Origin of the sequence: Bradyrhizobium sp. AUGA SZCCT0177 (assembly GCF_018130125.1) — a bacterium.
GTDB lineage: Bacteria > Pseudomonadota > Alphaproteobacteria > Rhizobiales > Xanthobacteraceae > Bradyrhizobium.
The window spans coordinates 57,672-115,342 of record NZ_JAFCMA010000024.1; the positions used below are offsets into that span (position 1 = coordinate 57,672).

Below are 57,671 nucleotides of genomic sequence, written 5' to 3' on the forward strand. Positions count from 1 at the left end.
GCTTGTTGAGGAAGGCATCCATGCCTTCGCGGAAATCCCGGCTTTGGTAACACATCAGGATCAGGTCCTCGTCTTCGGCCGGCTTCGGCTGCGCGCGAAGCAGCGCCTGCTTGGTGGCACGCAGCGTCAGCGGGGCGTGACCTGCGACAAGCCGCGCCAGTTCATCGGCCCGCCGTTCGAGGGCGGAAAGATCCTCAACGACTTCATGCAGCAGGGCGATGCCGGCGGCCTCTTCGGCTTCGATCAGGCGCGCGGTAAAAATGATCTCCTTGAGCCGCGTTGCCCCGATCAGGCCCGAGAGCCGGCCGATACTGGATGCCGACAAGCAGTTGCCGAGTGTGCGCGCGATCGGAAACCCGAATTTCGCGGTCCGGGTCCCGATGCGCAGATCGCAGCATGCGGCGATCGCGGCGCCGCCGCCGGTGCACGCGCCGTTGATCGCCGCAATGGTCGGCACCTGGCATTGTTCGAGCGTGGTCAGCACGCGGTCGATCCGGGCCTCGTAGCCGATGGCGTCTTGCGGAGTCTTGAACGCGCGAAACTGGTTGATGTCGGTGCCGGCCGCAAAAGCCTTGTCGCCTGCGCCGCTCAGGATCAGCACCTTGAGGCTGCGGTCGCCGGCGGCGGCTTCGCATATCGCAGCCAGCCGCTCATACATGCCGAAGGTCAGCGAGTTTCTCGCCTGCGGCCGGTTGAAGATGATCCGGCCGACGCCGTCGCGGACCTCGTAAAGCAAGTCCGTCTCGGGGGTGACGTTTTCATTCATTTTGTTGACAGACCCCTCAGGATGGAACCTCAGTTTGGCTGTGGAGGGCATTTTTGAATGCAAAAACTATCTAATGCAATAGGAATCTGGTCGAATTTGCTTGGTGCGGATCATTTTTGCATTCAAAATGGTTCCATCGAGTCGCCGAGGAGAACCTCGATATGATGCATGACGAGGTGGTTTCCCGCCTCAGGCACGTCCTGACGGAGGGCGAAATCCCGCCGGGCGCGCGGATTCCGGAGCGCGAGCTGTGCGCGTCGTTCGCGATATCGCGGACCCCGCTACGCGAGGCGCTCAAGGTGCTCGCGGCCGAAGGGCTCGTGGTGCTGCTGCCCAATCGCGGCTCGCGCGCCGCCAAGCTCACCCGGAAGGACGTCAAGGAACTGTTCGAAGTCTGCGAGGCGCTCGAAGCCGCGGCCGGTGAGCTGGCATGTCCGCGCATTTCCGACGCGCAACTGCGCGAAATTGCCGAGCTGCAGGCCAGCATGGTCGAACATTATCGCGCGCAGGATCTGCTGTCGTACTATCGCTGCAACCGGTTGATCCACGAGGCCATCGTTCGCGCGGCCGATAACGCGGTGCTTGCCGGCTTCTATGAGTCGATCGCCGCAAGGATACGGCGGGCACGGTTCATCACGCCGATGTCGCCTGAGCATTGGGCGCTCGCCATCCAGGAGCACGAAGGAATCCTGAACGCGCTGCAGCGGCGCGACGCCGGCGGGCTCGCCCATATTCTGCGTAACCATCTGCGGCGCAAGCGCGAGGAAGTCGTCCGGGCCGGCTTCGCCGAGGGCGAATGATCGCTGTCGTCCAACTGGTGCAGCCGCACCACGCTCGCTTACATGATCTGCGCCGTCACGATCCCATAGAGAATGAACACCACGCCGAGGCCCCAGACCATCGCGGGAATCTGCAACCTGCGGCCCATGGTGACTTCCAGCGCCAGATAGCTCAGCGTTCCCAGCGCCATTCCGTTGATGAGGTTGTTGGTCAATACCGTCACCAGCAGCGTCAGTACGATCGGCGCCGCATTGCCGAGGTCCATCATGTCGATGCGCGCGAGACCCTGCATCATCAGGATGCCGACCAGCACCAGCGCCGGCGCGGTCGCCTGCGGCGGAATGATCACGAAGACCGGCCAGAAGAACAGCGCGAGGCAGAAGAAAGCGGCGACCGTCAGCGATGTCAGACCGGTGCGCCCGCCGGCCTGCACGCCGGTGATGGATTCGATGTAGGCGGTGACCACCGAGGTGCCGAGCAGCGGTCCCACGATCGTGGCCGTCGCATCGGTGGCGAAGGCGGCCGTGGCATTGGGGATCGACCCATCGGCCCGGCGCAGATTTGCGGCGCCCGTCACACCGATCAATGTGCCCAACGTCGAGAAGAATTCGGCGCAGAGGAAATAGAACAGCAGCGGCAAGGCGACCAGGAAATGGGTGAAGAGATAGCCGACATCGAGCGCCATGAAGGTGCTGGTCGGCCAGCGCGGCCAGGACAGGATCGCCGAGGGCACGGAAGTCACCATCTTGCCGTTCGCGCCGGGAACGAAAAGGCCGATCAAGGTCAGGGCTGCGATCGACAGGATGAGGGCGCCGGGAACGCGCTTTGCCACCAGAACCGGGGTCAACAGCAGGCCGGCCAGCGTCAGCAGCATCGCCGGGCTGCGCAACGATCCCATGGCGATGAAGGTCGAAGGATTTTGCACGATGAAGCCGGCGCCACGCAATGCAATGAACACGATCAGCGTACCGACCGCGGCCTGGATGCCGATCTTCATCACCTCCGGAACGTCCCTAGCGACCCGCTCGCGAAGCTTGGAGAGGCTGAGGATCAGAAACAGCACGCCGGTGAACGCGACCATGGCCAGCGCCCCCTGCCAGGGCATGCCCATCTGCTTCACGATCACATAGGTGAAGATGACGTTCGAGCCCATCGCCGGCGCGACCGCGAGCGGCAGATTGGCGGTCAACCCCATCATGACGCAGCCGAAGATCGCCGCGATTGCGGTGGCGCTGACGAGATCGGCACGGTCCATTCCGGCGCCCGACATGATCGCCGGGTTCACCGCAATGATATAGGCCATCGCCGCGAAGGTGGTCGCGCCGGCGATCACCTCGCGCCCGACGCTGGTGCCGCGTTCGGTCAGGCGGAAGAAACCGTCGATCGAGCGTGCAGCGGGAGCCGATGAAGTGGCGGCATTTGCTGCGGTCGGACCGGAGGCCAGTTGCGGCGGTGTCATCTCGTTCATGGTGTCCCCTCCGATCGTTGCCGTCACCAGACCACTGGATGCGGCTGGCCCGTCTGCACGTTGATGAAACCGAGCGGGGCCTGCTCGCATGGCGCGACCAGCACCCAACTCCACGGCGCGCAGGTCAGGGTCGCGAACATCAGCCGCTCCGGAAATCCCGGATACCAGCGCGGCCGGTAGGTCGGCTCGAACATCCAGTCCACCTTGCGGCCCTCGGCGTAGAGCGCCTGCATGTCGGCATCGAGCGCTTCGGCGGGACGGCAACTCATCAAACCGCCGACCTCGAACCGGACGGTGGCCGCGAGTTCCCCCTCGCGCACCAGCGCCCAGCCGCCCTGCAGTTCGACCAGCGCGTTGACCGCCTTGGCCATCGCGGCGTCCGAGGAGCCCACGACCCAAATGTTGTGCTTGTCGTGCGCCACCGAGCAGGCAACCGCCGTGTCCGGCGTGCGCGGTCCGCAACCGCGCCAGAACATTTTTGAGACGCGGCCATCGCCGGAAAAGCGGTCGACGATCGCGAATTTGGTGATCGCCTGACTCTCGTCCCGCTGTACGGCGCCGCCCTGCACCGGCAGTTCGAGGGTGTAGAAATCAGGATGCCAGTGGAACGGCCGGATAACGGCGGCCTTCATGGTGGCGCGGCCGGGCTCGGCGGCGAGCGCGAAATCCTGCGGCTCGATCGTGCGATTGATATTGACTGTCCTGGTCGCCCATTCCGGCCAATTGATCTCCGGAACCGGGCCGATGTAACGCTCGCCGTCCGACACCTGGGCGCCGTCGGCCCATACTTCGGCGATATCGAGCTTGCCGACATCCGACAACAGCACGACGTCGCCGAAGCGGCCGGGCGACAGGCTGCCGACATACGGGGTGAGGCGCATGTGGCGCGCCGGATTAATGGTGAGGCATTGGATCGCAATTTCCGGCGCTAGGCCGGCCTCGATGGCGAGACGTGCATTGTGATCGCTGGCGCCGGTTTCGAGCGTGTGGCTGGCGCTGCGGTCGTCCGTCGTGAACGCGATCTGCGACCAATCCTGCAGGCCCCGCGCGAGCAGCCACGCGACGATCTCGGCCATCGCGTAGACGCGCAATTCGATGAACAGGCCGCGCGTCAGCTTGTCCCAGGTTTCCTCCGGTGTCTGCACTTCATGGTCGGAGGCGAGCCCGGCCGCGGCAAAGGCGTTGATGGACGGTAGGTCCCGCAAGCCTGCCGCATGTCCTTCGACGACGCCGCGCGCCGCGAAGGTTGCCTCGATCATGCCCCAGATCCGCGCGTAGGACGGATTGTCCGGATTCCATACCGCGGGCCAGTCCATCACTTCATCGAGCCCGGTGACCATCAGGCTCTGGCCCATGAAATGCGCCTGCTCCTTGCCGCCGTACCAGCCGCCGCCCCACTCATAGGCGGTGGGCGGCACCGCCGATCCGGGCTGGGGAAAGATTTTCAGCGGCGACCCGCGCCGGCGCGCCTCGAACCAGAATTCGAGATTGCGCTCACCGTTGACGTTGGAAAACTCGTGGCTGGCTTCGCAGGTCCAGGTATTGCCGCGCGGCAGCACCAGCGCCGCCTCCCATTCCGGCGTCAGATGCGAGCTTTCGATGTGCTTGTGGACCTCGCCGAAGCCCGGAACGGCCGCCAGATTTGGCCGATGCACACGTTCGCGGACCTCACCGGGATAGCTGCCCGCCGGTCCGACCCAGGCGATGCGGCGGCCCTTGAAGACGATCTCCTGGTCCTCGCTCCAGCTCCGGCTGTGCACGTCGAGCAGGCGCCCGACCCGCAAGGCACGATCGGCCGGGCGGCGGCCGAGGGCCGTCAGCACCAGGTCCTGACGGATGCGAATCTCGTCGCTTGCATTAATCAGCAGATCGTCCGGGATCGCGTTCAGGGGTGCCATGGCTCTGTCCTGTTCCTACGCCGGTGGTTTTGCGGCCGCCGTCCGTTTTCGCTTTGATTGACCGTCCTTGTCGGAAGACAGCCGTGCGGCGGCCGCGTCCCGCCGGCGAACGTCCTTCAGCAGCGTGGTCAGTGCCCACTCGATCGCATCGGCGATCTCGGCGCTGGACATGCCGAAGTCCTCGCGCAGCGCGCTCCACGCCAGCACGTTGTTGAGATAGGTCGCGAGCGCCTCGGCTTGACGAGCCTCCTTCGGCTTCAGGTGCCGCGTCAAAGGCGCCATCGCCTTGCGATGATGTTCGATCAGACGGCGTCGGAAGTCGGCCCGCATGGTGCGGCCGGCCCGGGTCAGGGCGATGGCGCGTGCCAGATGCGGATGCCGATCGAAACTCCTGCACAGCTTGCGAAAGATGCCGGGCAGTTCGTCCGGCGAGGTGAAGGGAACGTAGCCGAATACATTGTTCTCGATCCATTCGCCGGCGGCGGCGAGAAGTTCCGCGCGGGTCTTGAAATGCCGGTAGATGGTGCGCTCGGCGACCTTGGCGCGCTTGGCGACATCAGCCATGGAAACGTCGTCGCCGGCTCCGTCCGCAAGGGACTCGACAAAGGCGGCAACGATTCGCCCGCGCGTCAGGGCGGCGTATTCGTCGCGCAATTCGGAGCTCTGTCGCTTTACTGTACTCATGTCATAACTATGACATCAGCGGATTTGGCGCGGCAAGGTCAGATTTTAGGCATTGACGCCGCGTAAGTGTGCGGCTGGTTCGGCTGGCCGGAAAACAACAAGGTGGAGGCGATGGGCGATGCCTTCGCGCGCACGTCCTCGCCCGAGGAGCTGAAGAAGATCGCGGCCGAGATCCAGACCGAAGTCGATGATCAGGTGATCGATATCCCGCTCGGGCAGTATCTCGTGACGGCTGCGTGGCGCAAATCGCTGTCCGGCGTCCTCGACGGCCCGGCGACGCCGGTGTTCTAGAATGTCGACAAGTCGGAGTGACGGACGCGCGCCGGCTGTGCGCGCGATCATCGCAAGCTGACTAAAACGATTCCATTTTCAAACGCTTCTAAACTGGACGCGCGCTATCGGCCTTGAGGGCGTTCTGCGCGGATTGCATAGTGTCGGCATGATCGTTTCTGAACCGCGTTGATGCCGCATATCTACGACCACATTTTCGAGCAGTTCCGCATCGTCGATCCCGATGACAATGACAGGTCGATCGTGGAAGATTTTGCCAGCCGCACGCAATGGCTGGAGACGCCGGGCTGCCTTTTCCAACGCAACAATATCGTGCTGGGCAGCCGGATTCGCACTGAAGGTGTCATCAAGGCAGGGCTTTTTGTCTCCGTGATACTCAAGGGGGCAGGGAGCGGCCGGGCGCGCAAGGGCGCCACCCGGATCAACTATTCGGATGCTTCAATCGTGGTCATGGCGCTCAGAGAGCCGACGTTGTGGGACGGCGATGCGCCCCGCGGCGCGCACATGCAGGCGGCCGGCGTCGCCTTTCCGATCTCGTCCCTGGAGCGGCTCGGAATGATGGATGAGTTCATCGGACTGTTCGACACCAGGGACCAAAACGTCTTCGTCGCTTCGCTGAAGGCGTCGCCCCGGATCAAGGCCATAGCCATGGAGATGCTTTCCCCGGTGGCCGACGGCCGGAACGCCGAGCTGCTGCTGTCGGCGCAAGCGACCGAGATGTTGGCCCGGGCCATGCTGGCACTGCGCGGCAACGAGGGCGTCAGTCTGGTATCCGACCATAAGCGTTTGCGCCTGCAGGCGGTCAGGGAGCTGATCGAATCCGATCTGCGGCATCCCTGGACGATTGCCGAGCTGGCAAGGCACGCCGGTGTCAGCCGCCGCTCGTTCACCGCGCAATTTCATCGGGTCTATGGCGTCAGCGCATCGGAATATCTTCGAACCAGCCGGCTGAAATCGGCGCGCGAAGCCTTGCTGCATCAGGGATTGTCGGTCACCGAGGCGGCCTATGCCGTCGGCTACGCCAACCCGGCGAATTTTTCCACGGCGTTCCGGCGGCATTTTGGCTACGTGCCGAGCAGCTGCCAGCGCGACGGACTGTCCTGACCTCATCGACATTCCCAAGGGGGAACCGGGCCGCCTGCGTGGCGGCCGGCGCCACCGTGCCGCACCGATGCGTGACCGGCGGAGTATTCCAACGTCGAACTTGGAGAGTGTCGACGCACGATCAAAGGTTTTTTGCGCATACGCAAAGGCATCCAAGAATCAAATCTGGTCTCTCGTGAACGGGGAATAGTGAACGGGGTGAGACTGATGCGTGATTCTGTACAGCCGTCGGCGTGGGGCGCGGCGTCGAAGGCGTTCTTCTGCGTAACCGTATTCGGGTTGAGCATGCAAATCGGGGAGGTTCACGCCCAGTCCGGCCAAACCTTGCCACCCGTCACCGTCGATGCCCCGAAGCCGCAAGCGGCGCGTCCGGCACAGCCTTCCCGCCGCGCGGCGCGGTCGCAGACGGCGACGCGGCGCGTTGCGGTTCCCGCCCAGCAGCAACCGGTGCAACAGGGTGCTCGCGGCGGCGCCGGCGAACGCGCCACCGGACCCGTGGTCGGCTATCTCGCCAATCAAAGCGCCAGCGGCACCAAGACCGACACGCCTATTCTGACCACGCCGCAGTCGATTTCGGTCGTCACCAAGGATCAAATCGCGGCACAAGGCGCCCAGAACATTGTCCAGGCGCTGCGTTACACGCCAGGTGTCTCGCTCGATACGTATGGCGCCACGACCTTCTTCGACGCCATGAAGCTCCGTGGTTTTGACGTGCCACGCTATCTTGATGGTCTGCGGCTGCCGATCGATCAGGGAACGCAGTTCGCCAATCCGAAGATCGAGACATACGGCCTCGAGCGGCTGGAAGTGCTGCGCGGGCCGTCGTCGGGCCTATACGGCCAGACTGATCCCGGTGGTCTGATCAACATGATCAGCAAGCGCCCGACCGCGACGCCGCAGCATGAGATCCTCGGCACCTTCGGTTCGTTCGATCAGTTCCAGGGCGCGTTCGACACCTCGGGGCCGATCGACAAGAACGGCGAATTTCTCTATCGCCTCGTCGGCCTGGGGCGAAGCACCGGCAATCAGCAGGACTTCGTGCACGAGAACAAGGCGTTCATCGCGCCCAGCCTGACCTGGCGGCCGACCAACGACACGTCGTTCACATTCCTCTCGCACTATTCGAACATCCAGAACAAGGGATGGCAGCAATATGTGCCGGGCGACGCGGCGGGGCTGGCGCCCAATCCGTTTGGTCGCATTCCCTATAGCCGCTACATCGGCGAGCCCAGCGCCGACCGTTTCACGCTGGAACAGTTTTCGGTTGGCTACGCCTTCGAGCATCGCTTCGACAACAATCTGCAATTCCGCTCGAATTTTCGCTACTTCGACGTGTCGCAGGATCTGGCCGGCGTCCGTTCCGAAGGCCTGCTTCCCGATTCCAGAACCGTGCTGCGCTCGTTCAACTACTTGAACTCCGCCGCGCAGAACGTGGCGCTGGACAATCACGTCCAGGCCGATTTCGCCACCGGTCCGCTGCTTCACAAGGTGCTCGTCGGGTTCGACTATAACCGCCAGGCCTCGACCTCGGACTACAAGTTCGCGATGATCAACTCGATCGACGTATTCGCGCCGGTCTATGGCGCGCCGATTCCGGCGGCGAATACTCTGCCGTCCTTCATCAAATCCGCGACGACGTTGAACCAGGCCGGCCTGTACCTGCAGGATCAGGTCAAGCTCGACCGCTGGACGTTGACGATGACGGGACGGCAGGACTGGGCGCAGGCGGAAACCGTCAGCACGGGTTTCTTCCCGGCGCCGGGCACCTATCTTCAAAATGACCGGGCCTCGACCGGGCGCGTCGGCCTGAACTATCTGTTCGACATCGGCCTGTCGCCCTACGCCAATTATTCGACCTCGTTCGTGCCGATCTCGGGCACCGACCAGTTCGGCAGCCCGTTCAAGCCGACGACCGGCGAGGGCGCCGAGATCGGCGTCAAGTTCAAGCCGGTCGGCTCCAACCTGATGCTCACGGCCGCGGTATTCGAGGTGACCCAGCAGAATGTGCTGACGAGGGATCCGGGCAATATCAACTTCAGTGTCCAGACCGGCGAAGCCCGCGTGCGCGGCATTGAATTCGAGGTGCGCGGCAACGTGACGAGGGAACTGGAGCTCGTCGGAGGCTACAACATCTACGATCCGCGGGTGACCAAGAGCAACGACGGCTTTGTCGGCAATTATCTCGTCAATACCGCGCTCCGGCAGGCGTCGCTGTGGGCGAAATATACCTGGTACGACGGCCCGCTGGCCGGGCTCGGCATCGGCGGTGGTGCCCGCTATGTCGGTGCAAGCTATGGCGATGCCGCCAACACGCTCTTTATCCCGGACTACACCCTGTACGACGCCGCCATCAGCTACGACTTCCAGTATCTGCGGCGCGACCTGAAGGGATGGAGCGCGCAGGTCAACGCGACCAATCTCACCAACAAATATTATGTCTCATCCTGCCTGACGGCGATGCCCTATTGCGGCCTCGGTGCGGCGCGCACCGTGCTCGGTACGTTGAAATACGCCTGGAACTAGCTGATCATGACGCCAGCGACCAGATCTCTTCGCCGATGGGGCGCCGTCCATAAATGGACGAGCCTCATCTGCACGATTTTCATGCTCATGCTGTGCATCACCGGCCTGCCGCTGATCTTTCATCATGAGATCGACGAGCTCCTGCACAGCGAGGTGAAGCCGGCCGAGGTCGCGCCCGGCACACCGTTCGCCGATCTGGACAAGCTGCTCGCCAACGCGCTGGCGAATGCGCCGAAGAATATGCCGGTGCCGCATTTCCTGATCTGGGACCGCGACGATCCCAACGCGATGTTCGTCAGCGTCGGCGAGTCCCTCACGTCAGACCCCACGAACAACCGTTTCGTGCGGATGGATTCGCATACCGGCGCCTATCTCGATTCGCCCGACGTCACCGGCCGCTTCACCTACATCATGCTGAAGCTGCACACCGACATGTTTGCGGGTTTGCCGGGCAAGCTGTTCCTTGGCCTGATGGGGATCCTGTTCTGTGTCGCGATCATCTCGGGCATCGTGGTCTACGCGCCGTCGATGCGTAAACTGGATTTCGGCACCTACCGCAGCCAGCGCCCGCGCATCGTGCGTTGGCTCGACATCCACAATCTCGCGGGCATTTTGCTCGTGATGTGGACACTCGTGGTCGGCTTCACCGGCGTGATCAACACCTGGGCCGACCTCGTCCTGAAGATGTGGCAATACGGCCAGCTTGCCGAGATGACGTCGCAATACCGCGATCGCGCGCCGCCCGCCAAATTGACCTCGCTGCAAGCGGCCGTGACCGTCGCGACGGACGCGGTGCCGGGCATGACGCCGAGTTTTGTGTCTTTCCCCGGAACGATCCTCAGCAGCAAGAGCCACTATGCCGTCTTTCTGAAGGGCGACACGCCGGTGACCTCGCGCCTGCTCAAGCCGGCGCTGATCGATGCGGAAACCGGCAAGCTGACCGACAGCCGCGACATGCCCTGGTACGTCACGACCCTGTTCATTTCGCAGCCGCTGCATTTTGGCGACTATGGCGGCATGCCGCTGAAGATCCTCTGGGCGCTGCTCGACGTGCTGACGATCATCGTGCTCGGAACCGGAGTCTATCTCTGGCTGCGCCGGCGCAAGGCCGGCGTCAGTGTCGATCGCGCCATCGCGCAGGGTTCCGCCCTCGAAACGCCCGTGCTGTCGCGGTGATCGCTTGAGAAATCATCGCAACCTGCGGCAAATCTTTGCGCTGCCGATTCTGGTCGGCATCCTCTCCACCGTGGGCCTCGTCGCGGCCCTTGTCGGTGACGGGTGGTGGGACGGCCTGTCGTGGACTTCGCTGTCCCTGCCGGTGTTGCTGTATTTTTTCTTCACCATCCGCAGACAGGCGACGTCGCGCGATTAATTGCTGCGACATTTGTGTGACGCGGCATGCAAGAAATGCCGAGAGCAAATGCCAAGAGAAAGTCGTCTCGATGGCAAACTTCCGACACATGATGGCGGCGAAAAGGGGCTCTCCGACATGACGCTGGCGCGGCGGCAAACCCGGTTCCGGTTTTGCCGTCGTGCGCATTTTAGAAGGGGCCTCGATGTCGCACAAATTTCTGCCCTCGCTCCTGCTCGCTTGTGCGCTGTTTGCTTGCCCCGCGGCGCTTGCCCAATCCAATACCGCGCCGACCGCCACCGCCCCGGCAACCAACAACGCCAGCGCGCTGACGCCTGATCAGGCGAAGCGGGCGCTGGAGACGTTGCAGGACGACAAGAAGCGCGCGCAGATGATCGACACGCTGCGGGCGATTGCGGGGGCGTCTTCATCGCCGCAGGCCGCCGAGCCGACGCCCGAAGCGAAGCCGGCCATCCCGCTCACCGCGGATAGTCTTGGCGCGCAATTGCTGCTGACGGTCTCCGAACAGGTCGGCGATATTTCGCGCGAAGTCACCTATCTGGTGCGGTCGGTGACGCATTTTCCGGCGTTCTATTATTGGTTCCTGCGAACCGTCAACGATCCCGCGGCTTACGGCCAGATATTCGACATCGCCTGGAAACTGGCGCTGGTGTTCGGCTGCGCCTTCGCCGCCGAATGGCTGGTGTTCCGCCTGATCAAGCGGCCGGTGGCGCTGTTGGAAGCGCGGCTGCCGCAAACCGCGCGCGCGCCGGCGCAGACGCTGGCAATGGTCGATCCGCCATCCTCCGCGGCTGACGTCACCGTGGAGCCGGCGTTGCACCGGCGGCGTCTCAGCCTGGCGCGGGCCTGGCAGTCGCTGATCCGGTTGCCGTTCGTGCTCGGACGGCTCGCGCTCGAACTGCTGCCGGTATTGGTCTTCGTCGGCGTTTCCACCATGCTACTGAGCACCGAGATCGGCGATCGTCCGACGGTCCGGCTTGCGATCCAGGCGGTCGTCAATGGCTATGCGCTGTCGCGCGCGCTGATCTGTGCTGCGCGGGCGCTGGCCGGGCCGTACGGCCTGTTTCGGGTCCGCGCCGAGACCGCGGCCTATATCGAGATCTGGGTCCGGCGCATCGTCGCGGTCGGCGTGTCCGGCATCGCCTTTGCAAACGTGGCGCTGCTGCTCGGGCTGAGCCGCGGCGGCTATGCCGCGCTGCTGCGCCTCGTGATGCTGGTCGTGCATCTCTTTATCGTCGTCATCATCCTGCAATGCCGCCGCCCGATCGCCGACGCCATTCGCGCGCCGCACGGTCGCACGGGCGCCGCCGCCCAGATACGCAACCGCATTGCCGGTGTGTGGCACTATCCCGCGATCGCGCTCGATCTCGCGCTCTGGACGGTGTGGGCGCTGCACATCCGCAACGGCTATTCGCTGTTGTTGCAGTATTTCGTCGGCGGCATCGCCGTCATCCTGATTGCGCGATTGGCGATCATCGTGGTGCTGAGCCTGATCGACCGCGGCTTCCGCATTCGCCCCGAGATATCGCAGCGCTTTCCGGGTCTGGAGACCCGCGCCAATCGCTATCTGCCGCTGCTGCGCAAGATCGTTGCTTCGGTCATCGGCTTCATGGGCTTCGTCGCATTGCTCGAGGTCTGGGGCATCGACGCCATCGTCTGGTTCTACGGCGGGCAAATCGGCAGCCGGCTGCTGTCGGCGGTGGTGACGATCGGCATCGCCGCGCTCGCGGCCGCCGCGATCTGGGAGGTCGCCAACGCGCTGATGGATCGTCAGGTCAATGCGCTGTCGCGCGAGGGGCATTACGCGCGCGCGGCGCGGCTGCGCACGTTCCAGCCGATGCTGCGGACGGCGCTGCTGTGCCTGATCGTCACGGTGGTCGGTCTGACCACACTCAGCGAAATCGGCGTCAACGTCGCGCCGCTGCTGGCCGGCGCCGGCATCGTCGGCATCGCGATCGGCTTCGGTTCGCAAAAGCTGGTGCAGGACCTCATCACCGGGCTGTTTCTGCTGCTGGAAAATACTGTCCAGGTCGGCGACAACGTCACGGTGTCCGGGCTATCAGGGACGGTCGAGAATGTCTCGATCCGCACCATCAGGCTACGGGCCGGCGACGGTTCGGTGCACATCGTTCCCTTCAGCGCGGTGACGACGCTCACCAATTCGAGCCGCGGCGCCGGCAATGCGTCCGTCAGCGTCAATGTTTCCTACAAGGAAGACACCGACCGCGCCGGACAGATCCTCAAGGACATCGTCGCCGAAATGCGCCGCGAGGACGCCTACCGCCACGCGATCCGCGGCGATCTCGAATTGTGGGGCATCGACAAGGTCGACGGTTCGATGGTGTCGATCGTCGGCCAGATCCGCTGCACCGACAGCGGCCGCTGGCCGGTGCAGCGCGAGTTCAACCGGCGCATGAAGCAGAAATTCCAGGATGCCGGAATCGAAATCGCCTCCACGGGACAAACCATCCTGATGCAGATCCCGCAGCCTTCCGAGGCGGCGCCGGAGCAGATGCCGCGGCGCGCGGCGGGCTGATCGCGACGATCAATTTCAGGCCGTTCTAATACGCCTCGCGCTGCCGCCGGGCGTTCGGTCCCGCAGTCGCTCTTGCAGGACCATAATAGGGATTGGTGATGCATTGGGCCGCGCGCCCCGATGCCGTCGCGGCACACTGCGCCAGCGAGGTAAAACGGCATATGATGGCGCTGCCGTGGTGGCTGTAGGTCTGGATGCAGATCGGGTAGGCCGGATCATAGGTCTGCGCCCGAACGGGCGCTGCCGTCAAAAGTGCCGCGACTGCCGTGACGGTCAAAGCCGGAATGCGCATGGGAGAGGTTCCTTCCTGCACGCATCGGCACCTCGAGCATGTGTGCGAGGGCCTGTGTCCTGATAAGGGAAACCCCGACCTCAGATATTCATTCCTCGTCACCCAGAAACCGCGCCAGCGTCTCGTTGCTGTAATTCTCGCCCGCAGACATCGCGCAGATGCGTGAGAGCTGCACGTAAGGCAGTCCGGTTTCCTCGGCCCATTCGTTGAACTGCGCCTGTACCTTGGCAAGATCGCGCTTCGACGTCACCGTCTCCGCGATATCGAGGCCGGCGTCGCGCAGGCAGGCCACCATGTCCTTTGAGGTGACGAAACCGTCCCACCCAAGAAAGCGCAGCATCATCTGGCCGGTGTTGCCGCCGAGCCGGCTACCGCGCTTGGCCAGCAGGTCGAGTAGTCCGATCTGGTCGGAGGAGGGCCAGTTCGCGAGGAATTTGCCGAAGCTGCCGTGTTCTTTGGCGATCTCGCGCACGAAACTCGCATTTGATCGCACCGACATGATCTTGGCGCCGTTGCGCACGATGCGGGTGTCCTTCATCAGCGCGTCCCAGAACTCATCCGCCTGCAGCGTCAGCGGCCCGGGCTTGAAGCCAAGGAAAGCTTTCTCGAATCCCGGCCATTTGTTCTCGATCACGCTCCAGGCAAAGCCGGCCGAAAACACCCGCTTGGTCATCTCGGCGAGAATGCTATCGTCGCCAAGTTTGGCAAGCGCCTTCGCCTCGGGCTTCGGCGGCAGCAGCTTCTGCAGCGCCTTCGGCCCGCCCTTGCGCTTCTCGGCGCGCGCGCGGATGGTCTTGAATGGAATGGTCATGCGAAATTCCTGCGGGCTGTCTGGTTCAACTGCCGTTCCCTGCTTATAGCGCGAAACAGCGACCTGTCCGCCGTGCTACCCTTTCGTCATTCCCCGATGTGCAATTGCACATCAGAGCTCGATGCTACGCATCGCCCCGAAATGACAGCCAAATTTGGAATGCCGTCCTCTCCTCGTCATTGCGAGCGCAGCGAAGCAATCCATGGCGCGCCCAGCCGAGGAATGGATTGCTTCGCTGCGCTCGCAATGACGGTGGGCTGCGACAAAACAACCCGACGGGCAAATCAGTTCGGATTTACGGAAGTCGTGTCAAGCCCTGGAATAAAAAAGATTTCTGTTTACCAGAATGCAAATCAGGTGCATATCTTTGCCCATCCCGTCCTACTCAGAAGGGCGTCGGCCGTCGTCACGGACGTTGGACGGGTTGCGGTGGACGCTGATGTCGCGAAGACGTAACGCGACAAAAGCGTACGGCAAAACCGTGTGGTCCTGGCACCCGTTGCAGGTGTCAAGCTGTCGGGTAGGCGAGAGCTGAACGACAGCGACGGAGTCAACCAAGAACTCGTCTCCGGGGAGAGCACGGCATAAGCCGTAAAGCCACTGCGCAGGGAAGGCCGGGTGTTCTCCGCTGCCCTGTATGCTCGCGTGCAGCCTACTTAGTGCAAACCGCACGCGAGACCGCGGGTGCAGCGCGCACCCGGTCTTCCCTGCGCCCTCTTAATGAGAGGGCGGGAAGTTTTCAGCAAAGCTCGGGCGCTGTGCGTCGCGAGATCGCGAAACTGCGTTTGGATGACGGTGCAGTTACAAACACCGCCGTCGTCCCGGCCTTGAGCCGGGACCCATAACCACAGGGAGCAGTTTTGCGAAAGGTGTTTGATACCGCGGCCTCTTCGAGAGATCACGCGGTATGGGTCCCGGCCTGCGCCGGGATGACGGGATATCGTTGCAATATCAACACCATAGCCCGCCGTTAACGACGCAATGCAGCCCCCACCAACATTCCATGGCGCTTTGGCTGCGAATGGCCTAAAGGGTGCCTATCTCATTCAAATCGTTCGGGTCATCGGACCCGCGCATCCTCCAGCCGGCAGCCTCGATCGTATGGTTCGAGGCTTTATTCGGCTTTCCGGCGCAGCTGCGCCTATTAAGGTTCTGATCCCGTGACATCCCTGACCACAAGTCCGCCGCTCGCCCGAGCCCTGGCCGAGCGCAATTTCGATTCCCTGACGCCGGTGCAGACCGCCGTGCTGGCAAATGACGCCGCTGGCCGCGACCTGCTGGTGTCGGCGCAGACCGGCTCCGGCAAGACCGTCGCCTATGGCCTCGCGATATCAGCCGAACTGCTCGGCGATGCCGAGCGGTTCGAGCGGGCTGGCGCACCGCTTGCCCTGATCGTCGCACCGACGCGTGAACTTGCCTTACAGGTCCATCGCGAACTCGCCTGGCTCTATCAATATGCCGATGCGCGCGTGGTTTCCTGCGTCGGCGGCATGGATCCGCGCCGTGAACAGCGTGAGCTCGCGGCCGGCGCCCACATCGTGGTCGGCACCCCGGGGCGGCTGTGCGATCATTTGAGGCGCAACCGGCTCGACATTTCCGAATTGAAGGCTGTCGTGCTCGACGAGGCCGACGAAATGCTCGATCTCGGATTTCGCGAGGATATGGAGTTCATCCTCGAGACCACGCCGGAGACCCGCCGCACCCTGCTGTTCTCGGCAACCCTGCCGCGCGTCATCATCGCCCTGGCCAAGGAATATCAGCAGGAAGCTTTCCGTATCGAGGTTGGTGGCGACGAAGGCGGCCACGCCGACATCGATTACCGCGCCATCCGGATTGCGCCCGGCGATGTCGACCATGCGGTGGTCAATACCTTGCGCTTCTTCGAATCGCCGAGCGCGCTGGTGTTCTGCAATACGCGCGAAGCGGTGCGGCATCTGCAGGCAACATTGTCGGAACGCGGCTTCTCGGTCGTGGCGCTATCAGGCGAATTGACCCAGAACGAGCGCACCCACGCGCTGCAGGCATTGCGCGACGGACGCGCCCGCGTTTGCGTCGCGACCGACGTCGCCGCCCGCGGCATCGATCTGCCGAACCTCGATCTTGTCATCCACGCCGATATTCCGAACGATCCCGAAGTCATGCAGCATCGCTCCGGCCGCACCGGCCGCGCGGGGCGCAAGGGTGTCAGCGTCCTGCTGGTGCCGCCGGCGCGCAAGCGGCGCGCGGAAGTGCTGCTGAACCTGGCCGGCATCGATGCGATCTGGGGCACGGCGCCGCAGGCCGATGAAATCCGCAAGCTCGATCAGGAGCGCATGCTGAAGGATGCGCTGTTCGCCGAAGAGACCACATCAGAAGATCTGATGCTGGCGCAGGCGCTGCTCGCCGAGCGCTCGGCCGAGGATATCGCCGCGGCACTGGCGCGGCTCTATCGCTCACGGCTGCCCTCGCCCGAAGACATCATCGATCCCGGCGAACATCGCGCCCGGGGCCGCGAGGATCGCGGCCGCGAAAGAGATCGGGATAGTCGTGCGCCGCGCGGTGACGATCGCAACGCCAGCCCACGATCGAAGTCGAAAAAGCCGTCGGCGCGCCACGTCATGGGCGAGAACAGTGTCTGGTTCCGCGCCTCGATCGGCAGCCGCAAGAATGCCGAGGCGCGCTGGCTGTTGCCGATGATCTGCCGCCGCGGCGGCATCGACAAGACCGACATCGGCGCCATCCGCGTCATGGACACGACGACCGAGTTCGAGATTTCCGCGCGTGCCGCCGACAAATTTGTCGGCAACCTCCGCCGTCCCGACAAGGAAGACAATATTCGCATCGAGCCGCTGCCCGAGGGCCCGCAGGGCGAGAAGCGTCCGCCTGCGCGCGAGCGTGAGGAGAGGGCACCGAGGCCGCATGGCAAGCCGTGGCAGGACAAGCCGCGGGAAGCAAAGCCTTGGGACAAGCCTCGCGACGAAAAACCCCGTGATGAAAAGCCCTGGAGCAACAAGCCGCCCGGGGGCAAATCCCGCGACAGCAAGCCGTATGAAGAGAAGCCTCGCAGCGAGAAGGCTGCTGGATTCGACAAGGAAAGACGTTACGATAAAAAGCGGCCGTTCCGGGAGAAGCCCGCTTACGCCGCCAAGCCGAAACATGACGGCGCTGCGAAGCCCGCGTTCGGGAAGAAGAAAAAGAAGAAATTCCGCGACTGAGGAGGCGCCGGCAACCGGCCGGCGTGCTTCACCCGACGCTCATATCCTCGTGAACAGCGGAAAGCGGAAGCTCCTTCGATTGAATTGATGACGGTCGTCATATAAAAAATGGCTTGATGGACATCGAACGCAGGAGAGATGGATGGGAACGGCAATTGTCATCGGTGTCGGGCCTGATCAGGGCCTCGGCGCACAACTCTGCAAGCGCTTTGCCACCGAGGGCTTCAACGTTCTGGTTGCCGGCCGCACCAAGGCGGCGCTCGACGCCGTCGTTTCCGACATCGTCGCAGCCGGCGGGCGCGCTACGGCGGTCGTAGCCGACGCCACCAGTGAGGCCGATACCATCGCGCTGTTCGACAAGGCCGGTTCCGATCTCGAACTCGCGATCTACAACGCCGGCAATAACACGGCCGGCAAGATCATCGACATGACCGCCGATTACTTCGAGCAGAGCTGGCGCGTCGTGTGCTTCGGCGGCTTCCTGTTCGGCCGCGAGGCGGTCCGCCGCATGGTGCCGAAGGGCGCGGGCACATTGCTGTTCACCGGCGCGAGCGCCTCGTTGCGGGGCCGCTCGGGCTACGGCGCCTTCAATTCGTCGAAGGCGGGCTTGCGCACCCTGGCGCAGGCGATGGCCAAGGAATATGCCGGCGACGGCATTCATGTCGGACATGTCGTGGTTGATGGCGCGATCGGCGGCGAAAAGATCAAGACGCGTTTCCCGGAGGCCGCCGGCCGCGAGGAGCGCCTGATCAGCATCGAGGGCATCGTTGACGGCTTTGTGTTCCTGCACAAACAGCCGCCGCGCGCATGGTCGTTCGAGCTCGATGTCCGGACCATGCACGAGAAATGGTGATCGGCTTTCCCAACCGGCAATGATTGTGGCATGAGTCATTCCAGCGAATTGCCCTTCAGGAAACGACGATGCCCGCCTTTCCGACCTCGACCACCGTCCTTGACTCCATCCTGTTCCGCGACGCCTTCGGCACGCCGGCGATGCGCGAGGTGTTCTCGGATTTCAGCCTGATCTCGCGCTACGCCGAAGTCGAGATCGCGCTGGCCAAGGCCGAGGCGCGCTGCGGCGTGATCCCGGCGCAAGCCGCCGAGGAAATCGCAAAACGGACGGACGTCTCGGCGCTCGATTTCGACCTGCTGCGCAGCGAGACCGACATCGTCGGTTATCCGATCCTGCCGCTGGTGCACCAGATGGTGAAACAATGCGGCGACGCCGGCCGCTACGTGCATTGGGGCGCGACGACGCAGGACATCATGGACACCGCCGTGGTCCTGCAGGTCCGCACCGGGCTCGAAATCATCGAGGCTGATATCGCCGCCCTCCGCGGCATCCTCGCCGATCTCTCCAAGCGCTATCGCGATACGCCGATGGCGGGGCGCACCCATCTGCAGCAGGCGCTGCCGGTGACGTTCGGCTACAAGACCGCGATTTATCTCGCGATGTTCGATCGCCACGCCGAGCGCCTCGCGCAATTGAAGCCGCGCGTCCTTGTCGGCCAGTTCGCAGGCGCCGCCGGCACGCTGGCCTCGCTCGGCGACAAGGGGTTCGAGGTTCAAAAGGCGCTGTGCGAGGAACTCGGGCTCGGTGTGCCCGTCTCGACCTGGCATGTCGCACGCGACGGCCTTGCGGAAGTGATCAATTTCTTCGGCCTCGTCACCGGCTCGCTCGGCAAGATCGCGCTCGACATCATGATCATGGCCTCGACCGAATTTGCCGAACTCTACGAGCCGTTCGTGAAGGGCCGCGGCGCGTCCTCGACCATGCCGCAAAAACGCAACCCGATTTCATCCGAACTGATGCTGGCGGCGTGCAAGGGCGTGCGCCAGCATGCCGGTCTGATGCTGGACGCGATGGTGCAGGACTTTGAGCGCGCCACCGGGCCATGGCATGCCGAATGGATGGCGATCCCGGAAAGTTTTGTCCTCACCGCGGGCGCGCTGCATCAGGCCAAATTCGCGTTGGGCGGCCTGATCGTGGACGAGAAGAAGATGGCGGAAAATCTCGATATCAGCCGCGGGTTGATCGTCGCCGAAGCTGTGATGATGGGCCTGGCGCCCGACATCGGCCGGCAGGAGGCGCACGACGTCGTCTATGACGCCTGCCGCGTCGCCAATGAAAAAGGCACGACGCTGGCGGATGCGCTGTCCGCGGACCCGCGGGTCTCCTCGCGCATCGACCGCGCGACCATCGACCGCCTGACCTCGCCGAAGAATTACCTCGGTCTCGCGCCCGAGATGGTCGACCGCGTATTGGCGTCGTCGAAGCGTTGAAGGAACCGGCCGGTTCGCCTATCTCTGTAGCAACGATTGATTTGAGGGCCCGTCATGACCGCACACGAACGTAATTTTTCGACGCCGATCGATCCCGTGAAACTCGACCGCCTTGCCGAGGTCGCCGTGAAGGTCGGCCTGCAGTTGCGGCCGGGCCAGGACCTGCTTTTGACCGCGCCGTCGGTGGCGCTGCCGCTGGTTCGAAAAATCGCCGAGCATGCCTACAAGGCCGGTGCGGGCCTGGTGACGCCGTTCCTGTCCGACGAAGAGATCACGCTGTCGCGCTATCGCTACGGCCACAATGACGGGTTCGATCGCGCCGCCGGCTGGCTCTACGAGGGCATGGCGAAGGCGTTCGGCAATAACACCGCTCGGCTGGCGATCGTCGGCGACAATCCGATGCTGCTGTCGGGTGAGGATCCGACCAAGGTGGCGCGCGCCAGCAAGGCCAATTCGATGGCCTATCAGCCGGCGTTGGAAAAGATCGTCAATTTCGAAACCAACTGGAACATCATCGCCTATCCGAGCCCGGCATGGGCGAAGCAGGTATTTCCCGACGTTGCAGAAGATGTCGCGGTAGCAAAACTGGCGGACGCGATCTTCGCGGCCTCGCGCGTCGATCAGGACGGCGTGGTTGCGGCGTGGGAAAAACACAACGCGGTGCTGCGCGAGCGCACGCAATGGCTGAACGGTCAGCGCTTCCACGCGCTGAAATATTCGGGACCGGGCACTGATCTTACGATCGGTCTCGCCGACGGCCACGAATGGGAAGGCGGCGCCTCGATGGCCAAGAACGGCATCACCTGCAATGCCAATATCCCGACCGAAGAAGTCTTCACTACGCCGCATTGCCGGCGCGTGAGCGGGCATGTCGTCAGTTCCAAGCCGCTGTCCTATCAGGGCACCCTGATCGACAACATCGCGGTGCGGTTCGAGGAAGGCCGCATCGTCGAGGCCAAGGCTTCGCGCGGCGAGGAAGTACTGAAGAAAGTCCTCGACACCGATGAGGGCGCCGCGCGCCTCGGCGAAGTGGCGCTGGTGCCGCATTCCTCGCCGATCTCGAAAAGCGGATTGCTGTTCTTCAACACGCTGTTCGACGAGAACGCCGCCTCGCACATCGCGCTCGGCCAATGCTACTCGAAATGCTTCATCGACGGCGGCAAGCTGACGCCGCAGCAGATCGCAGCACAGGGCGGCAACAAGAGCCTGATCCATATCGACTGGATGATCGGCTCGGCCGAGACCGACATCGACGGCATTCATGCCGACGGAAGCAGTGTCCCGGTATTCCGTAAGGGAGAATGGGCGTGAGCGGGAGCTCACGCCGGCCGTCAGCTAGGCGAGCTTCAATTTGTAAAAGTCCGTCGCCGTCTTCGAGAACATCGCCGTCTTCTCGGCCTCGCTGTATTGCGCGGCGAGCCGCTTGAAGGCGTTGAAGATCACCTGGTAGCTGCACTGGCCCTTGTCAGGCGGAAAATTGCTCTCGAACATGCAGCGGCTGGGTCCAAAGGACTCGATGCACGTCTCTATATAAGGGCGCCACGCAGCGGCGGCCTGTTCCGAGGTCGGCGGCTTCGGCCGCAGATGGAAGTCATAGCCGAGCAGGCTCATCGCGAGCCCGCCGAGCTTGACCACGACATTGGGACATTTGGCGATCTCCTGGATCGAGGTCTTCCACACCGGAAAGATCTCCTCGCGCCGGCCCGCATAGCTGCCGATTCCGATCGGGCCGCCGCAATGGTCGAGCACGATCCTGGTGTCCGGGAAGGCGCGGGCAAGATCGGTGAGTTCGCCGATCTGCGGATGAAACAGCCAGCCTTCGAAACTGAGGTCGAGCGGCGCGAGACAGGCGAACCCCTTGCGGAAGGTTGCGTCGAGCAGCAGGCCCTGCGGCCGCGTCGCATACATCCCGGCGACATTGGGATCGGCATCCCACGCCGCGGAATGCCTGATGCCGCGGAAGCGGCCGTTGCCGGCGACGATCTCCGCCTCCAGCACCGGCCTAGCGTCCTCGCCGAGCAGCAGATTGACGTGGCTGACGATGCCGGCGCAGATTGCAGCCTTGCCGTAGCCGCCGCTTGCGGCCATCGCGGCGACGCCGTTAGCGAATTCTACCTCGCCGACCGGGCGGAACGCCTCGGGCCCGTGCGCGCGGTACATCGAGCGGCAATCGACATAGACGGTCGCGATGATGTTGTGGCCGGATGCGATATCGGACGCCATCTCCTCGATCATGTAGCGCAGCCCGCCACGGTCCCACAAATGATGGTGCGGGTCGACGATCGGGCGGTCGGGGTCGATGATGTCCTCGGTGTGCTGCGCCAGCCAGTCTTCGCGCGGATCGGCATAGAGCCCGCTCTTCGATGCGGGTGCAGTGCTGACGGCCATCGATGGTCACTCCCTGATTATTGTTATCGTTGTCGTGGCGGCTCAGACCCCGTCGAGAATGATCACGGTCGGCGTGGTGGGCAGCGTTTCGCGCGATATCTTCAGGGTTCGCTCGGTGCGCTGGTCGATCTCGAACTGCTTGCCGATCAGCCGCATGAATTCGTCGAGCGGGGTGGCGAAGCGGTGCATCGGCAGCACGACGGAGGCGCGCAGGCGCTTGGTGATTTCGGAGACGCCATCGAGCGACATCGTAAAGGTGCCGTCGATCGGGACCATCACGATGTCGAGCCGGCCGATCGCGGCGAAATGGCTGTCGTCGAGCTTGTGATGCAGGTGCCCGAGATGGCCGATGCAAAGCCCGGCGACCTCGAAGATGAAGATCGAGTTGCCGTCCCTGATCATCTCGCCGCCGGCGCCATCGCCGTAGTAGCGGCGGATGTCGGTGGTCACGTTGCGGATATAGACGTCCTCGACGCGCAGGCCGACCAGCGCAGGCTGCCCCTTGTCGCCCCAGCCGTGCAGCACATGCTTGATCTTGGGATCGGGAAACAGCGTGAAATGCGTCGAGTGCGCGCGGTTCATGGTGACGACGTCGGGCAGCCGCCCGGTCTGGTAGTAGCCGTTGAAATCGGTCCCGATCCGCACGCCGGCGGGCGTGTCGATGTAATAGGTGGAATGCCCGACATAAGTGATCGCGACCTCCTCCACCTTGGCCGCGGTGCGGCGGAGGCTAACCGGCACAGCCCGCGGCGGGGCATTGGCCATCGCCAGGCATTCGCTGCGCAGCGGCGATTGCGCGGTCGCCGGAATGATCAGCGAACCGAGGAAGGCAGTGGCAAGCACAAGCGATCGCAGCATGGCATGACCCGTATGCGGCGACGGCCGCTGGCATTACTGTATCGCCGAATTCAGCGCCCGTCATGATGTCAATCGCGCACAGCTCCTGTGCCGCATTTGCTTCACCGGCGTTAGGCGATACCGTGTGGCAGGATGCCACAACGGAGTAACGCCTTGACCGAGCAAGCTTCCACGCCAGCCCAAAATGCCGCGCGCGCACCATCGTCGAAACGGCTGGAACCGCTGCGCAGCATCGATGCCGGCGTGCTCAAGATCGCCTATTACGAGGCGGGGCCGGCGGACGGACCGGTCGTGATGTTGATGCACGGCTTTCCCTACGACATACACTCCTATGTGGACGTGGCCCCGCAGCTTGCCGCCGAGGGGTGCCGCGTCATCGTTCCCTATCTGCGCGGCTACGGACCGACCCGGTTTCGCGACAAGGCGACACCGCGGTCGGGCGAGCAGGCGGCATTGGGCGCGGATTTGATGGCGCTGATGGATGCGCTCGGTATCAAGCGCGCGGTGTTCGCCGGCTATGACTGGGGTGGCCGGGCCGCCTGTATCGGCGCGGCATTGTGGCCGGAGCGCTGCATCGGCCTGGTGTCGGTCAACGGCTACAACATCCAGGATATCGCCAAGGCGATGGTGCCGGCGCGGCCGGACCGCGAAGTGGCGCTCTGGTATCAGTATTATTTCCAGCTCGAGCGCGGACGCGCCGGCCTTGCCACCGACCGGCGCGGCATCGCCAAACTATTATGGCAGCAATGGTCGCCGAACTGGCATTTCGACGACGCCTGCTTCGAGCGGACGGCGGTCGCGCTCGACAATCCTGACTATGTCGAGGTGGTGATCCACAGCTACCGCCATCGCTACGGCCTTGCCGAGGGTGATCCGCAATATGCCGATCTGGAGCGCCGGCTGGCGGCGCAGCCCGTCATTACCGTGCCGACCATTACGCTCGACGGCGACGGGGATGGCGTGAGCCCGGCCACCGACGGCAGCAAGAGCGCGCCGAAATTCGCCGGCCGCCGGGTTCATCGGGTGGTGCTGCGCGCCGGACATAACCTGCCGCAGGAGGAGCCCGAGGCGTTTGCAGCGGCGGTGCTGGAATTGATCAAGGCGTAGGCCAGAGCAGCGACGTGATCGAACGAGCGAAGCTGGACCAGTGGCTGGCTACGCCGTCGCCAACCGATTGGGATGCTGACGCAGATAGACGTAAGCCGCCGGTCCCGGCGTCGATCAGACTCTCCCCTTCCCTGGACCCGAGGGAGCGCCGAGTTGCGGCGGTGGCCCGAGGTCCTCGTCGAGTGAGCTCTTCAGCAGTTTGAGCTCAATGTCCAGATTGCCGAGGTCGGCACTCTGCAAATTCCTCGCGTAATGGGTGAACGCGGCATCGAGCCGGTCGATCAGTTCAGCCGTTGCGGTGATCCGCGCCATGTCGCGCATGCCGCCCTTTTCAAGCAGCGCATAGGCCTCGGCGAGTTCGGCCGCCCGCGGCAAATAATAGGTGAGGAAGCGCCGTACCAGATCGATGCGCAACGGGTCATCCTCGACGCCCGCGAATATCTCGCGGGAAACCCGCGCCAGATGGCGGACGCGGTCGGCGACCTTGGGCGTGCCGATCGAACTCACGGCAACCTCCAGCCGCACCGCAAGCGGCTCGGCATCGGTCAGCAGCTCCCGCGCGAATTCGATTCTGCCCCGCGCGGCCCCACGGGCATCCAGCCTCTCGAACGGTTTGCGCGGCGAAAATGCAGTCACCAGCCCGCCGCCCGCCGCCAGGCTGACAATGCAGGCGATCCAGAACGGCATGCCGGTGCCGATCGCCAGCACCGGCAGCAGGACGGCTGCCGTGGCGCCGCCCGCGATCCAGTTCATGGCTGAAAAGCCTGATAGCATTCCGTTATAGCCTCGCACCGCGCGAAATGCCGAGCGCCAGCGCGAACAGCAGGCCGGCAAGGCAACGTCGCATCGTGGACTTCATGTCGTCGACTTGGACATCGCTGACTTCAACTCGTCGGTCAATTGCGCCATTCGCTGCTCGATCTCGGCGCGTTTCTTGCGGCCTTCCGCCTGGACGTTGAGGACGCCCGAAATGGTGTCGACCAGATCGCTATTGGTTTTCTCCAGCGTCGCGATATCGATGATGCCGCGCTGTGATTGCTTTTCGATCTCGATCGCCTGGGTCTTCATCATCTCCGAGGCCTGTTTCATCATCTCGTTGGTGGCGTCGGTGACGGTCTTCTGCAAATCGAGCGCGGACTTCTGACGGGTGAGGCCGAGCAGAAGGATCATCTTCTGCTTCCAGACCGGGATCGCGAGTTCGGTCGTCGCCTGCAGGTTCTCGATCAGGGTCTCGTCGCCGGACTGCACGATACGGATCTGCGGCAGCTGTTGAATGCCGATCTGGCGCGCCTGCTGCAGATAGAAGACGCGCTTCTCGAGCCGGTCGAGTGCCTGCGCGGCATCCTGATAGGTTTGCGCCGCCAGCAAGGCGTCGCTGCCTTCGCCGGCTGCCTTCACGGCCTGTTCCAGTTCGACCAGCCGGCCACGGCGAAAGTCCTCGGCAAAGGTCTTGCCGGCAGCGATATGCGAATCGAGGTCGCCGAGCGATGCCTTGGTTTGTTCGTGCAGTTCGTCCAGCACGGCGATGTCGCGTCGCAAGGTTTCCTTGTTGCGGTCGAGTTCGACGCAGACGCGGTCGATCTGGGAGGCGACGTCGCCGAATTGTTCGGAGAACCGCCGCAAGCGCGATTCCATCGAGGAGAACAGGCGCGTGAAAAAGCCGCTGTCCTTGAGCGTCGCCGGATCGAGCCCACGCGCCTTGCCCAGGATGTCCGACAACAATTTGCCTGTTGTCCCGAGCTCCCGGTTCTGGGTTTGGGCGAGGATGCGGTCCGCGAACTCAACGACCGATCGCTGCGCGCGATCGCCGAAGGTAACGATGCGCGACCGATCGGAGATGTCGATCTCCGACTTGATCCGCGCAACCGCGGACGCGTCCACCATGACCGCCGGGACATTGATGGTTTCGCGCATCGCGCTTCCTCTCCTGTGTGCTCATTCCCGCCACATGGTGCCGCGGTAGTGCTTCGGCAAGATAGCCCAGCCAGCCAAACGAATCGATGACGGCGGCGTGGCCTTCCAGCCAGTCAGGCTTGCCGGAAATCCGCCCTCAACTTCAATAGGATATAGCTTTGTCGGGGTTCGGTCTGCCGAGGTTCACGGCTGAATACCGGGCGCTTCCGCATCAATCCCTTCGCGGGCTGATCTTCCACGTCCCGGCCAGCATCAGCGCGGTCATGGCGCCGCTGATGACGGCGGCAATCGGGATTGTGACGGCGAGGATCGCGGTCGCCGCCCATCCGATCGAGCAGAACGCTTCAGCAAACGTTGCGATGCGTGACGAGGTCTGGCGGCGGCGAAACTGGCTGCGTTTGGCCTGGACGCGAAACCACAGCTGGATCGCGGCCGCCGACACGGTGGCGATGACGACGAAGACGGCAGTGACCGCTGCCTGTAGGGGTGACGCCAAGGCCAGTGCAGCCACCAAGGGAGCGAAGATGACGCCGATCGCGATCATCACCACCTCGACCTTGGCCCGGATCACGCTGCCGGGCGGCATCGGGGCGGTCGCGACCAGGTCTGCGGCGTCCTCGCCTGAAATCGTCAGCCAGGCGAGACCGCCGGCGAGTTGTCCGGCCGCCATCACGATCACGGGCGTGATCAGGACGGTCGCGGCCGAGCTATCGGAGAAGCTGCGCCACAGCATCAGCGCCGGCGGCACCAGATAAAGCAATTGCATCAGGCTCTGCGACACCAGCCAGGGATCGCGCCGCAGCAGCATGAACTCCTTCCAGCGCAGCGCGGCTTGCCGCGAACCGCGGCGAAACGAGGTCGCGCGCGACCCGCGACGGATCGTCGTTGCCGTTGCCGAAGCGCTGACGACGGTGCCGGCAAATTTCGGCGAGAAGACCGCCATCACGCCGCCGAGCAGCACGAGGCTGCCGGCCAGCAGAAGCGAGAGCATTTCGCCGTCCCCGATCGCGGCGCGCGCCGGCCACCACAGCGGACTGTCGAAATCGGGGGCGTAGGCCGCCGCGGCGTCCGACGTCAGCACCGTGAACCGCGACAGCGTGCCGTAGGAGAGGATCGCGGCGACCTGGAGCGCGATGACAAAACCCGCGCCGATGACGGCAGCGAGAATTTGCGCAGCGAGCCGCGTCCGGCTCGGACCGATCAAGCGAAACAATAATACCGTGATTGCGATCGCAACCGCCGCGGCCGATAAGCCAATGGCGATGACGACGCCAAACGCGGAAAACCACCTGATGCCGCCGCCGATCATGAGAACGTCGACGAAGGGGCTCGACAACAGCAGCGCCATGGCCGTGACCGAGAGCGCGATTGCCGCGATCCGCACCGAGAAGATGTTGGTCAGCCTGACCGGCGACGACATGATCAGATCGAGGTCGGCGCGCGCATAGAACACGCGTGTCACCGATTCGATCGCCTGCGACAGCATCAGGGCCCAGGCCAGGAAGATCGTTGCTGACATGACGATCAGCGTCGGCTTGTCGAGCGGGGCTTGCAGATCGGCAAAGCGGCCGATCACCGCATAGGCCGGCAGATGCAGGAAGGCGGCGAGCACGAGCAGCCCGATCACGGCGCGTGTTCGTTTTCGCCGCGCGCCCGTCATCATGGCGAGCCATTCGCGCCACGCCAGCCGGATTTCGTGCCGGGCAAACCAGGTGAGATCAGCGGCCGAGCTCATGCGGCCGCGTCGGTGTCGACGAGTGCAATGAACATGTCTTCGAGGCTGGTGTCGTTGCGGCCGTTCTGCTGGCGCAATTCGGTGAGCGTGCCTTCGGCCACCAGCCGGCCCGCGGCGATGACGCCGATGCGGTCGGCCATCCGTTCGGCGACTTCCAGAATATGCGTCGTCATGATCACGGTGCAGCCGGCGCGGACGCGTGCCTGCAGCAGTCCCTTGACGTGACGCGCGGACAGCGCGTCGAGGCCGGTGAGAGGTTCATCGAGGATGATCAGGCGGGGGTCATGGACCAGTGCACCGGCCAGCGCCACCTTCTGGCGCATGCCTTTCGAAAATCCTTCGCAGCGTTCGTGCAGATGCGGCTGGAGCCCGAGCGACACCAGCAGATCCTGCGCGGAGGATTCGGCAATCGAAGCATCGACGCCCCAGAGACCGGCAACGAATTCGAGATATTCCAGTGGCGTCAGCTTGTCATAAATCATCGGCTCGTCCGACACCCACGCCATGATCTGCTTGGCGGCGACGGGATCGGCGAGCGCATCGATGCCCAATATTGAGACAGCGCCGGCGTCGGGTCGCAGCAGGCCGGCCACCATGCGCAACGTCGTGGTCTTGCCGGCACCGTTGGGGCCGAGCAGGGCGTAGAATTCGCCGCGGTGGACGGTGAGATCGAGCGCATCGACCGCTGGGCGGTCAAAACGCTTCGTTAACCCTCGCACCTGCAGCGCTGATACATCGGGGTTCATGAGGTCGGGACGGTCCGGGTTTCATGTGTCGCCGCGAACCATGGACCCAAGAACTTTCGGTGCGGTGAATCGAAGACCCCAAATCGCGCCGATATGAACGCTTCCAAGGCTACTTTGAAGGCCACTTCGAAGCCAACTTCCGCCCTGCGGCATTTCTGCGCAATTGTTAACGCGGGCCGCAACCAGCGCTCTGTTGACAGTCGTCGGCGCTTTGGTCTCAATGGGGACGGACATATGTGACTTTCAGCGCTTCGACACAAGAGCGCGAAGGCAGGATGCGTTAAGGCGATCCGTAGAATCGCGGGGCATCCGGGGGAGGGGAATCGATGCTGGACTTCGTTCAGCAACTGGTGAGTGGCATCGCACTTGGCTGCGTTTACGGCTTGATCGCGCTCGGCTTCGTGCTGGTGTACAAGGCCACCGAGGTCGTCAATTTCGCCCAGGGCGATTTGATGATGCTGGGCGGTTTCTTCGCCTTCACTTTCATCGGTATGCTCGGCCTCAATTACTGGCTCGGATTCGCCGGCGCTGTGATCTGCATGGCGCTGTTTGGCATGCTGGCCGAACGCGTGGTGGTGCGTCCGATCCTCGGCTATCCCCAGTTTTCCATCATCATGGCGACGATCGGGCTCGGATATTTCCTGCGCTCCATCGCCGGCATGATCTGGGGCACCGACGATCTCAAGATCGAGACGCCGTTCAGCCAGGGTGTGTTGCGGATCGGCTCGCTGGTGCTGGCCCATGACAAGCTCTCGGTGATCGCCGCGACCGTCATCCTTTGCGGGCTGCTCTATCTGTTCTTCAACCGCACCACGCTCGGCACCGCGATGCGCGCCAGTTCCGAGAACATGCTGGCTGCCTACTACATGGGCATTCCGGTCAAGCGGGTGGTGTCGATCGTCTGGGCGATCAGCGCCGCGGTCGCAACCGCCGCCGGCGTGTTGCTGGCGCCGATCACCTTCATTCATTCCAACGTCGGGCTGGTGCTGGGATTGAAGGCGTTTCCCGCCGCGGTGCTTGGCGGCTTCGGATCGATTCCAGGTGCGGTGGTCGGCGGCATCCTGATCGGCGTGATTGAGAGCATGGCCGGCTTCTATCTGCCGCAAGGCTGGAAAGACGTCGCGCCTTACCTCGTTCTCCTCGTGGTGTTGCTGCTCAAGCCCGAAGGCCTGTTCGGCGTGCACACGCGCAAGAAGGTTTAGGGGCCGCGATGCGTTTTCTCTTCAAGACCGACTACGAAGACGACATCCGCCTGATGCCGCACAGCGGCTATCTGGTCACCTATGGCGTGCTGCTGGCACTGCTGGCGGTCGCGCCGTTCGTGCTCTCCAGCTATATCATGAGCCAGCTGGTGTTCGTCTGCATCTACGCCACCGTCGGCGTCGGGCTGATGATCCTGACCGGCTTTACCGGGCAGGCGTCGCTGGGCCACGCCGCCTTTCTCGCCATCGGCGCCTATACGGCGGCCTTCCTGCAGCAATACAACGTCCCGTTTCCGGTGTATTTCCTGGCCGCAGGCCTGCTGACCGGCGTAGTCGGCGCGCTGGTCGGATTCCCGGCGCTGCGGCTACAGGGCATCTATCTCGTCATTGCGACGATATCCTTTGCCTTCATCGTCGAGGAAATCCTGGCGCGCTGGGAAAGCGTGACCCATGGCAATGAGGGCATGCGCGTCAAGACCATGCAGGTGTTCGGCATGGCGATATCGCGCGATAGCCCGACCTTCTATTTCCTTTGTCTGGGTTTCCTGATCCTGACCATCGTCGGCACACTCAATCTCCTGCGTTCTCCGACCGGCCGCGCCTTCGTCGCGATCCGTGACAGCGAGACCGCGGCGCGCAGCATGGGCATCAACGTCTCGCTCTACAAGGTGAAGTCGTTTGCGATCAGCGCCGCGATCACCGGATTCGCGGGCTGCCTGTTTGCCCACAAACTGTCCTTCATCAGCCCGGAAATGTTCACGCTGCTGCTCTCGATCGAGTTCATCATCGTGATCCTGATCGGCGGCTCGTTCAGTCTGCACGGCGCGGTGCTGGGCGCGATCTTCCTGGTCATGATCGATCCGCTCCTGACCTATCTGAAGGACGACTTGCCCGGCATGATCGCGGGCGTCGCCTCGACGTTTGGCGCGGGCAAGGAGAGTGCGTCTCATATTCAGGACAAGGCCGCCGCCATCGCTTCCGCGAACGGCCTCAAGGGCGCGATCTACGGCCTGATCATCGTGCTGTTCGTGCTGTTCGAGCCGCTTGGCCTCTACGGTCGCTGGCTGAAGATAAAGCTCTTCTTCCAGCTGTTCCCGCTCTACAAGCGCGCCACGTTCAAGCGGCAGAAAATCTATGTGAAGTCGGAGCGGAACCGATGAGCTATTTCCGGGCCGAAGACCTGTCGTTGCACTTCGGTGGCCTCAAGGCGGTCGATGCCGTCAGCTTCGCGGTGGAGAAGGGCGAGATCCTCTCGATCATCGGCCCCAACGGCGCGGGGAAGAGCTCGATCTTCAATCTGATCTCGCGCATTTATCCGCCGACCTCGGGCAAGATCTATTTCGAGGATCAGGACATCACCCAGCAGCCGGCTTACGAAATTGCCGGCCTCGGCATTGCCCGCACCTTCCAGAACATCGAATTGTTCGAGAACGCGACGATGCTGAGCAATCTCTTGGTCGGCCGGCACCGCCACTCCACCACGCAGCTGTGGCAGGAGTTGCTGTTCCTGCCGAGCGTGCGGGCCCACGAAAAGGCGCATCGCCGCCGCGTCGAGCAGGTGATCGAGTTCCTCGACCTCGAAGTCTATCGCGACAAGCTGATCTCGGGGCTACCCTACGGCGTCCGCAAGGTGATCGAGCTTGCACGCGCGCTGTGCTCGGAGCCGAAGCTGATCCTGCTCGACGAGCCATCCTCCGGGCTGAACGTCGAGGAGACCGGCGACATGTCGTTCTGGATCCGCGACCTGAAGACCGATCTCGGCATCACCGTGCTGATGGTCGAGCACGACATGTCGCTGGTGAACCGGGTGTCGGACCGGGTGATCGCACTGAACTACGGCAAGGTGATCGCGATGGGCTCGCCTTCCGAAGTGCAGCGCCATCCCGACGTCGTCGCGGCCTATCTCGGCGCATGAGGATGATGCCATGAGCGCTCCCGACATCATCCTGAAGCTCAGCAATATCGAGAGCTATTACGGGCCGATTCAGGCGATCAGGGGCATCAGCCTCGAAGTGCCGCGTGGCAAGATCGTCACACTGCTCGGCGCCAACGGCGCCGGCAAGACCACCGTTCTGAAAACCATTTCCGGCATCCTCGATCCGCAGAAGGGCTCGATCGAATTTCTGGGCAAATCGATCCAGCGCGTGGAAGCCGACAAGATCGTGCGGCTGGGCCTAAGCCACGTGCCGGAAGGACGCGAAGTGTTCCCGTTCCTCTCCGTGCGCGAAAACCTGATGATGGGCGCCTATCCGCGCAAGGATCGCGACGGCGTCGCCGAGGATCTCGAACGGGTCTACGGCTATTTCCCGCGGCTGAAGGAGCGCATCAACCAGCCGGCCGGACAGCTCTCCGGCGGCGAGCAGCAGATGCTGGCGATCGGGCGCGCGTTGATGAACCGGCCGACGCTGTTGCTGCTGGACGAACCCTCGCTCGGGCTGTCGCCGATCCTGGTGAAGGAGATTTTCACCATCATCAAGCGCGTCAACGAAGAGCAGGGCATGTCGATCCTGCTGGTCGAGCAGAACGCCAAGGTGGCGCTGGAGACGGCGCACTATGGCTATGTGCTGGAAATCGGCCGTGTCGTCATGAACGACAGCTGCGAGCGGCTGATGCATTCAAAGGACATCCAGGAATTCTATCTCGGCGCCAAGGAAGAGGGCGCGCGCGGTGAGCGACGCTGGAAAAAGAAGAAGACATGGCGCTAAACGACGCAGTTAAGACCTTGGCGTTCCTAGTGATTTTGAGCTAAATTCGAGCCTGCCTCGACAACAAGACCGGCTGACAAGACCGGCGTCGGACGCAGGCGAGAGAGGGAGGAAGACGCATGGCCAGACCGGCAGTGCTGACGGTCGCCGACACGATCGCGAAGAGCTTTTTGCTGGCCGTGGAAACGCGCGGCGACCGGCCGGCGATCCGCGAAAAGACGTTCGGCATCTGGCAGCCGACCAGCTGGCGGCAGTGGCTGCAGATATCGAAGGATATCGCTTACGCCTTGCATGCCACCGGCTTCAAGCCGGGCGACGTCGCGTCGATCATCGCGAACGCGGTTCCCGAATGGGTGTATGCCGACATGGGCATCCTCTGCGCCGGCGGCGTCTCGTCCGGGATCTATCCGACCGACTCGTCGGTCCAGGTCGAATACCTCATCAACGATTCCTCGACACGCGTGATCTTCGCCGAGGATGAAGAGCAGCTCGACAAGATCCTGTCCTGCCGCGAACGCTGCCCGACCTTGCAGAAGATCGTCGTGTTCGACATGGAAGGCCTCTCTGGCTTCAGCGACCCGATGGTGATGTCGCTGGCCGAATTCACCGCGCTGGGGCGCAACCACAGTCACGACGATCCAGCGCTGTGGGATGCGATGATCGCAAGCCGAGGCGCGGGTGATTTGGCCATCCTCGTCTACACGTCAGGCACGACAGGTCCGCCCAAGGGCGCGATGCATTCCAACCGCAGCGTCACGCACCAGATGCGCCACGCCAACGATCTGTTCCCCTCCACCGACGCCGAAGAGCGGCTGGTGTTCCTGCCGCTCTGCCACGTCGCCGAGCGGATCGGCGGCTATTACATTTCGCTTGCACTGGGATCGGTGATGAATTTCGCCGAGAGCCCGGAAACCGTGCCGGACAATCTGCGCGAGGTGCAGCCGACCGCGTTCCTGGCGGTGCCGCGGATCTGGGAAAAATTCTATTCCGGGATCACGATTGCACTCAAGGACGCGACGCCGTTCCAGAACTGGATGTACCGCCAGGCGCTGGGAATCGGCAATCGCGTGACCGAGAGCAAGCTCGAGGGTGAAACGCCGCCGCTGACCTTGCGGATCGCCAATCAGTTCGCCTATTGGCTGGTGTTCCGCAACATCCGCCGCATGCTCGGGCTCGATCGCTGCCGTCTGGCCTTCACCGGGGCCGCGCCGATCGCGCCGGATTTGATCCGCTGGTATCTCGCACTCGGCATCGACATGCGCGAGGTCTACGGCCAGACCGAGAATTGCGGTGTGGCCACCGTGATGCCGCCCGACCGCATGAAGCTGGGTTCAGTCGGCAAGGCCGCGCCCTGGGGCGAGGTCGCGATTTCCCCGCAAGGCGAAATCCTGATCAAGGGCGACTTCCTGTTCATGGGTTATCTCAACCAGCCGGAAAAGACCGCCGAGACCATCGACGCCAAAGGCTGGCTGCACACTGGCGACGTCGGTTCGATCGACAACGAGGGCTTCGTCAAGATCACCGACCGGATGAAGGACATCATCATCACCTCGGGCGGCAAGAACATCACGCCGTCCGAGATCGAGAACCAGCTGAAGTTCTCGCCCTACGTCTCGGACGCGGTGGTGATCGGCGACAAGCGGCCGTTCCTCACCTGTCTCATCATGATCGACCAGGAGAATGTCGAGAAGTTCGCGCAGGACCACGACATTCCCTTCACCAACTACGCGAGCCTGTGCCGCGCGCCCGAGATCCAGGACCTGATCCAGCGCGAGATCGAGGCGGTCAACGTCAACTTCGCGCGGGTCGAGACTATCAAGAAATTTTTCCTGATCGAGCGTCAGCTGACGCCCGAGGATGAGGAATTGACGCCGACCATGAAATTGAAGCGCAGTTTTGTGAACAAGCGTTACGCGGCCGAGATCGGCGCCATGTACGGCGAACGGGCGGTGGCGTAACGGACGAACTTTGAGCAAAATTTGTAGAAACGGCGAAGGACAAGAAGGCCCCACCCTTCGCTCAACACGGGCCAACGAAGAGGAGACTGCAATGTCGAAATCGTCTAGGGCGTTGTGCCTTGCGGTGAGCGCCCTTGCGCTGACCCATTTGCCGGCCCACGCCCAAACCAAGGTCACCAATGAAGGCATCTCGGCGAGCGAGATCGTCATCGGCACCCATCAGGATCTGTCCGGCCCGATCAAGGGCTGGGGCGTTCCGGTTTCCAACGGCATGAAGATGGCGATCGACGAAGTCAACGCCGCCGGCGGCATTCACGGCCGCAAGATCAAGCTCGTCCTGGAGGACTCCGGCTACGACCCGAAGCGTGCGGTGCTGGCGTCGCAGAAGATGGTCGAGCGCGACAAGATCTTCGCGATGGTCGGCCCGATGGGATCGCCCACCGTGCTCGCCTCGCAGGACATTTTGCTCGAGGCCGGGGTGATGCAACTGTTTCCGCTCACCGCGGCCGAATTCACCTTCAAGTTCGATCCGGCCAAGCCGCAGGAACGGCTGAAATTCAACAACCTCCTGCCTTACGTCGAGAGCACGCGCGCAGCGCTCAAATACATGATGGAGGCCAAGAATTTCAAGAAGCCGTGCATCATGCATCAGGATGACGAGTACGGCAAAAACGTGCTCGATGGTTTTAACCAGCAGCTCGCCGCGATGAAGGTCGCACCGGCCTCCATCACCAGCTACAAGCGTGGTGCATCCGACTTCAGCGCACAGGTCGCCAAGATGAAATCCGACGGCTGCGATCTGGTCGTGTTGGGCGCGGTGCTCCGCGAGCCGATCGGCACGATGGGCGAAGCCAAGAAGCTCGGATGGGACGTCACCTTCCTCGGCGCCACGCCGGTTAACGTGCTCGAAGTGCCGGCGCTCGGCAAGGAAGTGGTTGAAGGTCTGTATGCCGCTTCAGGCTTCGAAATTCCCTACGAAGACACCGCCAAGGGAAAAGTGAAGGACTGGCTCGTCAACTACAAGAAGATGTTCGGCGCCGACGCCAATACCCAGGCGATCATTGGCTACAATGCGGTGATGACGTTCGCGCATTATGCAAACAAGGCCGGCAAGGATCTGAGCGGCCAGAAGATGCTTGATGCGCTGGAGTCCGGCGACAAGTTCCAGGATATCTTCAGTTCGCCGCCGACCGTGTTCTCGAAAACCAACCATCTCGCCACCACCATCACCCAGGTCCAGCAGGTCAAGAACGGCCGCTGGGTGCTGGTGAAGGAAGGCCTGATGTTCTGAGGCTCGTCTTCCGAAGGTTTGCCTTCCGAACGACGAAGGGCTGCGCGATCACCTCGCGCAGCCCTTTCTTTATTTGGATGGATCCCACTCTCCGTCATGGCCGGGACAAGCCCGGCCATGACGAGTTGGGTTACTGCTTCGGCTGTCCCGCGGCTTCGGCCGGCTTCGGCCTGATCGCATCCGCCGTGCCCTGGATGAAGGCGGCGATCTTCGTCACATCCGCTTCCGTCAGCTTGCCGGTGAAGTCCGGCATGCCCTGGTCGCGGAACGGGCCCTTGAACACGAAGTCCTTGAGGTTCTCGATGGTCTCCTTCGGAACATAGCCGAGGTTACGGACATTGCCGCCATTGTGGACGCCGGGCACGCCGTGGCAGGTGGCGCAGGCGGCGACATAGAGGTTGGTGCCGTCGGGCACGTCCTTCGGGTCGTACTTGACGCCCGCAAGCAGGCCTTCGGTCTGATACTTCACGAAAGTCGGCAGTGGCGCCTTGCCGTCGACCGCAAACGTGTAGACCGTGCCCGGGCTGCGCAATTCGGTGGCGCGTACCGCGATCCCGAACACGCCGCCCCAGCCAACCGCGATCGACACATATTGCTTACCGTCGAGCATGTAGGTCGAGGCCGCCGCGACGACGCCGGACCCGGTCGGCGATTCCCAGAGCTTCTCGCCGGTCGTGGCATTATAGGCGACGAAGCGTCCGTCGGCCGTGCCCTGGAACACCAGATTGCCGGCTGTTGTCAGCGTGCCACCGTTCCATGGCGCCACATATTCGGCGCGCCAGACTTCCTTCTGCTTCACGGGGTCCCACGCCAGCAGGCGCCCGAACGCCGGATTCTTCGGCGGGACAGCGTCCAGCACCATGCCGACATTCCAACCGGTGGTGGCGCCGAACTTGCCGGGAGTCGGCGCGTTGTGAACGAACATTTTTTCCGGCGTCAGGTTCAGCGGCACGCCTTGCGCCGGCAGATAAACGAGGCCGGTCTGCGGATTGAACGACATGGGATGCCAATTGTGCGCGCCATATGGACCGGGAACGCTGTCATACGGCTCCTTGCCGCGCGCTGCCGGTACTTCGATCGGACGACCATTGGCGTCGTAGCCGGTCGCCCAGTTCACATCGACGAAGTTCTTGGCCGAGATGAACTTGCCGTTGGTGCGGTCGACGACGAAGAAGAAGCCGTTCTTCGGCGCATGAAGAATGACCTTCCTTGGCGCGCCATCGATGTTGATGTCCGCCAGGATCATCGGCTGCGTCGATGTGTAGTCCCAATGATCGCCGGGGGTTTCCTGATAGTGCCAGATGTATTTGCCGGTGTCGGCGTTCAGCGCCACCAGTGACGCCAAGTAGAGATTGTCGCCGCCGGATGGGCTGCGGATGTCCCGATTCCACGGCGAGCCGTTGCCGGTGCCGACATAGACCATGTTCAGGTCGGGATCGAAGGTGATGGTGTCCCACGCCGTTCCGCCGCCGCCGTTGAGCCAGTATTTTCCGGCCGGATCCCAGGTCTTGGCGGCTGCCGCCATCGATTCATCTTCGAACGGTTTTGAGGGATCGCCAGGCACGGTGAACCAGCGCCAGGCCTGGTTGCCGGTCTCGGCGTCATAGGCGGTGACGTAGCCGCGCGCGCCATATTCGGCGCCGCCATTGCCGATCACGACCTTGCCGTTGAACACGCGCGGCGCGCCGGTGATGGTGTAGGAGTGCTCCTTGCTGACGATGGTGTCCTTTTCCCAGACGACCTTGCCGGTGACGGCGTCGAGCGCGATCAGGCGGCCGTCATAGGCGCCGAGGAAAACCTTGCCCTTCCAGAGCGCCACGCCGCGATTGACGACGTCGCAACAGCCCTTGTAGCCCTTCTCCTTGTCGATGCCGGGATCGAAGGTCCAGAGTCTCTTGCCGGTACGGGCGTCGATTGCGTGCACCACGCTCCAGGAGGCGGTCTGGTACATGATGCCATCGACGACCACCGGGGTTGCCTCGACACCGCGGGAGGATTCGAGCGGATAGCTCCATACCAGGCCGAGCTTCTTGACGTTGTCGGTGTTGATCTGGTTCAGCTTGGAAAAGCGCGTTTCCGCATAGTCGAGGCCGATGGTCGGCCAGTCGTTCGATGTCGCGGTGTTGGCCTTGATCGAGGCGCCGTCGACCGCCGAGGTGACGGCCTTGATGTGCTCCGGCGATCCCTTGGCGGGACTTTGCGCGAGCGCCGCCGTGGAGGAGATCGCCAGCCCAAACCCGATCGCCAGCGCAAGGCGAACCGGCCGATGCAAATTGGAAAAGCCTTCAGGAAAAAAACGGCAAGCAGACTCACCGCGCGGCGAACGTGTCATCCTAGTCCCCTCCAATGATCTCTAGCGGATCTGTCGGAATGGTATGCCGGTGGGAATGACGGCGTCAATCAAACGCGAGTGCGAAAAGAAAAAGAGAAAATTTGTCTCGTCATGTTTTTGCCAAACGGAATGAACATGCGTTCCGGCTGCACTGCAGCATGGCTTGATGACTTACACTGAATCTGATCGTGCAAATGAAAATTGCAGGATGCCTTGTATCCGATATCCCAGATGCGCGATCATGGATCGCGCGACGTCCCGTCCGGTCCGGTGCAGCGAGGGCGTGATGCAGCACGCAGTTGCTCCATCGTCGCCGCGGATGAAATTGCGGCAGGATTGCTGTCAATCGGCTTTCGTCGGAGCCTGATTGGCGGGCGTGACAACGCCGGGCGCTGCCAGCGCGCTGATGACGACCGGCGCTTCGGGATTGCCGGATGCGGCGGTGAGCAGGGGCGCATCGGTGTATCGCATGACGCTGTGCTGATCGATCACGAAGGTGGGCCGGTAATTGCGGATGTCGGAATCCTCAACCATCGCCATGCGGCGGTTATCGAGCGTCAGCCAGTGCCCGTCGAGCCGCGCGGCGGCAACCGCGTGATCCTCGCCGCGGACGGTGTCGCGCATGATCACAATCCGCAGATCGTCGGGCGCAATGCCGGCCCGGCGCAACGCCACGAATTTCGCAATGGCGTAATCCTCGCAGTCGCCGCCCCGCGTCAGCGTCGCAAGCGGCGAGGCCCAGACGTCGAGCTGGCCATATTGTGCGAGGTCGCTCATCGGCCGCACCGCAAGGTTGACGGCGCGGTTGATCTCGCCGAGTCGGGCGCGGCCCTCGCGGAGCTTGGCGGCATCGACGATCGCGAGAAATTGCAGCGCGGCCGGCGAGACGCAGCCTTCGCGGTCGCCCTCGCACAGCGCAAGCTGCACCATTTCATCGTCGAGGCGGCGCTGCACACTTTGCCATTTCTCGTGCAATCCGCCGTCGAGAAGCATCGCGGTGGGCTGCCCGAACGGCTGGCTGGATTTCTTGACCAGGACCGCAGCGCCAGGTGACAGCAGCGTTCCGGCGGCCGCCGGTCCGAACCAGGCCAAGCCGCTTATGGACAGGCCGCACGCGAGGAAGGTTGCGCGCAACGCACGCGGATAATTTGAGATCGCCATCTGACACCCCTAGTCCGGGCATTATCGGCAGGCTCGTTAACCTACTCGTGACCGGATCATTTCGCTGGGGGCATAGTGGGTAGGTGGGCTTTTGATCTGCTTAAAACCCGCGAAATCAGGCCGGAAAGCGCGAAACAGCTTAAAATTTGTCTCGCCGGTTTCCCGAAAATTTTATCGAACCTTTGCGGAGCCGTGACTGCCCTATCCATGGGATGGTGCTTAACCGTGCGTTATCGTTGTTTTCAGGTTAATATGACTAATCTGGTCAGATTCGCGTGAGTTGTAAGCCAAGTCACAGTTTTGACTTGGAAAATCGCATCATATACCGGGGTTATACGGGGGAATCGGATTGATAAGTATAGACCGCAGTCGTTTTGCTGCGAATATCTCAACTAATCTCCCTGGTGCTCAAGCTTATCCATGTATTCCTCTGTGTATGGCAGGGGAGTACCAGATATACTTGAGAAAAATCGGGAAGACTGATCTAGAAAACGGCTCTAACCTAAGCAAGCTGCACAAAAAATGGATGGTTCCGTAGAAGACCATCCGTGATATGCAAGCTTAGACCTTTGAATATTGTATTTGTATTAACCTTAGCGGCGGCGGGGCTCATTTGACTTTGGCCGGTAAATTTACCGACGTGTTGCCTGACGGCCACGGCGCTCACCTCGGTGGGCACGTCCACGTCGACAGCGTTTCCACGCATGCGCCGTCGGGCGCCATTATCGTTCCAGACGCCCATTTGCTCTTCACCGGCGATTTCAAGCGCACGGGTGTCGACCTCGTCCTGTCGGGCGACGGCCGCGAGTTGGTGCTGCATGACTATTTCAAGGGCGAGAAGCGCGCAGCCCTGGCATCCCCCGATGGCGCCCATCTGACCGGCAATATTGTCAGCGCGCTGACCGGCCACACCCAGCTGGCGCAGGCCGACGGCAGCCCGAGCGTGGCCCAGGTCATCGGCCATGTCACCAAGCTGGTCGGTACCGCGACCGCGATCCGCAACGGCGTTTCGATCATTCTGAACAATGGCGACAACGTCAACAAAGGCGACGTGGTCCAGTCCGGTTCCGATTCGACGCTCGGCATCACCTTCATCGACGGCAGCGTGTTCGGTCTCGCATCGAACGCCAGGATGGTGCTGAACGAAATGATCTACGACCCGAACGGGTCGAACAATTCGTCGCTGATCAGCCTGGTGCAGGGCACCATCTCGTTCGTCGCCGGCGCGACCGCCAAGAAGGGCGACATGAAGGTCGACACGCCGGTTGCCACTATGGGCATCCGCGGCACCGCGGTACTGGTCGAAATCGATTTCGCGGTGCCGGGCCAGGGCGGAGCGCCGCCGGCGAAATTCCAGGTGCTGGTCGAGCCCGACGGCACCACCGGCTCCTACATCCTGTTCGACAAGACCACGATGACGCCGATCGCGACCGTCAATCAGGCCGGTACGCAGACCATCGTCAGCGGCCAGGGCACGGTCAATTTTCTTTCCTCGGTGCAGTTGTCGCCCGATGCGCAGAAGATCATCTCCGATGTCTTCCAGCTGAAATTCACCGACCTGAACAATCCTCAACAGCTGCACCGGTTCACCGATTCGCCGGTTCCGGAAAACATGTTCATCAGACTGGCGGGCGGAGAAACCGTCCCGGTGAAGGTGACGGTTACTCCGATTATCGACACTCCCGTCGTTACGACTACCCCCACGACCGTCAAATCGGGCGACCACATTCCGGGGCCGCCCGACGTCATCACCTCCAATGCGGCTTTCACCGAGCGCGCAGGCCTGACCGGCAGTGCCGCGCAGGATACGTTGACCGGCGAGATCGCGTATTCCGACCTCAATCCGGGCGACGTGCCGACCGCCCAGGCGAGTTTTGCCTCGTTCAAGTATGAGAACGCGCAGCACAGCGACGTCAGCGCATCGCTGACATCAGAGCAGATAGCCGCGATCAAGGCGGTGGAAGTGCCGCTTACCGTGGTGCAGGATCCCAACCAGAAAAACCGCGGCACGGCGACCTGGACCTACAGCGTCCCTGACGGAGCCTTCGATTTCCTGGCCGCCGGCGAGACCTTGACGCTGACCTATCTGGCGCGGGTCGACAATAATTTCGCGGCGAACAACGAGATCACGTTCAAGACCTTCACCATCACGATATCAGGCACCAATGACGCGCCGACCGTTGCCACCAGCGGCGGCACCGTCATCGAGCGGGACGGCACCGGCAATACCACCATCGATACGATCTCGGGCACGGTCACCTTTACCGATACCGATTTGACCGATCGCCCGGTGGTGACTGCGGCGATCTCGACAACCGAGCCGTTCAGATACCTCGACGCGCAGGGGCATAACGTCACCGCGACGCTGACGCCGGCGCAACTGGCGGCAATTGCAGCCGTCAAGGTTCCCTTGAGCGTGACGCAGGGGGGCGCAAACGGCCATAACGGTTCGGCGACCTGGACCTACAGCATCGCCGACCACGCCTTCGATTTCCTCGCCAAGGGCGAGAAGCTAATCCTCAACTACGTCATCAAGGTCGACGACGGCCATGGCGGCGTTGTGTACACGCCGGTCAGCATCTCCATCAACGGCGCCGACGTCACCGTGATCGGCACCAACGACGTTCCCACCATAGTTCCGGAATGGACGACGGCGACAGGCGAGATGACGGAGGATGCAGCGGCGACGCTGACCGCCAATGGAACGATCACGTTTCAGGACCTCGACCTGACGGACACCCATGCCGCGGCATTCGCTCTGAAGTCGTCGAACGCCACTGCCAATCTGCCGGGCTATTCGGAGGCGGCCCCGCTGGGTCAAATCGGCACGTTTGCCCTGACCGCGATAAGCGAGAATCCCGGTGTTTCGACCGTCGGCTCGCTCGGCTGGAACTTTACGCTGAACGACAACGATCCGGTGCTGCAGTCGCTGGCCAAGGGCCAGACCATCACCCAGATCTACACGGTCACCATATCAGACAATAACGGTGCGCCGGTGACGCAGGACGTGACGGTGACGATCACCGGCACCAACGATACGCCGACCATTGTGGGTGGATCTACCACGGCGACTGGCGGGGTGACGGAGGATACCGGCGTCAACGACTCCGGTAACATCGAGACCTCGGGCACGATCACGTTCGGCGATCTCGACCTGATCGACACCCACACCGCCGGCTTCGTGCTGAAGTCGACGAATGCCAGCGCGAACCTGCCGGGCTTTGCCGAGGGCAACGGCGCATTGGCCGCCAATATCGGCACCTTTGCGCTGACCGGAGTGAACGAGAGCACGACCGACACCGGCAATACCGCCAGCATCGGCTGGAACTTTACGCTAAACGACAACGATCCGGTGCTGCAGTCGCTGGCCAAGGGCCAGACGATCGTCCAGATCTACACGGTCACCATATCAGACAATAACGGTGCGCCGGTCACGCAGGATGTGACGGTGACGATCACCGGCACCAATGATACGCCGACGATTGTGGGCGCGTCGACGACGGCGGCCGGCGGGGTGACGGAAGACGTCGGCGTCAACGTTTCCGGCGATATTGCGACTTCGGGCATGATTACGTTTGGTGATCTCGACCTGATCGACGCCCATACTGCGGGCTTCGTGCTGAAATCGACGGATGCCAGCGTGAACCTGCCGGGCTTTGCCGAGGGCAACGGCGCATTGGCCGCCAATATCGGCACCTTCGCCCTGACGGGAGTGAACGAGAGCGCGACCGACACCGTCAACACCGCCAGCATCGGCTGGAGCTTTACGCTGAACGACAACGATCCGGTGCTGCAGTCGCTGGCGTTGGGCCAGACCATTACCCAGATCTACACCGTCACGATCATAGACAGCAACGGTGCGCCGGTGACGCAAGATGTGACGGTGACGATCGCCGGCACCAACGATGTGCCGGTTGCGGTTGCCGACACTGACACCGGCCATATCGTCGAGGCGGGGAACAACAGCGACAATTCCGTACTGGCCGGCGTCTCGACCACGTCGGGCGACGTGCTCAGCAACGATACCGACGTCGACCTGATCGATACCCACCACGTCATCGGTGTTGTGGCGGGTTCGATCAGCGGGGTGCTGACGAACGACGATGTCGGCGCGACCGTCGTCGGCACTTATGGGTCACTGGTTCTCAACGCCAACGGTACCTGGACCTATACGCTCGACAATACCAATCCGCTGACCGACTCGCTAGCGCATGGCGCGCACGCCAGCGACGTCTTCAGCTATACCGAGTCCGATGGTTATGGCGGCACGTCGACGACGACGCTGACGATCGATATCACCGGCACCAACGATGCACCGGTTGCAAATGCGGCGCCGGTCGCTGTGACTGACGTCAATTCGGGTGCGCCGGTTTCCGAGCAAGGCGTCAGTCCGGTCAATGACGCGTTTGCCGGCGTCGCATCGGCGACCGGCAACGTGCTTGCCAACGATCTCGACGTCGATGCCGGCGACACCAAGACGGTGCAGGGAGTTGCCAGCGGAACGCAAACCGGCCCCTTGACCGTAGGCGTGGCTAGCGTGGTCGCCGGCACCTATGGCAGCGTAACGATCGACGCTAACGGCGTGTGGACGTACACGCTCGATAACACCAAGGCCACGACACAGGCGCTGACGCAGGATCAGCATGTCGCAGACGTGTTCACCTACACCATGCATGACATCTACGGCGCGACCGCGTCCGCGACGCTGACGATTGATGTCACCGGTACCAACGATGCGCCGACCCTGGCCCCGGCGACGGTAGGGCCGCTGCTGGATACCGCCGTTACCGATAGCTACAGCACCATCACGGGAACGCTGGTCGGGTACGATGCCGACAGTGGCGAGGCCGCGACGCTGAGTTACGGCACGATCGTCGGACTGAATGCCGTGAACTCGGCGGTTGCGGGCCTGTATGGCTCGCTCACGGTGGACGAGGACGGCCACTACATTTATACGCCCGATGCCGCCGCGATCAACGCGCTGCATGCCGGCACCCAGACCGAAACTTTCACCGTGCAGACCTCGGACGTCAACGGTGCCACGGGTATCGCTTTATTCACGGTGAATGTGACCGGCGCCAACGACACGGCGACGATATCGGGCGATTGGGAGGGCAGCCTGATCGAGGACGCCTTCACGAGCAGCGGCGAAATTGTACCCCTCGACACCGTCAGCGGCACGCTGACGGTCGGCGATGTCGACACTGGCGAAGGTCATTTCCAGGCGGTCGATCCGGACTTGCTCGACGGCGCCTATGGCACCTTCACCTTCACCTTCACCTTCGACAGCGGTACGGGCGGCTGGACCTATCAGCTCGATAATTCCAAGGTTGAGGTTCAGTCGCTGGGCGAGGGCACCAGCGTCACCGATACGCTGACGGTGACGTCAATCGACGGCACCGAGAAGAATATCGTCGTCACCATCACCGGAACCAACGATGCGCCGGACTACTCGGGCAAGAGCCTCGCGTCGACCTACCATGCCGGCGACAGCCCGGTCGCGATCGTCTACGGCGTCGCGGCCGCAGACATCGACAGCGCCCATTATGCCGGCGGAACTCTGACCGCAACCGTCACGGCCGGACACGAGGGCGACACGCTGTCGATTGTGGGCAACGACTACATTTGGGTAGATAGCGGCTCGATCGTCTATTTCGATTCCGACGGTAATGATCCGGGCGGCGATGTCGCGATCGGGACGCTGGCACACAACGGCGATAACAGCCTCACGGTGACGCTGAACGGCAGCGCCGGCGATACCGCCGTCCAGGCGTTAACGCAGGCGATCGAATTCTCGAACTCCAAGCCGGACCCGGCCGCTGGTACCCGCACGGTGGCGTTCACGCTCTGGGACGGCCACGGTGTTCCTGACAATGGACACGACAGCGACTATTTCGAAGCGCATGTGACGGTGCCTGAGAGTGCAGCGGCGGCGCCCGTGATCCAAACGGACCTGTTCACCGTCTCCGAACTCGGCGATGGAGTAACGATGGTTTCCGGCCTCTACGTCACCGATGCCGACGCCTCGGAGACCGAGACCTTCACCTTTACCGCGACCACCGGGGCGCCCCTGGTCAGCAGCGTGTCGATCGATCCGGGTGACCTTGAGGATATCGACGAGGCGCTTGGTGCTGTTGCCGTTGCTGGTGTCACATACAATCCCGGCGGCGGCTCTCAGCCGCAGAACGACTCGGTCAAGTTCACCGTGACTGATGGCTTCGGCCACTCCGACACGGTCAATTTCATCTTCAACGTGACTGGCGAAAGCGATGTCGAACTGACCGGTACGGACGGGAAGGATGTCATCTTCGCGACAGGCAATACGGATACGCTGACCGGTGGCGCGGGCGCCGATCAGTTCGTGTTCCGGGTTGGTGACGGCAACGACACGATCACGGACTTCAAGCCGGGGCAGGACCACATCGATCTCAGGGCATTTTTCGAAACGATCAACCCTGAAACGATCGATGCATGGCTCCATGACCATGCGGCGCCAAGCCAGAACGATCCGGCGGATATGGTGCTCTGGCTCGGCGGCGATGACAATGTCACGCTGAAGCAAGTCGCGAGCCTCACGGCCAACGACTTCATCCTCCATCCCGGCATCGGTAACTGACCGCGACGCTCCAGCGGCGGTAGACGTTCTCTTACAAGACCCGCGGAATCCCCAGCCGCTCAGCCTCTTCACGCGCCGTCGCCGCGTTCTGATAGCCGGCGCCCACCTTGCTTTTCGGATCCTGCAGCTTGACCGTCAGCACGTCCGGCACGGCGTAATATTTGTCGTGAACCAGGCAATGGTTGCGGATCAGCGGCCACAGCATCAGGCCGAGCATGCGCTGGTCGTGGCCGTATTTTGCCGTCGGCCCGGCGACAAAAAAAGCGGCGTATCAGTCCGCAGCAGCGCGCGAACAGGATCGTGAGGCCGGGGCGGCGGCCGAAGGGTTCCGCCTGCAGTGTCCGGTTTCGTCAATCCCGATGGTCCCCCCAATGATGCCACCATAGCCAGCCATGGTCCGCCGGGAAGGCGGGCGAGCGGCCTTTTGGAAGCGCCGGGGTCCCATAATGCCGCGGCGCGGGTCGCAACCCGTTGGAACAATCTGCCTGCCCGTGATACCGAAGCAGCATGAAGCGGCTGAGAGTATTTTGGCGGTGGTTCAAGCGGCGCTTTGGCTATGCCCGGCTGGCGTGCGTGGCGCTGCTGATCGGGTTTGCCGCGCTGCGCGTGTGGGACCCTGCTCCGGTCGAGGAGATCCGCGTTCGAACCTTCGACGCCTTCCAGCGCGTCGACCCGCGGAAGAAGACCGCACGTCCGGTCACCATCGTCGATATCGACGACAAAAGCCTGGAAAAGCTTGGACAATGGCCGTGGCCGCGGACGCGGCTTGCGGATCTGGTAACGGAGCTGACCAATCTCGGCGCCGTCGTGATTGCCTTCGACGTGGTGTTTTCGGAGCCCGACCGGCTCAACCCGGAATTCGTCGCCGATACTTACCGTAATCTCGATGAGGAAACCCGCAGCCGGTTGCGTTCGCTGCCGAGCAACGACCAGGTTTTCGCCGATGCCATCCGCGCCTCGCGCGTGGTGCTGGGTGAATCGGGTTTGCCGGAAGAACTGGGTGTGCTCGACAAGACGCTTCCGGTGACCGGGCTTGCGATGCTCGGCGAGGAGCCGCAGCGCTTCATGTTCGAATTCCCCGGCCTGCTGCGCAACACCAAGGTGCTGGAGCATGCCGCTGCCGGACGCGGGCTGTTCACCATCAAGCCCGAACGCGACGGTATCGTGCGGCGGGTGCCGATGATCATGCAGGCGCAGGGCCAGACCATGCCCTCGCTGAGCTTCGAGATGCTGCGGGTCGCCACCGGTTCGGGCACGATCCTGATCAAGGCCGAAAAGGCCGGCATCAAGAGCCTCGGCATCAAGGGCTTTCAGCTGCCGACCGACGGCAATGGCCAGCTTTGGGTCCATTACGCCCGGCACGATGCGTCGCTCTATGTTCCGGCGATCAACGTGCTGGAAAAGACCGTTGCGCCCGAGAAGATCGCCGGCAAACTGGTATTGATCGGCACCTCGGCCGTCGGTCTCAACGATATCAAGACCACGCCGGTGTCGCGCGCCATGCCCGGCGTGGAAATCCACGCCCAGGTGCTCGAGAGCGCGCTGACCGGGGAGGTGATCTCGCAGCCGATCTTCGGTATCTCGATCGAATTCGCCACCGCGGTCTTGTTCGGATTATTGGTGATCGCGTTCGCGCCCTTGTTCGGACCGGTCACGCTGGTCGCCCTCGGTGCGGCGTTTGCCACCGCGCTGATCGGAACGTCCTGGTATTTCTATTCGCAGCACCGGCTGCTGATCGATTTCACCTATCCGTTGATATCGACGACGTCGATCTATCTCACGCTGATCTTCTCGAGTTTCGTCCGGGAGCAGAAGCAGCGCAAACAGATCCGTAACGCGTTCTCCCAGTATATGTCGCCCGCGCTGGTCGCCCAGCTGGCGCAGTCGCCGGAAAAGCTCGTGCTCGGCGGCGAGGAACGCGAGATGACCATCATGTTCTCCGACATGCGTGGCTTCACCTCGATCTCGGAGACCTACAAGCGGGACCCACAGGGCCTCACTGCGCTGATGAACCGCTTCCTGACGCCGCTGACCAACGCCATCCTTCACCGCAAGGGCACCATCGACAAATATATGGGCGACGCCATCATGGCGTTCTGGAATGCGCCGCTCGACGACAAGGATCACCAGCTCAACGCCTGCGAGGCGGCGCTCGATATGCTGGAGCGTGTCGACGAACTCAATCGGGAACGAATGGAGGAAGCCGAGGAAGAGGGCCGCCCGTTCATTCCGCTCAATGTCGGCGTCGGCCTCAATACCGGAACCTGCGTGGTCGGCAACATGGGATCCGACATGCGGTTCGACTATTCGGTGTTCGGCGACAGCGTCAATCTGGCCTCACGGCTGGAGGGCCAATCCAAGGAATACGGCTTCCCGATCATCGTCGGTTCGAAAACCGCGCTCGCGGTCAAGGACAAGTTCGCGATCCTCGAACTCGACTTCATCATGGTCAAGGGCAAGAAGGAGCCAGAGGTGATCTACGCCATCGCCGGACGGGAGGACACCGCGCAGTCCGGCCGTTTCCAGCGCTTGCGCAACCTGACCATCGAGATGCTGGCCTGCTATCGCGGCCGCGACTGGCAAGGCGCGCTGGCGGCGATCGAACGCGGCCGCCACACCGACGAGGTGCGTTCGCTCGAGTTGTTGTTCAACCTCTACGAGGCGCGAATCCGCAACTTCCTGGAGGCCCCGCCGCCGGAAGACTGGAACGGCGCATTCGCGTTGTTGACGAAGTAGCTTTTGTCGTCCCGGCCTTGAGCCGGGACCCATACCGCGTGATTTCTCGATGAGGCGGAGTGGGAGAGACCTTTCACCGACAACTGCACCCTGTGGTTATGGGTCCCGGCTCAAGGCCGGGACGACAGGAAATCTACTCCAGCCCGATCGTCGTCAGATCCTGAAACCAGTGCTGCGCCTGCACGAATTTCTTCACCTTCGGCGACAGCGCATGCGGGTTGGTGTCGTGCACCACCCACACCAGCACGGCGTCGTCGACGATCTGGGCGTGGGCCTGCGCCAGCAATTCGTCCTGCTTGGTGGCATCGAAGGTCTGCTTGGCCTCGTCGATCAGCGCGTCGACCTTTGGTGACTTGTAGCCGCCCCAGTTGACGCCGACAGGCGCGATCTGGCCGGAGTGGAAGAAGCGCACGATGGCGTAGAGCGGATCCGAGGTGACATAGGCGATGTTGTTGGAGGTGATGCCGGCGTTCATCTCGTCGGCCGCGCCCTTGCGCCAGGCCGTATACAATGTCTCGAGCTCGACCACCTTGAAGTCGATCTCGATGCCGATTTCCTTGAAGCTCTGCTGCAGGAATTCGTTCATCGGCAGCGACAGCATCTGTCCGGTGCCGCCCTGCGCGATGATGAAGGTGGCCTTCAGCGGCTTCTGCCTGGAGTAGCCGGCTTCCTCGACCAGTTTCTTGGCCGCCGCCACATCATGTTTAAGCTCGAAGCTGGGCTTGCCAAACCAGGGGCTCGACGGATCGACCTGACCCTTGGCGGGCTTTGCCAGGCCGTTCATCAGACCGACGACCCCTTCACGGTCAATCGCAAGGTTGAGCGCCTTGCGCAGGCGGATGTCGGTCCATGGCGAGCCCGGCAGCACGCTGAGATGATAATTCCAGACATGCGGCGTGATGTTGTCGACGATGCGCATCCCTGCGGATTTCAGCTGCGGCACCGCATCGGGGGCCGGCGTTTCGATCAGATCGGCCTGGCCGGCGAGCAGCGCATTGGTGCGCGTCAGCGCTTCCGGCATCGGAATCAGGACGATCTTGTCGGCCTTCGGAATTCGCTTCTTGTTCCAGTAATCCGCATTCTTGGTGAGTTCGGCGAGTTCGCGCGGCACCAGCTTTGTCAGCTTGAACGGCCCGGTGCCGGAAGGCTGGCTGGCGAATTTGTCCCAGTCCTTGCCGAGCTTTTCATATTGCGCGGGGCTCGAGACCAGGAACCAGAGCATCTGGTAGGGGAAGAACGAATCCACCGCCTTGGTGGTGATCTCGATGGTTTCGTCGTCGATCTTGGCGTAGCTGGCGACCGAGGGCAGGCGGGTCTTCACCTGCGCGCTCTGGCGCTTGTCGAATTGCGGCGCCTTCTCGTTCAGCACCTTGTCGAGATTCCAGATCACCGCGTCGGCGTTGAACGTGCTGCCGTCATGGAATTTGACGTCCTTGCGCAGACTGAAACGCCATTTGGTCTTGTCCTTGTCGTCGACCTTCCATTCAGTCGCGAGCCCCGGCACCAGCTTGCCGGGCCGGTCAGCCACGTCCATTTCCCAGGCCACCAGCGGATCGTAGATCGTGTAGGCGCTGAACTGATAGGCGCCGGCGCCGCGGTCCGGCTGACCCGTGGTCAGGGGAATATCGGCCATCGAAATGCCGTAGCGCACCACGGATTCGGCCCGCACCGGCGTGGCCGGCAGGGCGCCGATGGCGAACGCCATAGCGGCGACGAGTAGCATCGAATTGCGGGTGCGCATGAACTAAACTCCGTTGGCAGTATGCTGAATACCTAATGCCAACTTGCAAGCTTGATGCCAGAATAGGCATCACTGGCTTTTCTTCGTGCGGAGCGGGAAGAAACCATATGTCACATGGCTATTTCGCGAAGAACTATCTCTTTTGGCACGGGCGTTGCATAACTTTGCATAAGAAATAGTCACCTGAAGTAGAGAAGGGATTGCTGCATATGCGTAACGAGAAATCAAAGAAGACCGCGACGGCGGTCGCGCTGGCGATGGCAATGGCGGCGGGGTTGCCGCTGGCCGCCAGCGCTGAAACCGTGCTGCGCATCGGCATGACGGCTGCCGATATTCCGCGCACGTTGGGTCAGCCGGACCAGGGCTTTGAGGGCAACCGTTTCACCGGCCTCACGATGTATGACGCGCTGACCATGTGGGACCTCTCCTCGGCCAGCAAGGCGAGCGTGATGATCCCGGGGCTTTCGACCGAATGGAAGGTCGATGATGCCGACAAGAAGAAGTGGACCTTCAAGCTGCGTCCCGGCGTCACCTTCCACGACGGCTCGCCGTTCAACGCCGACGCCGTGGTGTGGAATGTCGAGAAGGTGCTGAAGCAGGAAGCGCCGCAGTTCGACGCCAGCCAGGTCGGCGTCACCGCTTCGCGCATGCCGACGCTGGCCTCCGCGAAGAAAATCGACGATCTGACGGTGGAATTGACCACCAAGGAGCCCGACAGCTTCCTGCCGATCAACCTGACCAATCTGTTCATGGCGAGCCCCTCGAAATGGCAAAAACTGTTCGAGTCGGCTGAGGGCGCGGATGCCAAGGCGAAATCGCAGGCCGCCTGGGCGGCGTTCGCCCGCGAGGCTTCGGGCACCGGCCCGTGGAAGATGTCGAAGTTCACGCCGCGCGAGCGGCTCGAACTCGTCAAGAACGAGGGCTATTGGGACAAGGCGCGCGTGCCCAAGGTCGACAAGATGGTGCTGCTGCCGATGCCGGAAGCCAATGCCCGCACCGCGGCGTTGCTCTCCGGTCAGGTCGACTGGGTCGAGGCGCCCGCGCCCGATGCGGTCAAGGAAATCAAGGCACGCGGCTTCTCCCTGCAGGCCAACGAATCGCCGCATGTCTGGCCGTGGCAGTTCTCGCGCATTGAAGGCTCGCCCTGGAACGACATTCGCGTTCGCAAGGCCGCCAATCTCTGCATCGATCGCGAGGGTCTCAAGGAGGGGCTGCTCGCCGGCCTGATGGTGCCGGCGACCGGCACGTTCGAGGCCGGTCATCCCTGGCGCGGCAAGCCGACCTTCGAGATCAAGTATGACCTGAAGGCGGCGCAAAAGCTGATGCAGGAAGCCGGTTACGGTCCGTCGAAGAAGCTGACGGTCAAGACCCAGACCTCGGCGTCCGGTTCGGGCCAGATGCAACCGCTGCCGATGAACGAATATCTGCAGCAGGCGCTGGCTGAATGTTACTTCGACGTCCAGCTCGACGTGATCGAATGGAACACGCTGTTCACCAATTGGCGCCGCGGCGCCAAGGACGCGTCCGCCAACAACGCCAACGCCACCAACGTGACCTATGCGGCGATGGATCCGTTCTTCGCGCTGGTGCGCTTCCTGCAGTCGTCGATGGCACCTCCGGTGTCGAACAATTGGGGCTACATCAACAATCCCAAATTCGATGAGCTGGTGACCAAGGCACGCCAGACCTTCGATCCCGCGGCGCGCGATGCGGCGCTGGCCGAACTGCATGCGGCCTCGGTCGACGATGCCGCCTTCCTCTATGTCGCCCATGACGTGTCTCCGCGCGCCATGAGCCCGAAGGTGAAAGGCTTCGTGCAGCCGAAGAGCTGGTTCGTCGACTTCTCGCCGGTGACGATCGCGCCGTAAGGCGTGATACTCCAACTTCGCGTGTGCTTCCCTCTCCCCTTGTGGGAGAGGGTGGCTTCGCGAAGCGAAGACGGGTGAGGGGTTCTCTCCGCGGATACCCCTCTCTCATTCGCAATGACCGCTTCTGCGGATTGAACCCCTCATCCGGCGCGCTGCGCGCGCCACCTTCTCCCACAAGGTGAGAAGGAAGAAAGAATGTCTCGTGCTCGTCTATATCGCCCGCCGTATCGTCTATGTGATCCCGATCGTGGCCAGCGTGGCGTTGGTGTGCTTCCTGCTGGTCCACATCACGCCGGGCGATCCCCTGGTGGCGGTGCTGCCGGCGGACGCCAGCCAGGAACTCGCGGCGCAATTGCGCACTGCCTATGGCTTCGACCGCCCGCTGCCGGTCCAGTTCGGGCTCTGGCTGTGGCGTGCGCTGCACGGTGATCTCGGCAATTCGATTGCGACGGGCCGTCCGGTGCTGTCGGAGGTGCTGCGCGCGGTCGGCAATACCGTGACGCTGGCGATTGCGGCCGCGTCGATCGGCTTCACGCTGGGTTTGTTTTTCGGCCTGATTGCCGGCTATTTCCGCGACACCTGGATCGACAAGGTCGCGACCTCGATCGCGATCGCCGGCGTCTCCGTGCCGCATTACTGGCTCGGCATGGTGCTGGTCATCATTTTCTCGGTGCAGCTCAACTGGCTGCCCGCGGTCGGCGCCGGTCCCGGCGGCTCGGGCGCCTGGGGCTGGGATTGGGAGCACATGAAATATCTGATCCTGCCCGCGATCACGACATCCGTCATTCCAATGGGCATCGTCACCCGAACGGTGCGGGCCCTGACCGGCGACATCCTGAGCCAGGATTTCGTCGAGGCGCTGCGCGCAAAAGGCCTGCGCGAGACCGATGTGTTCCGCCATGTCATCAAGAACGCCGCGCCGACCGCGCTCGCGGTGATGGGCCTTCAGCTCGGCTATATGCTCGGCGGCTCGATCCTGATCGAAACCGTGTTCTCATGGCCGGGCTCGGGGCTGCTGCTGAATTCGGCGATCTTCCAGCGCGACCTGCCGCTGCTGCAGGGCACGATCCTGGTGCTGGCGCTGTTCTTCGTGGCCCTCAACCTCCTGGTCGATATCGCGCAAGCGTCGATCGATCCGCGCATCAAGCGGAGCTGACATGGTCCGGAAAAGTGGGAACCGGTTTTCGCTCGCGACAAACTCGGAACGCGTTTGCGCGGAGATCATGCTCAAACAAAAAGAGCGTAGCGCATGAGCGCGATCACAGATACCGCCCTGCAGGCGGCACCGGCCACCCAGGCGCGGGGCTATTGGGCCACCGTCGGCCGCCGCATCCGGCGCGACAAGGTCAGTATGGTCTGCGCCTTCATTCTGGTGCTGATCTTCCTGTCCGCGCTGCTGGCGCCGTGGCTCGGTTTGGCCGATCCCTATCAGGGCTCGATGATCCGCAGACTCCGCCATATCGGCACGCCGAACTATCCGCTCGGCACCGATGAGCTCGGCCGCGACATGCTGGCGCGGCTGGTCTATGGCGGCCGACTGTCGCTGCTCATCGGCATTCTGCCCGTGATCCTCGCCTTCATGATTGGCACATCGCTTGGTCTTGTCGCCGGTTACGTCGGTGGCAAGCTCAACACCGCGATCATGCGCACCGTGGACGTGTTCTACGCATTTCCCTCGGTGCTGCTGGCGATTGCGATTTCGGGCGCACTCGGCGCCGGCATCGTCAACTCCATCGTCTCGCTGACCATCGTGTTCGTGCCGCAGATCACCCGCGTTGCCGAGAGCGTCACGACCGGCGTGCGCAACATGGACTTCGTCGAGGCCGCGCGCGCTTCCGGCGCCGGGCCCTTCACCATCATGCGCGTGCACATGCTCGGCAACGTGCTGGGCCCGATCTTCGTCTACGCCACTGGCTTGATCTCGGTCTCGATGATCCTCGCCGCCGGCCTTTCGTTCCTCGGTCTGGGTACAAAACCGCCGGAGCCGGAATGGGGGTTGATGCTCAACACGCTGCGCACCGCGATCTATGTCAATCCGTGGGTCGCGGCGTTGCCCGGCGCCATGATCTTTGCGGTGTCGATCTGTTTCAATCTGCTCAGCGACGGTATGCGCAGCGCCATGGACATCAGGAACTGACGCGATGAACGAGAGCAGCCCGTCGGTCGAACTGCTGGAAAAGATCGAGGATGTCGGCGGCGCCGCGCAGCCGCTGTTGCAGGTCAACGGCCTGACCAAGCATTTCCCGGTGCGCGGTGATCTGTTCAGCGCGCGCAAGACCGTCCGCGCGGTCGACGACGTCTCGTTTTCGATCGCTAAGGGTGAAACCGTCGGGATCGTAGGCGAATCCGGCTGCGGCAAGTCGACCACCGCGCGGCTTCTGATGCATCTGATGAAGTCAGACGCCGGCGATATCATCTATGACGGCATGCAGGTCGGCCGCGCACTCTCATTACGTGAGCTGCGCCGCGGCATGCAGATGGTGTTTCAGGACAGCTACGCCTCGCTCAACCCGCGCCTCACCATCGAGGATTCGATCGCGTTCGGCCCGAAGGTACACGGCATGGCGGATGCCGCCGCGCGGACGCTGGCGCGCGAACTGCTCGGCAAGGTGGGCTTGCGGCCCGAGACCTTCGCCAACCGCTATCCGCACGAGATATCCGGCGGCCAGCGCCAGCGCGTCAACATCGCGCGCGCGCTGGCGCTGTCGCCGCGGCTGGTGATCCTCGACGAGGCGGTATCGGCGCTCGACAAATCGGTTGAAGCCCAGGTGCTCAATCTGCTGGCCGATCTAAAGCGCGAGTTCGGGCTCACCTACCTCTTCATCAGCCACGATCTCAACGTGGTGCGCTACATCAGTGATCGCGTGCTGGTGATGTATCTCGGCGAGGTCGTCGAGCTCGGTCCGGTCGACAAGGTCTGGGACGAGCCGGCGCATCCCTATACGCGGGCGCTGCTGGCGGCGATGCCGTCGGCGGATCCTGACAACCGCACCCAGACGCCGCCGATCACGGGCGATCCGCCCAATCCGATCGATCCGCCGCCGGGCTGCCGGTTTCACACCCGTTGTCCATATGCGGAGCCGCTCTGCTCAAATGCGACGCCAAAACTCAGCGACCTCGATACATTGGGTCACCAGGCGGCGTGTTACATGGCCATTCCGGGATCAGGGCACAGCCGCGCACCGGCCAAAGAAACGACCAAGAAAAACGCATAAGGGAGCAAATCCGCAATGACAAAACCCAGTCCAAAAGAGGTCAAGGTCATGACCGATGTCGCGGGCGTGCCGGTGACCGCCGAAGTCGCCGAGCGGATCGCCAATTCGATCGGGCCGGCGTTCGAAGGCTTCGCGCCGGTCGCCGGCACCCTGCCGTTCGACCTGGAGCCCGCGAGCTTTCTTCTGGCGCAGAACCCCGGGGTGTCGAAATGAGCACCGAACCGGCCCTGATGTCGCTGGTGTCGGTCGCCAAGGCGATCGCCAGCAAGGAAGTTTCATCGCGCGAGGTGACAAAATCCTGTCTCGATCGCATCGCGCAATGGCAGCCGCGCCTCAACGCCTTCATGGCGATCGAGGCGGAGGAGGCGCTGGCGGCGGCCGACGCCGCCGATGCCGCGCTTGCCAAAGGCAATGCGCACGGCGTGCTGCATGGCGTGCCGCTGGCACACAAGGACATGTATTACGAGGCCGGCAAGGTCGTTACCTGCGGCTCGAAGATCCGCCGCGACTTCGTCGCCACCACGAATTCGACCGCGCTGCAGCGCCTGAAGGACGCCGGTACCATCAGGCTCGGCTCGCTGCAGATGGTCGAGTTCGCCTACGGGCCGACCGGCCACAACCCGCATTACGGCGCAGTGCGCAATCCCTGGAACGTCGATCACATTACCGGCGGCTCGTCGTCCGGCTCGGGATCGGCGGTCGCGGCCCGGCTGACCTTTGCGGCGCTGGGCTCGGACACCGGCGGCTCGATCCGGATGCCCGCGCATTTCTGCGGCGTCACCGGGTTGAAGACGACGGTCGGCCGCGTCAGCCGCGCCGGCGCGATGCCGCTGTCGCAATCGCTCGATACCGTCGGCCCGCTGGCGCAGAGCGTGGAAGATTGCGCGCTGCTGCTGGGGTTGATGGCCGGTGCCGATCCCGATGATCTCACCGCATCCACGCTGCCGGTGCCGGACTATATGGCGGCCACCAAGGGCTCGCTCAAAGGCCTCAGGATCGGCGTGCCGACCGCGTTCTATGTCGACGATCTCGATGCCGAAGTGGCGCGCGTTCTCGATGAGACCATCGCGACGCTGAAGAAAGAGGGCGCCGAAATCGTCTCGGTCGAATTGCCCGACCAGCGCCAGCTCACGGCCGCCTGCCAATTGGTGCTCGCGACCGAAGCCGCCGCGTTCCACAAAAGATGGATGATCGAACGGCCGCAGGATTACGGCGCGCAGGTCCTGATGCGGCTGCAGAACGGCCTTGCGATCCCGGCGGTGTCCTACCTCGAAGCGATGCGCTGGCGCGGTCCGGCGCTGGCGGCGTATCTCGCCGCGGTCACCGGCACCGATGCGGTGATCGCGCCGGTCGCGCCGATGCCGGCGGCAACCATCGCCGAGAGCGATGTCGGCAACAGCCGCGACGCCGAGGCCGTGATCCAGCGGATCACGAAATTTACCCGCCCGGTCAATTACCTCGGCCTGCCCTCGCTTTCGATTCCCTCGGGCTTCACCAAAAGCGGTTTGCCGGTCGGCCTGCAATTGATCGGCCGCTCCTTTGACGAGGCGATGCTGCTGCGGATCGGCGCCGCGTTCCAGCGCGCCACGGACTATCATAAACAGGTACCCAAACCGGCATGACCAACCTCGTCGAAATCCGCGATCTCAGCATCCGATTCACCGGCGAGCGCACTGTGCACGCCGTCAACGACATCTCGCTCTCGCTCGGCGAGGGCGAGGTGCTCGGCCTCCTCGGTGAATCCGGTTCGGGCAAGAGCGTGACGTTGCGCGCGCTGATGCGGCTATTGCCGAAGAAGCGGACGCAGATTTCGGGCAGCGTGAATGTTCTCGGCCGCGACGTGCTGGCGTTGAACGACGACGAATTGTCGGCGTTTCGCGGCCAGACCGTCTCGATGATCTTCCAGGAGCCGGCGCTAGCGCTCGACCCCGTCTACACCATCGGCCGGCAGATTTCCGAATCGGTGATGCGCCATGAAGGCAAGAGCGAGAAGGAGGCCACCGCGCGGGCGCTGGAAATGCTGGAAGTGGTGCGGATTCCCTCCGCCAAGCGCCGCCTCGATGCCTATCCGCATGAAATGAGCGGCGGCATGCGGC

42 protein-coding genes and 1 pseudogene (2 of these 43 cut by a window edge) are annotated in these 57,671 nt (G+C 62.9%); 27 read left to right on the forward strand and 16 right to left on the reverse strand.

Translation table 11 applies throughout. From position 1 onward, the window contains the following. On the reverse strand, positions 1-766 hold the 5' portion of the coding sequence (locus JQ597_RS25695) for an enoyl-CoA hydratase/isomerase family protein (protein WP_212267932.1). Its footprint begins 26 nt before the window's first position; the window shows 766 of its 792 coding nt (coding positions 1-766); its start codon is at positions 764-766; its stop codon lies off the left edge, out of view. 161 nt (positions 767-927) lie between these two features. Between JQ597_RS25695 and JQ597_RS25700 the strand changes: the two genes are divergently transcribed. Further along, the gene (locus tag JQ597_RS25700; protein ID WP_212267934.1) at positions 928-1,566 is read left to right on the forward strand and encodes a GntR family transcriptional regulator; all 639 of its coding nucleotides are present in this window, start codon (positions 928-930) and stop codon (positions 1,564-1,566) included. 38 nt (positions 1,567-1,604) lie between these two features. Here JQ597_RS25700 and JQ597_RS25705 read toward each other — a convergent pair whose 3' ends face one another. From JQ597_RS25705 to JQ597_RS25715, 3 genes are read right to left on the reverse strand one after another with little or no spacing between them, the layout of a single operon-like run. Beyond that, positions 1,605-3,014 carry an NCS2 family permease gene (locus tag JQ597_RS25705; protein ID WP_212267936.1) on the reverse strand — a complete coding sequence of 470 codons (1,410 nt, stop codon included), beginning with the start codon at positions 3,012-3,014 and terminating at the stop codon, positions 1,605-1,607. Positions 3,015-3,037: 23 nt separating this feature from the next. Beyond that, complete coding sequence (locus JQ597_RS25710) at positions 3,038-4,912, reverse strand: adenine deaminase (protein ID WP_212267938.1); 1,875 nt, start codon at positions 4,910-4,912, stop codon at positions 3,038-3,040. Between the two features lie 15 nt (positions 4,913-4,927). Further along, the gene (locus tag JQ597_RS25715) at positions 4,928-5,596 is read right to left on the reverse strand and encodes a TetR/AcrR family transcriptional regulator (protein ID WP_212267940.1); all 669 of its coding nucleotides are present in this window, start codon (positions 5,594-5,596) and stop codon (positions 4,928-4,930) included. A 72-nt stretch (positions 5,597-5,668) separates the two neighbouring features. Between JQ597_RS25715 and JQ597_RS25720 the strand changes: the two are divergent. The 6 genes and pseudogenes from JQ597_RS25720 to JQ597_RS25745 all read left to right on the forward strand — a co-directional run. Beyond that, positions 5,669-5,887: pseudogene (locus tag JQ597_RS25720) on the forward strand (ABC transporter substrate-binding protein); the annotation flags it as partial. A 171-nt stretch (positions 5,888-6,058) separates the two neighbouring features. Continuing rightward, positions 6,059-6,991: a helix-turn-helix transcriptional regulator gene (locus JQ597_RS25725; protein WP_212267944.1), complete on the forward strand. Its 933-nt coding sequence runs from the start codon at positions 6,059-6,061 to the stop codon at positions 6,989-6,991. Positions 6,992-7,198: 207 nt separating this feature from the next. Further along, positions 7,199-9,514 carry a TonB-dependent siderophore receptor gene (locus JQ597_RS25730; protein WP_249148198.1) on the forward strand — a complete coding sequence of 772 codons (2,316 nt, stop codon included), beginning with the start codon at positions 7,199-7,201 and terminating at the stop codon, positions 9,512-9,514. A 6-nt stretch (positions 9,515-9,520) separates the two neighbouring features. Then, positions 9,521-10,690 (forward strand): PepSY-associated TM helix domain-containing protein, encoded by a 1,170-nt coding sequence (locus tag JQ597_RS25735; RefSeq protein WP_212267946.1) that lies wholly within the window; start codon positions 9,521-9,523, stop codon positions 10,688-10,690. A 4-nt stretch (positions 10,691-10,694) separates the two neighbouring features. Then, a complete protein-coding gene (locus JQ597_RS25740; RefSeq protein ID WP_212267948.1) occupies positions 10,695-10,886 on the forward strand; it encodes a hypothetical protein in 192 nt (63 codons plus the stop codon). Positions 10,887-11,070: 184 nt separating this feature from the next. Further along, on the forward strand, positions 11,071-13,422 hold the full coding sequence (locus tag JQ597_RS25745) for a mechanosensitive ion channel domain-containing protein (RefSeq protein ID WP_212267950.1): 2,352 nt from the start codon (positions 11,071-11,073) through the stop codon (positions 13,420-13,422). 25 nt (positions 13,423-13,447) lie between these two features. Here the strand turns inward: JQ597_RS25745 and JQ597_RS25750 are convergent, their stop codons facing one another. Both JQ597_RS25750 and JQ597_RS25755 read right to left on the reverse strand, forming a co-directional pair. Beyond that, positions 13,448-13,714, reverse strand: coding sequence for a DUF3551 domain-containing protein (locus JQ597_RS25750; protein WP_212267952.1), 267 nt, complete (start codon positions 13,712-13,714; stop codon positions 13,448-13,450). 88 nt (positions 13,715-13,802) lie between these two features. Then, a complete protein-coding gene (locus JQ597_RS25755; RefSeq protein ID WP_212267954.1) occupies positions 13,803-14,525 on the reverse strand; it encodes a DNA-3-methyladenine glycosylase I in 723 nt (240 codons plus the stop codon). Between the two features lie 1,160 nt (positions 14,526-15,685). Between JQ597_RS25755 and JQ597_RS25760 the strand changes: the two genes are divergently transcribed. The 4 genes from JQ597_RS25760 to JQ597_RS25775 all read left to right on the forward strand — a co-directional run bounded on the left by JQ597_RS25760 (position 15,686) and on the right by JQ597_RS25775 (position 21,313). Continuing rightward, positions 15,686-17,719, forward strand: a complete 2,034-nt coding sequence (locus JQ597_RS25760; RefSeq protein WP_212267956.1) for a DEAD/DEAH box helicase — start codon at positions 15,686-15,688, stop codon at positions 17,717-17,719. A 142-nt stretch (positions 17,720-17,861) separates the two neighbouring features. Further along, positions 17,862-18,572 (forward strand): SDR family NAD(P)-dependent oxidoreductase, encoded by a 711-nt coding sequence (locus JQ597_RS25765; RefSeq protein WP_212267958.1) that lies wholly within the window; start codon positions 17,862-17,864, stop codon positions 18,570-18,572. A gap of 68 nt (positions 18,573-18,640) precedes the next feature. Next, on the forward strand, positions 18,641-20,002 hold the full coding sequence (locus tag JQ597_RS25770; RefSeq protein WP_212267960.1) for a class-II fumarase/aspartase family protein: 1,362 nt from the start codon (positions 18,641-18,643) through the stop codon (positions 20,000-20,002). Between the two features lie 54 nt (positions 20,003-20,056). Then, a complete protein-coding gene (locus tag JQ597_RS25775) occupies positions 20,057-21,313 on the forward strand; it encodes an aminopeptidase (RefSeq protein ID WP_212267962.1) in 1,257 nt (418 codons plus the stop codon). 24 nt (positions 21,314-21,337) lie between these two features. Here JQ597_RS25775 and JQ597_RS25780 read toward each other — a convergent pair whose 3' ends face one another. Both JQ597_RS25780 and JQ597_RS25785 read right to left on the reverse strand, forming a co-directional pair. Next, the gene (locus JQ597_RS25780; RefSeq protein ID WP_212267964.1) at positions 21,338-22,390 is read right to left on the reverse strand and encodes an amidohydrolase family protein; all 1,053 of its coding nucleotides are present in this window, start codon (positions 22,388-22,390) and stop codon (positions 21,338-21,340) included. 42 nt (positions 22,391-22,432) lie between these two features. After that, a complete protein-coding gene (locus tag JQ597_RS25785) occupies positions 22,433-23,248 on the reverse strand; it encodes an MBL fold metallo-hydrolase (RefSeq protein ID WP_212267966.1) in 816 nt (271 codons plus the stop codon). A 222-nt stretch (positions 23,249-23,470) separates the two neighbouring features. Here JQ597_RS25785 and JQ597_RS25790 point away from each other — a divergent pair, with 222 nt between their 5' ends. After that, complete coding sequence (locus JQ597_RS25790; RefSeq protein ID WP_249148200.1) at positions 23,471-24,355, forward strand: alpha/beta fold hydrolase; 885 nt, start codon at positions 23,471-23,473, stop codon at positions 24,353-24,355. 114 nt (positions 24,356-24,469) lie between these two features. Here JQ597_RS25790 and JQ597_RS25795 read toward each other — a convergent pair whose 3' ends face one another. From JQ597_RS25795 to JQ597_RS25810, 4 genes are all read right to left on the reverse strand, one after another. Beyond that, complete coding sequence (locus JQ597_RS25795) at positions 24,470-25,108, reverse strand: 5-bromo-4-chloroindolyl phosphate hydrolysis family protein (RefSeq protein WP_249133719.1); 639 nt, start codon at positions 25,106-25,108, stop codon at positions 24,470-24,472. Between the two features lie 102 nt (positions 25,109-25,210). After that, positions 25,211-26,269, reverse strand: a complete 1,059-nt coding sequence (locus JQ597_RS25800) for a toxic anion resistance protein (RefSeq protein WP_212267972.1) — start codon at positions 26,267-26,269, stop codon at positions 25,211-25,213. A gap of 211 nt (positions 26,270-26,480) precedes the next feature. Then, positions 26,481-28,004 carry a permease gene (locus JQ597_RS25805; RefSeq protein WP_212267974.1) on the reverse strand — a complete coding sequence of 508 codons (1,524 nt, stop codon included), beginning with the start codon at positions 28,002-28,004 and terminating at the stop codon, positions 26,481-26,483. Next, on the reverse strand, positions 28,001-28,750 hold the full coding sequence (locus tag JQ597_RS25810) for an ABC transporter ATP-binding protein (protein ID WP_211999308.1): 750 nt from the start codon (positions 28,748-28,750) through the stop codon (positions 28,001-28,003). Before JQ597_RS25810 ends, JQ597_RS25805 begins: the two co-directional genes overlap by 4 nt. 326 nt (positions 28,751-29,076) lie before the next feature. Between JQ597_RS25810 and JQ597_RS25815 the strand changes: the two genes are divergently transcribed. The 6 genes from JQ597_RS25815 (at position 29,077) to JQ597_RS25840 (ending at position 35,906) form a co-directional block, all read left to right on the forward strand. After that, positions 29,077-29,952, forward strand: coding sequence for a branched-chain amino acid ABC transporter permease (locus JQ597_RS25815; RefSeq protein ID WP_192737011.1), 876 nt, complete (start codon positions 29,077-29,079; stop codon positions 29,950-29,952). An 8-nt stretch (positions 29,953-29,960) separates the two neighbouring features. Next, on the forward strand, positions 29,961-31,112 hold the full coding sequence (locus JQ597_RS25820) for a branched-chain amino acid ABC transporter permease (protein ID WP_192737012.1): 1,152 nt from the start codon (positions 29,961-29,963) through the stop codon (positions 31,110-31,112). Continuing rightward, positions 31,109-31,867, forward strand: coding sequence for an ABC transporter ATP-binding protein (locus JQ597_RS25825; RefSeq protein ID WP_212038740.1), 759 nt, complete (start codon positions 31,109-31,111; stop codon positions 31,865-31,867). Before JQ597_RS25820 ends, JQ597_RS25825 begins: the two co-directional genes overlap by 4 nt. A gap of 10 nt (positions 31,868-31,877) precedes the next feature. Next, complete coding sequence (locus JQ597_RS25830; protein WP_211999311.1) at positions 31,878-32,657, forward strand: ABC transporter ATP-binding protein; 780 nt, start codon at positions 31,878-31,880, stop codon at positions 32,655-32,657. A gap of 119 nt (positions 32,658-32,776) precedes the next feature. Then, positions 32,777-34,615 (forward strand): AMP-dependent synthetase/ligase, encoded by a 1,839-nt coding sequence (locus JQ597_RS25835; RefSeq protein WP_211999312.1) that lies wholly within the window; start codon positions 32,777-32,779, stop codon positions 34,613-34,615. Positions 34,616-34,706: 91 nt separating this feature from the next. After that, the gene (locus JQ597_RS25840) at positions 34,707-35,906 is read left to right on the forward strand and encodes an ABC transporter substrate-binding protein (RefSeq protein WP_212267976.1); all 1,200 of its coding nucleotides are present in this window, start codon (positions 34,707-34,709) and stop codon (positions 35,904-35,906) included. Positions 35,907-36,036: 130 nt separating this feature from the next. Here JQ597_RS25840 and JQ597_RS25845 read toward each other — a convergent pair whose 3' ends face one another. Continuing rightward, on the reverse strand, positions 36,037-38,238 hold the full coding sequence (locus JQ597_RS25845; RefSeq protein ID WP_212267978.1) for a PQQ-dependent dehydrogenase, methanol/ethanol family: 2,202 nt from the start codon (positions 38,236-38,238) through the stop codon (positions 36,037-36,039). A 342-nt stretch (positions 38,239-38,580) separates the two neighbouring features. After that, complete coding sequence (locus JQ597_RS25850) at positions 38,581-39,399, reverse strand: transglutaminase-like cysteine peptidase (protein WP_212267980.1); 819 nt, start codon at positions 39,397-39,399, stop codon at positions 38,581-38,583. A gap of 613 nt (positions 39,400-40,012) precedes the next feature. Between JQ597_RS25850 and JQ597_RS25855 the strand changes: the two genes are divergently transcribed. Continuing rightward, positions 40,013-46,015, forward strand: a complete 6,003-nt coding sequence (locus JQ597_RS25855; RefSeq protein ID WP_502754633.1) for a beta strand repeat-containing protein — start codon at positions 40,013-40,015, stop codon at positions 46,013-46,015. A 31-nt stretch (positions 46,016-46,046) separates the two neighbouring features. On the opposite strand, the gene JQ597_RS25860 is transcribed toward JQ597_RS25855, so the two are convergent. Then, positions 46,047-46,232 (reverse strand): hypothetical protein, encoded by a 186-nt coding sequence (locus JQ597_RS25860; RefSeq protein ID WP_212267984.1) that lies wholly within the window; start codon positions 46,230-46,232, stop codon positions 46,047-46,049. A gap of 290 nt (positions 46,233-46,522) precedes the next feature. Here JQ597_RS25860 and JQ597_RS25865 point away from each other — a divergent pair, with 290 nt between their 5' ends. After that, positions 46,523-48,751: a CHASE2 domain-containing protein gene (locus tag JQ597_RS25865; RefSeq protein WP_212267986.1), complete on the forward strand. Its 2,229-nt coding sequence runs from the start codon at positions 46,523-46,525 to the stop codon at positions 48,749-48,751. Between the two features lie 133 nt (positions 48,752-48,884). Here the strand turns inward: JQ597_RS25865 and JQ597_RS25870 are convergent, their stop codons facing one another. Further along, positions 48,885-50,492 (reverse strand): ABC transporter substrate-binding protein, encoded by a 1,608-nt coding sequence (locus tag JQ597_RS25870; protein ID WP_212267988.1) that lies wholly within the window; start codon positions 50,490-50,492, stop codon positions 48,885-48,887. 257 nt (positions 50,493-50,749) lie between these two features. On the opposite strand from JQ597_RS25870, the gene JQ597_RS25875 reads away from it, so the two are divergent. From JQ597_RS25875 to JQ597_RS25905, 7 genes are all read left to right on the forward strand, one after another. Further along, positions 50,750-52,360: an ABC transporter substrate-binding protein gene (locus JQ597_RS25875; RefSeq protein ID WP_249148201.1), complete on the forward strand. Its 1,611-nt coding sequence runs from the start codon at positions 50,750-50,752 to the stop codon at positions 52,358-52,360. 202 nt (positions 52,361-52,562) lie between these two features. Then, positions 52,563-53,516, forward strand: coding sequence for an ABC transporter permease (locus JQ597_RS25880; RefSeq protein WP_192737023.1), 954 nt, complete (start codon positions 52,563-52,565; stop codon positions 53,514-53,516). A 93-nt stretch (positions 53,517-53,609) separates the two neighbouring features. Then, positions 53,610-54,497: an ABC transporter permease gene (locus tag JQ597_RS25885; RefSeq protein WP_212267992.1), complete on the forward strand. Its 888-nt coding sequence runs from the start codon at positions 53,610-53,612 to the stop codon at positions 54,495-54,497. 4 nt (positions 54,498-54,501) lie between these two features. Then, entirely contained in the window at positions 54,502-55,575 is a 1,074-nt protein-coding gene (locus tag JQ597_RS25890) for an ABC transporter ATP-binding protein (protein WP_212267994.1), read from the forward strand. A gap of 15 nt (positions 55,576-55,590) precedes the next feature. Then, positions 55,591-55,788 carry a hypothetical protein gene (locus tag JQ597_RS25895; RefSeq protein WP_212267996.1) on the forward strand — a complete coding sequence of 66 codons (198 nt, stop codon included), beginning with the start codon at positions 55,591-55,593 and terminating at the stop codon, positions 55,786-55,788. Continuing rightward, positions 55,785-57,197: an amidase gene (locus tag JQ597_RS25900; RefSeq protein ID WP_212267998.1), complete on the forward strand. Its 1,413-nt coding sequence runs from the start codon at positions 55,785-55,787 to the stop codon at positions 57,195-57,197. Before JQ597_RS25895 ends, JQ597_RS25900 begins: the two co-directional genes overlap by 4 nt. Further along, positions 57,194-57,671: the 5' portion of an ABC transporter ATP-binding protein gene (locus tag JQ597_RS25905; RefSeq protein ID WP_212268000.1), read on the forward strand. The gene runs 503 nt beyond the window's last position; 478 of the gene's 981 nt are visible here — the first part of the coding sequence; the start codon lies at positions 57,194-57,196; the stop codon falls past the right edge of the window. Before JQ597_RS25900 ends, JQ597_RS25905 begins: the two co-directional genes overlap by 4 nt.

What these genes read in the sequence shown, in the direction of transcription:
- JQ597_RS25700 (WP_212267934.1), top strand. Translation starts at nt 928, where the DNA reads ATGATGCATGACGAGGTGGTTTCCCGCCTCAGGCACGTCCTGACGGAG.
- JQ597_RS25705 (WP_212267936.1), bottom strand. Translation starts at nt 3,014, where the DNA reads ATGAACGAGATGACACCGCCGCAACTGGCCTCCGGTCCGACCGCAGCA.
- JQ597_RS25710 (WP_212267938.1), bottom strand. Translation starts at nt 4,912, where the DNA reads ATGGCACCCCTGAACGCGATCCCGGACGATCTGCTGATTAATGCAAGC.
- JQ597_RS25715 (WP_212267940.1), bottom strand. Translation starts at nt 5,596, where the DNA reads ATGAGTACAGTAAAGCGACAGAGCTCCGAATTGCGCGACGAATACGCC.
- JQ597_RS25725 (WP_212267944.1), top strand. Translation starts at nt 6,059, where the DNA reads ATGCCGCATATCTACGACCACATTTTCGAGCAGTTCCGCATCGTCGAT.
- JQ597_RS25730 (WP_249148198.1), top strand. Translation starts at nt 7,199, where the DNA reads ATGCGTGATTCTGTACAGCCGTCGGCGTGGGGCGCGGCGTCGAAGGCG.
- JQ597_RS25735 (WP_212267946.1), top strand. Translation starts at nt 9,521, where the DNA reads ATGACGCCAGCGACCAGATCTCTTCGCCGATGGGGCGCCGTCCATAAA.
- JQ597_RS25745 (WP_212267950.1), top strand. Translation starts at nt 11,071, where the DNA reads ATGTCGCACAAATTTCTGCCCTCGCTCCTGCTCGCTTGTGCGCTGTTT.
- JQ597_RS25750 (WP_212267952.1), bottom strand. Translation starts at nt 13,714, where the DNA reads ATGCGCATTCCGGCTTTGACCGTCACGGCAGTCGCGGCACTTTTGACG.
- JQ597_RS25755 (WP_212267954.1), bottom strand. Translation starts at nt 14,525, where the DNA reads ATGACCATTCCATTCAAGACCATCCGCGCGCGCGCCGAGAAGCGCAAG.
- JQ597_RS25765 (WP_212267958.1), top strand. Translation starts at nt 17,862, where the DNA reads ATGGGAACGGCAATTGTCATCGGTGTCGGGCCTGATCAGGGCCTCGGC.
- JQ597_RS25770 (WP_212267960.1), top strand. Translation starts at nt 18,641, where the DNA reads ATGCCCGCCTTTCCGACCTCGACCACCGTCCTTGACTCCATCCTGTTC.
- JQ597_RS25775 (WP_212267962.1), top strand. Translation starts at nt 20,057, where the DNA reads ATGACCGCACACGAACGTAATTTTTCGACGCCGATCGATCCCGTGAAA.
- JQ597_RS25780 (WP_212267964.1), bottom strand. Translation starts at nt 22,390, where the DNA reads ATGGCCGTCAGCACTGCACCCGCATCGAAGAGCGGGCTCTATGCCGAT.
- JQ597_RS25785 (WP_212267966.1), bottom strand. Translation starts at nt 23,248, where the DNA reads ATGCTGCGATCGCTTGTGCTTGCCACTGCCTTCCTCGGTTCGCTGATC.
- JQ597_RS25795 (WP_249133719.1), bottom strand. Translation starts at nt 25,108, where the DNA reads ATGAACTGGATCGCGGGCGGCGCCACGGCAGCCGTCCTGCTGCCGGTG.
- JQ597_RS25800 (WP_212267972.1), bottom strand. Translation starts at nt 26,269, where the DNA reads ATGCGCGAAACCATCAATGTCCCGGCGGTCATGGTGGACGCGTCCGCG.
- JQ597_RS25805 (WP_212267974.1), bottom strand. Translation starts at nt 28,004, where the DNA reads ATGAGCTCGGCCGCTGATCTCACCTGGTTTGCCCGGCACGAAATCCGG.
- JQ597_RS25810 (WP_211999308.1), bottom strand. Translation starts at nt 28,750, where the DNA reads ATGAACCCCGATGTATCAGCGCTGCAGGTGCGAGGGTTAACGAAGCGT.
- JQ597_RS25815 (WP_192737011.1), top strand. Translation starts at nt 29,077, where the DNA reads ATGCTGGACTTCGTTCAGCAACTGGTGAGTGGCATCGCACTTGGCTGC.
- JQ597_RS25820 (WP_192737012.1), top strand. Translation starts at nt 29,961, where the DNA reads ATGCGTTTTCTCTTCAAGACCGACTACGAAGACGACATCCGCCTGATG.
- JQ597_RS25825 (WP_212038740.1), top strand. Translation starts at nt 31,109, where the DNA reads ATGAGCTATTTCCGGGCCGAAGACCTGTCGTTGCACTTCGGTGGCCTC.
- JQ597_RS25830 (WP_211999311.1), top strand. Translation starts at nt 31,878, where the DNA reads ATGAGCGCTCCCGACATCATCCTGAAGCTCAGCAATATCGAGAGCTAT.
- JQ597_RS25835 (WP_211999312.1), top strand. Translation starts at nt 32,777, where the DNA reads ATGGCCAGACCGGCAGTGCTGACGGTCGCCGACACGATCGCGAAGAGC.
- JQ597_RS25840 (WP_212267976.1), top strand. Translation starts at nt 34,707, where the DNA reads ATGTCGAAATCGTCTAGGGCGTTGTGCCTTGCGGTGAGCGCCCTTGCG.
- JQ597_RS25845 (WP_212267978.1), bottom strand. Translation starts at nt 38,238, where the DNA reads ATGACACGTTCGCCGCGCGGTGAGTCTGCTTGCCGTTTTTTTCCTGAA.
- JQ597_RS25850 (WP_212267980.1), bottom strand. Translation starts at nt 39,399, where the DNA reads ATGGCGATCTCAAATTATCCGCGTGCGTTGCGCGCAACCTTCCTCGCG.
- JQ597_RS25860 (WP_212267984.1), bottom strand. Translation starts at nt 46,232, where the DNA reads ATGCTCGGCCTGATGCTGTGGCCGCTGATCCGCAACCATTGCCTGGTT.
- JQ597_RS25865 (WP_212267986.1), top strand. Translation starts at nt 46,523, where the DNA reads ATGAAGCGGCTGAGAGTATTTTGGCGGTGGTTCAAGCGGCGCTTTGGC.
- JQ597_RS25870 (WP_212267988.1), bottom strand. Translation starts at nt 50,492, where the DNA reads ATGCGCACCCGCAATTCGATGCTACTCGTCGCCGCTATGGCGTTCGCC.
- JQ597_RS25875 (WP_249148201.1), top strand. Translation starts at nt 50,750, where the DNA reads ATGGCAATGGCGGCGGGGTTGCCGCTGGCCGCCAGCGCTGAAACCGTG.
- JQ597_RS25885 (WP_212267992.1), top strand. Translation starts at nt 53,610, where the DNA reads ATGAGCGCGATCACAGATACCGCCCTGCAGGCGGCACCGGCCACCCAG.
- JQ597_RS25890 (WP_212267994.1), top strand. Translation starts at nt 54,502, where the DNA reads ATGAACGAGAGCAGCCCGTCGGTCGAACTGCTGGAAAAGATCGAGGAT.
- JQ597_RS25895 (WP_212267996.1), top strand. Translation starts at nt 55,591, where the DNA reads ATGACAAAACCCAGTCCAAAAGAGGTCAAGGTCATGACCGATGTCGCG.
- JQ597_RS25900 (WP_212267998.1), top strand. Translation starts at nt 55,785, where the DNA reads ATGAGCACCGAACCGGCCCTGATGTCGCTGGTGTCGGTCGCCAAGGCG.